Origin of the sequence: Paenibacillus nasutitermitis, from assembly GCF_014641075.1 — a bacterium.
Taxonomy (GTDB): domain Bacteria; phylum Bacillota; class Bacilli; order Paenibacillales; family Paenibacillaceae; genus Paenibacillus_Z; species Paenibacillus_Z nasutitermitis.
On the sequence record NZ_BMHP01000001.1, the window covers coordinates 1614803 to 1672473 of the forward strand.

Here is a 57671-nt window from a genome sequence, read left to right on the forward strand (position 1 = left end):
CGCTATCGATCTGCCGGGCAGCGAAGCCTATACGGCGCTTCATATTAAGCCTGATGTTGATAGCGGGGTAGATGGGGTTCGAATCACCGATATTCGCAGGGAACCTGCAGGTTCGGGGCCGCTGGAGATCAAGGATGGGCGCAGCTAATCTGCTGTATGCGAAATACATGATATGAGAAGAGATTTATGCTTAATGAATCAAATATGGCGATACAGGCATCCCTTGGGGCGGATGCTTCAAGCGATGGGCAGGGGGCAGGTGACCGTCGGGTTTCTGGGCGGGTCGATCACAGACGCCAGACCTGGGCATAACTGGCCGGAGAAAGTCATGAACTGGCTGGCCAACCGTTATCCAGACGTGCGGTTTATTGTGGAGAATGCGGCGATTGGCGCCACGGGCAGCGAGTCGGCCGTTTTCCGGGCAGCTAGAGATATTACCTCACGCAATTGCGATATCGTCTTCGTCGAATATGCGGTTAACGATTATTATACGGCGTCCGGGATGCGCAAGAAAACCCGCGAAGGACTTCTGCGCCAGCTTCTGGGCTGGGGGCATGCCGATCTTGTGCTGACTTATACCTATTTGCAGGCGATGTATGAACCGATGTTCAAAGGCGAACAACCGGATTCGATTGAGGAGTTTGAGCAGTTGGCTGAACATTACGGAATCAGCTCCGTATGGATGGGGCTGTATGCCTTTGAAGAAGTCAAGAACGGATCGATGACATGGGAGGAATGGCTGCCCGACGGCCTGCATCCGACTCATCGCGGCAGTTTCAGCTATGCGCAGAGCGTGATCGCATTTCTGGAGCGGGAGCTGCCTACAGAAACCGCAAGTTCGGAGACTACCTCAGCCAAAGGGGCTAATCCGGATCCCAGGCCGGTGGATTCAGACGGACCGGCACAATCCGCTTCAATAAGCAGCGGCGCCTCCGCAGGAACAGGGGGGACGGATTCGCTAGCTTCTGTATTGCCGGAACCGCTTGATCCGTTGCATTGGGGAGAGGTCAGCCTGCTTCCGTTCTCGCAAGTTGAGCTGGAAGGTCCGTGGACGATCCAGCGCAGCAGCACGTTGGTATGGATCGACCATATGCTTGTCACCTCGGCGATCGGAGCGAAGCTGCGGTTTCGTTTCAACGGACGGGGACTGGCGCTCGGCTTTGACTTCGGCAAGCTGGCATCGGAATTCCGCTATAGGCTGGATGGAGGCGAAGCGGTTGATGTCAGCCGCGACAGGGAGGACTGGTGTATTAATGAAGGCTGGTTCCGATTCACGACGTTAAGCGACGAATGGGAGAACGGTCCTCATGAAATCGAGATCGAGGTTACGCACGGCGACAGGCCGGAATGCACGGGAACGCACTTCAGACTGGGATACATTGGTGTCATTCATTAAGGTATAAGCAAGAAACCCGATACTCTGGTCAGTAGAGCACCTATTCGAAAGTGATGCACAATTTAAATACCATTTTTGCAAATGGAGTGGTGATAAGCCGCTCTATTTGTCGTGTCGTATCTATTGTTCATGGCGGGGAGGGGTTGCGTTCCTGTATATCAAGTTAGAAATATAGTTGCTGTACAGGGTGGGAAATAGTGGTATAATCTTTTTGGGAACATTTGTTCTTATTAGTGAGTTTAAGGAGATGTGGTCGAATGTTTAAAAAGTTGGAATGCGTAAGTATTCATACTAAAGATATTGAAAAGTCACTTTCGTTTTATACATCAATGGGCTTAACAGAAAACTGGAAGATAGAACGAATATTGGAGAACGGATCGACTTGGACAGTGATCGGATTGAAATTCCCTTCAAAGGACAGTTCTGAACTTGTGCTGAGCAATCACCCTGAAATTACCTTTACCGAAATTGAAATATATGTTGACGATGTTCGGCAGGCATACGATGAATTGAGCAAGAACGAAGAAATACAATGGATTCGGACTCCTTTTGCAACCGAATCTGGACATATCGCCGTCATGGAAGCTCCTGATGCAAATGTATTTGTATTAGTTGGAAAATGAGCCATCATACCTTTTTAATTGTCGATTAAACAGTCCGGCTTGGATATAAGATTTGGAAGGAGCATCATGAAATGTCCAGAACTCTTGAATTTACTCCTCACGCATTGATCTTGCATTTGAGTGGACTAACAAGTGCCGCGGCGCTGAAACGCCAGGTGGAAATTCCCTTTTCAGCCATAAAGGCCGTGACAATCGAAGACTTCAATATACCATTATTAAGCTTTAGGATAGGCACTTCGATAGCTGACATCAGAGAAGGACGTTTTTTGCTGACCAGCAAATGGTCGTTTATTTCATATGAAAATCATAAAGATGTCGTTGTGCTGGAATTGGCCAATCACCAGTTCGAAAATGTTGTTTTTCAAATCCATCATCCGGAGGAAATAAAAAAACAGATCCTGGAGCATATGTCCCTATGAATAAATGTTGAAACGCTCAGAATCCCGGGATCCTGAGCGTTTGTGTCCTCTTACCTGAATTTATTCGCGTTTCTCTGGCAGGGGCATGAACAGCAGACAGAAGGGCAGGTTGCTGCCCGCCGAGGGGCTGATCCAAATCTCGACCGCCTCTTCGGCATCTCCTGTCCGGTAGAGGACGCTGGCTTCATTGACAGCGCTGGCTGTCCCGAGATGGGAGAAATTGATGACCTTATCATTGACGAGTGCCGCTCCGGTAAACAGACCCCCGCGAGGGTTGAAGGCAATCAAGGTATGAGGTGCGACACGGTACAGCCTCAGCTTGTACATGACTCCGTAATTGCCGGAGTTCATCGCTTCTGTCCCCTTCATCCCATCCGTCCCATACTGGAAAGGGTCTTCACGATTGTCGGTAAGCGACAGCTTGACCGTTTGTCCGCCAACCGTATCGTTGTATTCAAATATCCGGTTTGAATCCGCAAAGGTCCCCCGGACGATGGATTCTTTGGGATCCAGGGCAGGAAGCGCCGGGAAGGCGGCGAAGGGATCTTTGTCCGCAGCAACAAGCACCGATGTGTACGTGATCGCCGAATCGCTGGTCAACTCTCCAACAAAGGTAATAATATCGTTCTGGCTCATTGGATTCGCTGCTGTCAGACTGTCGAATACAAGCATGCTTTGGCCAGGCTCCAGCATAATGGATTTGGGACTTCCGCCCATTAGTATGGACTCGAAGTATCTCGACAGCGACAGCTTGCCGGCGAGTTCCGGATGAGGGGTGGGGCCAGCTAATCCTTCTCCTGTGACATGCAGCAGAGCAGGCTCGCTACCTTGGTTTTGAGCGATAACCTGGATTTTAGCTTTGCGGTTCGTCTTATTTTTGTGATGCAGCAGGAACCGTGCAGTGCCTGTGATCACATCCTGATACAGGATACCGTCCTCATAGACAGATTCGGGACCGCTGCTGCGGAATAAGGTTTCCGGCTCCGTTGTATAGGTGTAGGGCAGAGCGTTCATCGTTTTGACTGCGGATCCGTCAATGGCAATATTCTTCCCCTGCGGCGTGAACAGCAAGCGGAATTCCTTTTCCGTATATAGAGCTTCAGACAGGACGCGGATATCCTTGCGGAACTCGGAAGAAGCCCCGTGTTTGTCGGTTACGATCAACGTGATGGTGACCGTTCCGGGCTCAAAGAAGGCCCCTTCGTTGTTTGTCCATACGCGGTCCGTGATAGCATCCTCATCATCGGTGCTCTGATCGGTTATCGTAACGGGTTCGCCCATCCGGTATTCGCCCTTGTCCGTTGCAAACAAGGCGACAGGCGCTTCATTGCGTCTGCTGACCTGCAAAGTTTGAATATAGGGATCGCTCCACATCCCGTCTTCATCCATGACGGAATAGCTTACGGTATAGGACCCGGGCTCCGAGAATGTATCCTGCCGGCCCTCCCATCTTTCATCGACAATAGCCAATCCTCTTGGCGAGCTTGACGACGGCTCGTAAGAAACCATCGTTTCCCCGGCAATGATTTCGCTTTGCTGGACCCGGAAGGAAGCGATAGGCTTGACTTCAAGCTGCACGGTGATCTTTTTTCCGTTGAACTGATAGGGCAGACCCAAGCCTTGGGTAAACGAGGTCAATGGGACCATCAGTATATTGCGGTCAGCATAAGCTATCCCTTTCAACGTGGCTGCTTTTCCATTGATTTTAAAGGTTTTGCTGCCGGTTACATACCGCAGTTCGACGGTTCCGCTGCTTACAAGCGTTTCTTTCGTTCTGGCATCATAAAGGACCTTGGCGCCCAGCCGCTCGGCCATAAAACGCAAACCGACGTAGGACACTCCGTTCTTAACTGCCATAGGACGGGGAGACAAGTAGCTTTTATTGCCGGCCTGCACGCTTGTACTGTTCAGTGTAAAGTTTAACGCTCCGGATGTTTGATCTGCATTAGACAAATTGCTTATTTGTTGCGCTGCAGGGTCTGCCGGCAGGGCGCTGGCGGTATTTCCGGCAGACAGCCCGCAGGAAACAAGAAGTGCGGCTAATCCCGCAGATTGAAATCGCATAAGTATGGGTTCCTCCAGTGTGTATGTGTGTATGATTGTAAGCGCGCCGTTATGCGGCATTCTCTTTGTGTTTCCCGCGGCTGAAATCTTCCGCGGGCAGTCGGTTCTTCCAGTTGAAGCGTCTGGCAATCGAACGGGTCAGCATGGCAGCCAGCAAGCCGTCAAGAATCATAAATATGGGCATTGCGGTAAAGTTGTAGCGGTACTCCGGCACAAACGCGAGCCTGGTGATGGAGATGGCGGCCAGCAGAATGACAAGGAGCAGCGCAGGCTGCCTCCATTGCCGCAGAAGGAGGGCAACTGCGCCCAGACCTGCAACCATCGTTCCGATGTGGAAGGCCTGCCGGAATGGAATGACCGGATACAAGGGCGAATGGCCGGATCCAAAAAACATTTTTCCGTAGATATACTTGATTTTCCCAACGGTATACCATTTCACGAATGTCCAGGTATGCTCCGTAAACCCGACTTTAAGCCTCTCCCTGGCCACTTCCATCTGAGTTTTGTTATGGCGGTCAACAAGTCCGTCCTCATAATTCTTGTCCGGATACGTTCCGGCTGCAAACGGATTAACCTGTGTGGATGCAATGACAGGTTGATGCAAGGTAATCATATTCCTAGCCACCCACGGAGATAGAATCAGGGCAGTGCCAAGCGCTGTAAACAAGAGAAGCTTGGACATACGCAGGGTATCTTTCTTCCAGATCCAATAAAACAGATAACTTGCCGCCAGCATAATCAAAAACTCAGAGCGCGTCAGCACCAGAAGTCCCATTGCTGCACCTGCAAGCATGGCGGACCAAGTGGTTGTCTTCTCGAATGCGGCAAGCTGAAGATTGAGATAAAGCAGCAGGAGCATTGAAGCCAGCGTTTCGGTCAGGATCGCTCCGTTCGCCCAGATAAAAGGCGGATAAACAGCCATAATCGCTGCGCTAATCAATCCGGCATAGAGCCCTCCCAGTCTTGTGGCGATCCGGCCAGCGAGAACGATCGTAACCAGGCTCAGGAAAACCTGGATATACCGGATATACGGGAAAGGATCATGCTGCTCATAACCGGCCAGCTTGTAGACGGCTGCCATAAACAGAGGATAGCCAGGAGATACCTGTGCGTTGGATTCGGTGCTTTTGTATGCATAAATCCCTTTGTCGAGCAGCTGTCTGACCATCACATCGTAATTAATCGTGTCGTGAGAAACTTGATGACTGACGGAAAGCAGGAAGTCGAATCTCAGAAATACCGCTATGACCGCAATAAGCAGCATAATGGCCATCACTGTTTTGTTCATGATTTTGAATTTTTTTGCAATCAAAGACATGCAGGCATGTTCCTTTCCATCCTCAATTTTTGCCCCGATAATCGAATTCCCTGCAGGCTCGCTTCGAGAACAAGTATAGGAAAGGAATCTTAACAGCCCGGTGCCGCAATACTTAACAATTTCTTAAGGTGCCTGATGGTTTATTGATCGAAAATTCAAAAAATAGACATCAAAAAGGCACACTTTATCCCTATTTAGCCGCATACACAGGGAAGAATCTAAAGTATGGTAGTAGTATCAGGATAAGGTGTGACAGGAGGGATTCATTTGATTATTGAAAATGCCGGCATAAAAGGACTCGTAAATGATCTTGCTTATTTGGATGAAATCACAACGAAACTCGGGTTCGTTCGCTGGCAGTGGGAGTATACACGGGCGACTTATGACTTGAAAATAGAAGAGAAAACGGATAATGAGGATTATTTTCTCCGTTTCAACGCCAGGGCCATTGAAGGTAAGCTGGAATCTCCTTATGCGGTGTTGGTATTGGGCGAGGCTTATATCGGAAGAGCAACTTTTCCCCATGGATTGGATTATGAATCGCCGATTCCCGAATCTGTGCTGAAAATATCGCGGCGCAAGCTGTCGGAGCTGCAAAGCCTGCTCAGCCATGCGGAAGGCGTGAACGAAATCATGACCAGGGACTGCGTGACTATAATGGTGGACGCCAGTCTTCATCAAGCGGCCTTGCTGATGCGGGACCACAATATAGGTTTCCTGCCGGTTGTTGGCGAGGGCCGAGAACTGGCGGGCGTTATTACCGACCGTGATCTGGTCATCCGGGGATATGCGGACCATCAATTAGAATCCGTGACTGTCGGGGAAATTGTCAGCAGGAATATAACGTCTATCCGCCCTAGCACCACGGTGGAAGAAGCGGCGAGAATCATGGCCAAAGAACAAATACGACGGCTTCCCGTTGTGGACAAAGGACGTCTGCTCGGCATCGTTGCTCTGGGGGATATCGCGATCCGCAAGGTTTTGGCTCATGAGGCCGGGGAAACATTGGGCCGGATCTCCCTTCCCGCAGAAGCCTGACGTTCAGGCATCCTAAAGAAAGATACTCTCAGGATTTCTTGATCTTGAGAGTATTTGTGTTTATGATCAAGTTTAGCGGAGTGGGAAAATTCAGGTCCTATCCGCTTCAGGTTTCAGGATTTTGTCTATACAGGTAGAAGAGGAGGAATGACAATGGAACTTATTTTTCATGGACAATCCTGCGTACAGCTGGTGACAGAAGGCAAATCGCTCCTTATTGACCCCTTTCTGAATGGTAATCCGCTTGCGGTCACGAAGCCGGAGGATATCAGGACCGATGCGGTTCTGCTGACGCACGCACACGGCGATCACATTGCCGATGCGGAGCAGATTGCCCGCAGCAACCATGCTCCTGTAATCGCCATAGTGGAACTCGCGACATACATGTCATGGAAAGGCATCCAGACGGTAGGCATGAATATGGGCGGCACATATGATCTGGGATTTGCTAAGGCAAAAATGATACAGGCCTTCCACAGCTCGGGAATTGTGATTGAAGAGGAGCAGAGGATCATGTACGCCGGAATGCCTGCGGGGTATCTGATTCAGGCTGAAGGACTGACGATTCTGCATGCCGGGGATACCTCGCTGTTCAGCGATATGAAGATGATTGGCGATCGCCATGCGATTGATGTTGCCTTTATTCCCATCGGCGGCCATTACACCATGGATCCGGAGGATGCCGTACAAGCAGCAAAGTGGTATGGCGCCAAGCTGACTATCCCCATTCATTATGATACTTTCCCGCCAATCCGGCAGGATGCCCATGCATTCGTCCGGGCTCTGAAGCAGGAAGGACTGACGGGCAAAGTGCTGGCACCGGGCGAGCATATCGAGGTCAACGCCTAGCATGGATTCAACATAACCTTAATTAAATGCCAAAAAACCCTCAAAATGCCAAGATCTTGAGGGTTTTTTTGTGATTTCTCCGCCGAAAAAGAAAATCCTCTATTTACAAACCGACAGTCGGTATATATAATGTTGTTATTGGAAAAACTTTTATACAGGAGGGTGAGCAGAAGATGGCTCCGCTTATGGGACTGCTAATTTCTTTAATGATATTTCGTACCGCAGGATGGTTGGGTTGGGAATATGCGGATCAATGGGTGACTTCACTCCGATTTGCCGTGGCAGTGATGTTTCTCATGACAGCCAGCGCCCATTGGGGGAAAAGGCGCGAGGAGATGATAGCAATGATTCCTCCACGCCTGCCTAATCCGGCTCTGCTGGTTTCGCTGACCGGATGGCTTGAAATTGCCGGGGCTGCCGGCATCGTCATTCCGGCCACCTCAGCAATCGCATCCACAGGGCTTGCCCTTATGCTGCTGGCTATGTTTCCGGCAAATGTGTATGCTACCAATCATAAGCTGACGCTTGGAGGAAAACCCGTGACTCCGCTTGGGATGCGGACGATTCTGCAAATCATATTCCTGGCGGCTGTCCTGCTGGCAGGCTGGCTTCCAATCGCCTAGAACCGTTTGATCCATATCAGAAAGGGTGAAGAGATGAAACAGGAAGAAAGAAGAGAACAGACGAAGCGGCTGCTGCATGATACGACGGTTGAGTTGATCCGTGAAAAAGGCTGCAGCCAAACAACTCTGAGCGATATTATGGAGCGCTCAGGCCTTTCCAAAGGAGCCATATTCCACTATGTATCGGGAAAAGACGAACTGTTCGTTCAAGTGCTCGAGAACCGGTTGGAAGAAAAAAACGAGCAGTTCATGAACGTCGTTAAAGGATTGGACATTAAGGAGTTTGAAGCGCCAATGAATGTGATCAGCAGCGGGTTGTCGCGTCTTGAAAATAAGGATGATGTTGCCAATCTGATTCTGATTTATTTGATCGGCAAAAGCGATCAGCCGAAAGTAGCTGAAATTGTCGGGAATTTCTACAACCAATCTATTGCGTTCTCCAAGAATTGGATCATGACGGGACAGAATTCAGGAGTCATCCCCGCAGAAATCGACCCGGGGCAGACAGCGGAGTTGTTTGAGCTCATCGCTTTCGGGCTGCGGATGCGGAATCTGTTTGCCCAAAAGGAATATTCTTTTGGCGTGAAAGAATATTCAGCATTCATTTCCGGACTTCTGCAATCAACTCCCCGGAAGGAGGAAGAATAGGGATGAAGCTTCTATTATTCCTTCATATTGCCGGCTCTTTTCTCTTTTTGGGCAATATTATCACCGCTGCATTCTGGAAGGTGCGCGCGGACATAAAGAAGGATCCGTTCCAAATCCATCAAGCGTGCAAAAATGTTATGCTCGCCGATTATGTCTTCACCCTCCCGGGATTGCTGCTTATTTTGGTGTCCGGGATCTCAATGGCATTAAATTCGGGATATGATATGAGGGGGTTTAGCTGGTTTACAGCCTCCCTCGCGCTTTTCGCCTTAACCGGTATTCTTTGGTTGGGGGTACTCATTCCTCTACAGAAGGGCTTGATTAAACTTAGTGCCGAAGCGGTTAGCAAGGGGAGCATGCCCTCCGGATACCGGAAATTATCATTGTACTGGGCGGTTTTTGGTACCTTGGCGACAGTGCTGCCAGTCATCATTTTGTATTTTATGGTGGGGAAACCTTTTTAAAAGTGAGGCATTTATTTTTTTTGCGATATAACAAACCGATAGTCGGTATACAATCAAAAATTATTTTTACCGATATTTCAAAATAGGATATGATAAATCGCAAGGACTTGTATGAATGATCAGGAGTGTGAAGGATATGAAATATCGTAATCTGGGTGCTAGTGGCGTGAAAGTATCCGTATTGGGACTGGGCACCAATTCATTCGGGAAAAGGGCGGATAAAGAAACATCCGCTGCAATTATCCATCATGCGCTGGATAACGGAATCAATTTTATCGATACCGCCAATATTTACACCCATTCCGAATCCGAAAGAATTATCGGTCAGGCACTGGAAGGACGCAGGCACGAGGTCGTCCTGGCCACCAAAGCGGGTTTAGCACGGGGCGGCGGTCCCAATGAAAGCGGCTCTTCCCGGTACCATTTGATGGCAGAGCTTGAAGCAAGCCTGAAACGGCTGAAGACGGATTATGTCGATCTGTATCAAATTCACACCTTCGACCCCAATACACCGCTTGAAGAGACTTTGCGCACCTTGGACGATATGGTGCGCTCAGGTAAAGTGCGTTATATCGGAGCATCCAATTATGCGGCATGGGAGCTGATGAAGTCGCTTGGAATATCCGAATATAGGGGGCTCAACCGGTTTGTTTCGACCCAGATCAGCTACTCGCTCGCAGACCGGACGCCGGAAAATGAGCTTGTTCCGATGTGTCTCGACCAAGGCGTTGGAATCATTCCTTATTTTCCGCTTGCAGGAGGCATTCTGACGGGGAAATACAATTCTCCCGAAGCGGCGCCGGAAGGATCCCGTGCAGATACGGATCCCAATTTCAAAAGATATATGGGCAATGACAGGATCGGGCTGGGCCGGGAAATCAGCCGTCTGGCACAGGAGGAGGGCGCAAGCCCAGGCGTGCTTTCGATCGCTTGGCTCATTGGAAGGCCTGCGGTTTCGACCGTTATCGTTGGAGCGACCAAGGTACAGCAGCTGACGGAGAATTTGGCCAGCGTATCGCTGCCGCTATCGGAGCGGCTCACAGAGGAGTTGGAGGCGCTGAGTCTGGCTTCACGATATGCGGAGCCACTAGCGTTCTTTCGGCTGCCATCTTAGTTCATACTTACATTATTTTGGTTATTGCTCTATAATAATTAAATGATGCATCCTCGTTCACGGAGTTGCGTTTATGGACAAGCTTTTTAAGGATCCATGAACAGGTGGACAGGCCGTGACCAAACAAAAATACTGGAGGTAAGGGTACATGAAATTCTTTATTGACACAGCAAATATCGAGGATATTAAGAAAGCATACAAAATCGGTGTATTGTCCGGCGTAACGACAAATCCATCGCTGGTTGCCAAAGAAGGCGTTAAATTCGAAGACCGTATTGCTGAAATTTTGCAGCTTGTGCCTGAAGTTGAATCTGTTTCCGCAGAAGTAACTCCAGATGCCCTTACTGCTGAAGATATGAAAGCCGAAGCCGATGAGCTGATCAAAATCAACGGCGGCGACAAAAATGTAACCATCAAAGTTCCGATGACGCTGGCGGGTCTGGAAACCTGCCGTTATCTGTCCAAGAAAGGCGTTAAAGTTAACGTAACGCTTATTTTCACCGTAAACCAGGCGCTCCTTGCCGCCCGAGCAGGCGCTGCTTATGTATCTCCATTCCTGGGCCGCCTTGACGATATTTCGGAGGACGGCGTACTGCTGGTCTCGAAAATCGCCGAACTGTTCCGTATTCATAATCTGGACGCGCAAATTATCGCCGCTTCCGTCCGCCACCCTGATCACGTAACCCGGGTAGCTATGGCAGGCGCGCATATTGCGACTATCCCTTATAGCGTTATCGAGCAGTTGACGAAACATCCTTTGACGGACCAAGGTATTGAGAAGTTCGCAGCAGACTGGACAAAAGCAGTAAAAAGCTAATCGCCAGACTAAAGACGATTTTATAAAATTGAAGCCTAATTCTCTTTCCTGGAGATTTAGGCTTTTTTTAAAAATATAAGTACGCAGGATATCAAAAAATAAACCAAACGGGAGAAGATGCAGATGGCATTTCCGACAGAGAATGAGCTGGATGTATTGTTTACAGGCAATAAAGCGCAGTTAAATCATTTGGTGGAGGCCAACAAGGAGAGGCTTAACCGGTATGGTATCACTGGCGAAGAGCTGGAAGAACTCGAGGATGAGCCGCTGAAAGAGCGGATCGTACAGGTTTTTTCTTTTATTTACAGCGTTGTGGTCGATTGGAGGGAATATGATGATGAGATTATCCGGCTGTTTGGGAAGATAATCCCCGAAGAAGTGGAAGTGGAGGAAAACGACGAAGGCTTGCTGGTTCATGTCGACCATGCCGCTTACCCGGTCAAGTTGAGTTTCTCGCCCAAAGACCGGTATATAACGATTAAAGCGTTTAATGAAATCATAAAAGATAAATATGAGTTGCGGCTGTTTGAAGCTTCCTATTATTCGGACACGCATGAATTTCTGCTGCTCCCTAATGAAACATGGGACAGCCTGGCCAAGAAATATTCCCAACAAGTCGAGCAAATCTTCAGGCCGATTGATCCGGATCTGGATTTCCCGTAAATGCATGGACCATCAGTTGTTTTATTCTCCTCTTCATATCCCTCAAAGAAAGGAAGGTTATGTCAAATGGCGGCGAATGGACACTATTTGGTTACGGCACAGGAAATGAGAGAAATGGACAGGCATGCTATCGAAGAAACAGGCTTCCCGGCTATGGTGCTGATGGAAAACGCCGGCCGGGCTATTGCGGAGGAAGCGGCAAAGCTCGCCGGAGAATGGAATAAGACAAGTACAACTGACAGGAAGACAAACGGCTTCCGCTGGCTGATCCTGGCCGGAAAAGGGAATAATGGCGGAGACGGACTTGTCTGTGCAAGGCATCTGACCGACTTGGGGCATGAAGCCGCTATTCTATATGCGGCACATCCGGATAGCCTGCAAGCCGAAGCAGCGCAGCAGCGAGACATAGTGCGTAAACTTGGATTGGCCGAGCTGACTCTGGGGACGAACGGTCAAGACCTGCAGAAAATCGACTGGAATCAATGGGACGGGATCATTGACGCTTTACTCGGAACCGGCAGCTCGGGCAAACCGCGGGAGCCCTATGCCTCGCTAATCCGTGCGGCAAATGAGAGCGGCTTGCCTATTGTTTCGGCGGATATTCCCAGCGGTCTGGATGCCGACACTGGCTCCGTATCCGAACCTTGCATACGGGCTGCGCTCACCGTCGCACTTGCCTTTTGCAAGCGGGGACTTATGCAGTACCCGGGGGCAGCGTCGGCAGGCAAAGTGGTGGTACGTGCTATCGGAATGGCTGCGGATTCACCAAATCTTATCGGAGTAAATACGTATCTGCTGAATAAGATGGGATTATCGCGCAGGCTGGGCTTGGAAATTCCCTTTAACAGGGAGCAGGATACGCACAAAGGAACGTACGGGCATACGCTGATAATGGCGGGCTCCGCGCAAATGAGCGGTGCCGGATTGTTATGCACACGAGCCGCTTTGAGAGGCGGCAGCGGTCTGGTCACCTGGATGCTGCCCGGGCAATTGATACCCATGCTGACGGGATTGCAGCCGGAAGCGATACTGCGAGGACTCGATGATGGCGGCAGCGGTCAATGGAGTTCGGTGCAGACAGCGGAGCTGCTGCAAACGGCCAAAAACAAGCAGGCTGTTGTCATCGGACCGGGATTCGGCAGATGGGATGGCGATGTGAGCTGGCTTCGCGAGCTGCTGGAAGGTATCGGGGCTCCTGTAGTACTGGATGCCGACGCGCTTAATATGTGGGCTGACTATATCAAGGAGACTGCTGTAATTCCGCGCCGGGCGGGGGCGGAGCCGGAGAAGGGGGACGCTGTCCGATATTTAGCAGGTCGCAAAGGGTTGACGATTATCACACCGCATCCCGCCGAGATGGCCCGGTTATGTGGGCTGAACACGGCAGAGGTGCAGGGAGACCGGATCGGAATCTCGCGCCAATTTTCCCGGGAGCAGCAGGTGATCGTTGTTCTTAAAGGAGCACGTACCGTTATCGCTGCCCCTGATGGCGATGTTTATGTCAATACGACGGGCAATCCGGGCATGGCAACAGGAGGATCGGGAGATGTGCTGGCAGGCATCATCGGCAGCTTGCTCGCCCAAGGGCTGGAAGGCATTCAGGCGGCTGCGCTCGGTGTCTACTCCCATGGTTTGGCGGGGGACCGGGCTGCAGCTGCCAGACCATCCAATGCTTCGCTGATTGCAGGCGATATTATTGAAGCTTTATAACGGAGATTGTTGACAAATAGGATCCGCCGCTATCGTTTCCAAATCGGCGGATCCTTGGACAAATAATCGCTTGCCGTCTGTGTGATCATCAGCAGTCCAATATGCGACAATATAAAATACGCTTCATCCCACCACGCCAGACTCCGCTGTATCCCCACTGCTTTCAGCACCATATCGACACCTATAAGACAGCTCAATGCGAACAGAAATTGAGTGGTTAACCGTTTCCAGCGGCGGGTCACAACCCAAATGAGAAACAAACTGATGCACAATCCATAGACCGAGGCAAAAGCCATCGTGTCATGATCCGTTTCGGGAAACCATCCAGGTACGTACCTACGATTGGAGAACAGCATGATCGGACCAAGTCCCAGCGTCTCCGATAAAGCGGCGGTTATGAGAAACAGCAGCAGTCTGTGGGCATATCCCCGCAGCGGGCGGTACATTCTGCGGTAGAGCCATCTCGCATATGCAAAATAGACCGGCAGGCCAAATGCAGTAAACCATAGACGCCACCAGTTGTGTGAATAAATGTGCAGCTTCAGGAACAACCATTCGATTCCTGCCAAAGCACCTGTAAAAAATAAAATCCACAGCCAGCTCAGACTGAGGGCAGGCAGACATGCGGTTATAACCGCAAACGGCAGCACACGCAAAGCGATCGCTCCTGAAACATTGTCGAAATAGGGGTGATTTTGCAATAACTGCGGATCATGCTGATCGCTTCCCAGGAATATAAAGATGACCGACTCGATGATGGATACCAAACCGACCATAGCCGTAAACAGCAGCATGATCCGCATGTTTCTTGTTTTTAGATAGATATAAATGAGAAGAGCTGCGCTTGAGACTGCCAATCCCAGATACCATAAAGAATTTGCACTCATAAACAGGATCCCCGTATTCTTTCATTTTCTTATCAGTATCTGACATCCTATTGATTTTATACCTCATTTCCCGGCTTGAAGGCCCTCTCTTGCTTGCGGCAGCTGTCATATATAAAGCGGAATCGAATAGAAATAGAGAAAGGTTTAACGGCATGTCCGGCCATTTCCAAGTTGTAAGGACAGCTGTATAAGCAGGAGGGGGAATGATGCCGATGATGGAGCATACGGCTCCGGGTATTGCGATATTAGGAATCGGTACGGCGGTCCCGGATTATAAAATGGAGCAAAACGATGTCTCGCAGAGACTGTCCGACGCTCTGAAGGATTATTCCGATTCCAGGCGCTGGGCGAAGCGGATCTTCAAGCAGTGCGCCGTGGAGACACGGTATACCTGCGAACCCAATTTATTGGAAGACGCTGCAAACTGCCGTTATTTCCCGCATAACTATGTCTCCGAGGCGCCTTCCACAGCCCAGCGGATGCAATTGTACAAGCGCGAGGCGGTGCCTCTTGGCTTAAAAGCCGCACAGGCTGCGCTGCAGGATGGAGGAATAGCTCCTTCGGAAATTACGCATTTAATTACAGTGAGCTGTACGGGGCAGTTTCTTCCCGGCATGGACGCTTTGTTAACACGAAAGTTGGGGCTGTCTCCGACCGTTAACCGGATCCCGCTTCAATTTCTGGGCTGTGCCGCAGGACTTAAAGCCATTTGTCTGGCAAATCAGCTTGTATGCGGCGACTCTTCGGCCCATGTGTTAATCGTCAGCGTGGAGTTATGTACCCTCCATATCCAGCCATCCAGCCAGCGGGAAGCGTTATATGCGGCTTCTTTCTTCGGCGACGGCGCATCATCTTGTGTTGTCGGACCCCAGCGTGCGGCGCATAGGGGGTGTTTTCAACTAGGTCCCGACTATACCGTTCTCTTGCCCGGTTCTTTGGAAGAGATGGTATGGGAGATAGGGGCACACGGCTTTGATCTTTATTTGTCTACTGCAATTCCTAAGCTGATTGGACAGTTCATTCCAGAGGAAGTGAGCCGATTCCTGAAGGATGGCTTTAAGCCTTCATTATGGGCAATCCATCCCGGAGGCAGAGGGATTATAGATGCTTTGAAGGACGCGTTTGCATTGACGGAAGAGCAGACCAGGCCAAGCCGTGCCATCCTCCGCGACTATGGCAATATGTCGTCGGCAACCATCTTGTTCGTGCTTGAGGAGATAAGACAGGCGCTAAGAGAGGGAGAGGCTGATGATGAGAACGGGATCGCTATGGCATTCGGGCCGGGATTAACGGTGGAAATGGTCAGATTTACTTATCTTCCATCGGCAATACCGAACCCCCTTCAAGTGGAGACGGCAGGTGTTTAAAGCTTTGAAGCTGCGCGCCTCCGAGCCGGAGATGATGGATGATTTCTCGCGGGGCGGGCAGGAACTGCGGGAAGCACTCAAGCATTTGCGACGGTTGAACCGGATATTCGGGGCAGCAGCCCCTACACTTCTGGGAGTCAGGCGGTTATGGAAGGAAGCTGACGAACCGGCATCATTGTCCGTGCTGGATGCTGGCTGCGGCTCCGGGGATGTGAATGCCCATCTACTGCGCTGGGCGGATAAGAATGGCGTAGCCATGACGATAACGTTGGCAGATTTGACTGAGGAAGCATGCGAGGAAGCCAGAGCGCTGTTCGTAAACGAGCCGCGGATAAAGGTCGAAAGGAAAGACTTGTTCGCTCTTGAGGAAAACATCGCGGATATCGTGACGGGCACGCAGTTTGTGCATCATTTTTCAGAGGACGAGCTGCCCGGCGCGGTGGAGAAGCTGCTTGACGCATCACGATTAGGCGTTGTCCTGAATGACATTCACCGCCACATTGTGCCTTGGGCCGCGGTATGGCTGACAACCAGACTGATTTCCAATAACGCTTATATTAAGCATGACGGACCGCTCTCCGTTGCCAAAGGTTTTCGGGCGGAGGATTGGAAGAAGCTCAAGGCCGCGTTAGCGACTCCGCAGCTGGAATATTCCTGGAGACCGTTATTCCGCTATGCCGTTGTGATTGCAAAATACAGGCGCTGACGCTTCTAGCCCGGGAGGGGACCATGGTGGATGCTGTTCATGATGTAATTGTTCTTGGCGGTGGGGTTGCCGGAAGCAGCGTCGCGCTGGCTTTGGCCAAAAAAGGATGGGACACGCTCCTGCTTGATCGGCAGCGGTTTCCCCGCCATAAAGTATGCGGCGAATTTCTCTCACCGGAATCGCAGCGTATGCTGCATGCGTTGGGGATGCGGGAACCGCTGGAGCAGCTGGGTCCCAGTCTGATCCGCCGCACGCGCCTTATCTTCAACCATGGCAGGCAGCTGGAAATTCCGCTGCCCGGGACTGCTATCGGGATCAGCCGCTACAGGCTCGATACGGCGCTGCATGCCGGAGCGGTCCGGGCCGGGGTTAAACTGCGGACCGAAACAACTGTCACATCCGTCTATCCGGCCGGTTCAGGGTATGTGGTGGAAGCCAGGCAGGGAAAAGTCTGTACAAGCTACTACGCCCGTATCGTAATTGCCGCTTGGGGGTCCAATCCCCGCGCAGGGCTTCCCGGCCACACTGAACATCCGGAAGGCAAAAGGTATTTGGGAGTGAAATCCCATTTTGCAGGAATCAAAACGGAGCCGGTCGTGGAGCTGTATTTCTTCCCTGGGGGTTATTTGGGCCTTTCTCCGGTCGAGGGAGGTTATATGAATGTGGCCGCACTGCTGGAACAGGGCATATTTGGTCAAACAGGGAAATCAGTTCTCGGAATGATCCAGGAGGCGTGGGGCAGAAATAGGCATCTCTTTGCCAGGCTTGCTCATGCGGAAGCTGTACCGGGAACGCAAGCAGCGGTTTCACCGGTCAATCTGAATCGGGCAGTAAACGCCTGGGACATGCTGCCGCAGGTGGGAGATGCAACGGTCATGATTCCTCCTTTATGCGGTGACGGAATGTCCATGGCGCTGCGGTCGTCTGAGCTTTGCGCCCCCCTTGCAGACAGCTGGTTGCGCGGGGAAATCTCGTTACAGCAGTGGCAGCATAATTACACGCAGTCGATTCAAAGGGAATTCCAACGCCCGCTGTGGTGGGGAAGGCGGCTGCAGTGGATCTTCGGCGTCCCGGTATTGCCCCAGTTGATGCTGGGAGCTGCCAGATTCACGCCGCGCCTTGCCTATGGTATGGTTCAGGCAACCCGAATAAAAGACCGCTGAAGCCCGTTCGCTTTTTTTGCAGCAAAGAAAGAAATACAATCCCGAGGAGCTTGGCTATGGGTTTCCGCGCGCTTGCTGTACTATCGCATCGTTATCCGGCGATTATCATTGTGATGTGGGTCCTCTTTCTAGGCTTTTGCGGAATCAATGCCCATAAGCTGCCGGGTGTGCTCAAGGATCATGGTCTGACTCCGGCCGGTGCCTACGAACAGGTGCGGCAAATTCTGGAGTCTGAATTCCGGATCCCGGGAGATCCGGTGCTTCTTGTATTTGAGAAAAGAGAAACCGTGCGCGAAGCGGAATTCAAACGATATATCATGCGAACGCTACAGGATCTGCAAGGAGTGGAAGGGTTGTTGACTGTGCGATCGCCGCATGAGGAACCAGGCATGGTGAGGGGGAATCTCGCCTATGCATTACTATCAATAGACAGCAAGCGCTACGACACGGCTGCGATCCTGGAAGACATTCAGCAGCGACTTCCTGTTGACGGGAATATGCTGGTCCGTGTAACCGGGAATGCCGCGATCCAGGCTGACGTTAACCGGGCCAGCCTCCATGATATGAAACAGGCGGAGATGGCAGGCATACCCGTCGCTTTTCTCATCTTGCTGTTTGCTTTCGGAGGAGTCGCAGCAGCTGCCATACCTGTGATCGCAGGCGTGATCGCGGTTACAGGGAGCATGGGGATAATGGTATTGATTGGGGAGCGGATCGATCTTTCAAATTTTGTATTGAATGTCATTCCGATGGTCGGACTCGCTCTCAGCCTCGATTTTGCATTAATGCTGGTCAGCCGCTTCCGTGAAGAACTTCGCTGTATGGAGGCGGAGGAGGCGCTGATTGCCACCATGCAGACAGCCGGAAGAGCGGTGCTGTATTCGGCCCTAACCGTCTTCTTCGGACTGCTGGGCATTTTCTTTATTCCGCTTCCGATGTTTGCATCCGTCGCCCTGGGAGCGATAACCGCGCTGACGGTTTCCGCTTTAACCGCTTTAACGCTGGTTCCGGCGCTTCTGGCTGTATGGTGGCCAGCTATGAAGGGGAAAATCAGAGCTTCTTCCGGCGGGAAGGGGAGAAGCAAAATCTGGCTTGCCTGGTCCTCTTATGTGATGAGTAGACCGATCCGGTTGGGGGCGTTGGCTGCCATCTTCTTAATGGGCTGTTTGCTGCCTCTTTCGGGAATGCGGCTGGCTGTCCCCGGCGCGGATTCCCTGCCGACCGATTATGCATCACGCCTCGCATTTGATGTCTACCGCGATCATTTTATACCTCCGGAAACTTCAACCGTCTATATTGTTGGGGGCAAAGCGCTGGGAAGAGAGAAGACGTCCAATCTTGCTCGGACGCTTGTCCCTGCTCTGATTATGGATCCTCTGGTGCTGCGGGTGGAACCTGTCCAGGGCCGACAGCTGCTGATTCAAGTTATGCTGGCAGGAAAACCGGATTCGCATGAGGTGATGTCGTGGGTAAGAGCTTGGGAGAAAAGAGGAACGGATGCGGCAGCTCCATTTCTGCTTGGAGGCGAAGCCAAATTCCAGCAGGAGGTGTACGATGCTATCTTTGATCATTTCCCGCAGGTGTTTCTGTTTATTTTGGTTTCCAATTTCATTGTCTTGTTCATCGCCTTCCGCTCCGTGCTTATTCCGCTAAAAACGATTGCCATGAACCTGCTCAGTCTCGGCGCATCATTTGGACTGCTCGCCTTGATTTTCTCAAGCGGGCAGCCTGGAATGGATGATGGCAGCATTGCGATCATGATACCTGTGTTCATATTCGGACTTGCGTTTGGGATCAGCATGGATTATGGCGTATTTCTGGTATCGAGAATCGATGAGCTTTTTCGTAAGACAGGCGACAATGACCAAGCGGTTATGCAGGGACTGTCAGCGACCAGTGGCATTATAACTTCCGCCGCGGCTATTATGGTTGCCGTAACGCTTCCATTCGCCTTTGGAGAAGTAGCAGGTGTTCGTCAGCTTGGAATCGGCATTGCCGCGGCCATCATCATCGATGCGACGGTGATCCGCCTTGTTCTTGTGCCGTCTTTAATGAAGCTGCTCGGGAAGTGGAACTGGTGGGCGCCGCGTTGGCTCAAATAAGACCCCGGGCATGTTTATGAAAAATCAGCTGGAAGAAATTCATCAACAGTCCAAACCGCATGATCCGTCGGCACATAGGATGCATAGAGGTGTTTGGCCGGGATACAGTCATCTTTAAATCTTTATGGAGGACCAAACACCGGTACAAAAGGAGCTGGAACAAATGGAACTATTATGGTACTTGATTGTTGGCGGTGTAATCGGCTGGCTTGCAGGATTAATAGCGGGCAAAGATATTCCCGGCGGCGTAATCGGTAACATAATTGCCGGTATTCTAGGTGCCTGGCTGGGCGGGGAACTGCTGGGAGACTGGGGACCCAAAGCAAGCAACTTTTATATTTTACCGGCACTGCTTGGAGCCATCATGCTCGTCCTTGTGTTAGGTGCAATCGTCCGTTCCAGGCGTTGAGGTCCAATATAAATCGCAGGCACATTACATGCAGCAGGCATTCCCGGCGGGGGATGCTTTTTTGCCTTTAAGAGCTGCCGGGAACCGAGGAAAAACGCACTGCCATTGTTAACCATACACAAGATCAAGCTAATTGGTCAAAGAAGGTCAAAAGATGAAATTAAGTCGGTTTTTCCTGTTATTCTGGCTTAAACCGGGGCATTCCGCTCCAAAACAACAGGCCGCGGCTTTTGATTGATTCCGCCAAAAGAGATATAATATAAACAAAGAATGAAAGCAGCCCATTACAAAAATGAAGTTCCGTTTCGTACGCACGCCAGATCGTGGACCGGACGTCCTTATGCTGAGCGCTTTTTAAAAATATAAGAATGATTATGTTTTCACCTAAACCAGGCTTAAATTGTTGAGGGAAGAAACTGATTGCGCCACTAAAGACGGCGTCAGCCGTTTCTTCTTATTGAATGTGGTTTGACCTTAACTGACCAAACGAGGGGGTGGAGCTGTTGGCACAAGCAAACGATTATTACAGCGTTCTTGGCGTTGACCGCAAAGCAAGCAAAGAGGAAATTAAAAAAGCCTATAAAAAGAAGGCAAAAACGTATCACCCGGATGTGAACAAAGCTCCGGGAGCTGAGGAACGTTTCAAGGAGGTGCAGGAAGCCTATGAGGTGCTCTCCGATGATGAAGCCAGAGAAAATTATGATCGTTTCGGGCAGCACTGGCGTGAACGCTCCCAGGCCGGACAGGGCGGCGGAGACCCCTTCGGACAACAACAAAGCGGAGGCTTCCGCACCTCCCGGACCCAAGCGGAAGGAATGGATTTCGATGATCTGTACCGGCAATTCTTTGGCGGTGCGCAGGGCGGCGGCGGATTCTTCAATGAGGATGGCGGTTTTGATATTCGGGATGCACCCGCAGATCAGGAAGCGCAGCTTTCCGTATCGCTGGATGAGCTCGTTCAAGGCGGCAAGATGCGGGTGCAGGTCGGCGAGAAGGAATTGAACATCAAACTGCCGGAATCCGTAATCAGCGGCCAGAGAATCCGCTTGAAAGGGATGGGCGGGGTTTCCAGAGACGGGGTTAAAGGTGATTTGTATGTCACGCTGCAAATCAAGCCAGATTCCCATTATACCATTGACCGCTATGATCTTGCGGTGGAGCTGCAGGTTGCTCCATGGCATGCTGCGCTTGGCACGGAAGCGAAGATTCGCTTGCCCGGAGGGGGCATGCTGAACGTGAAGGTGCCCCAAGGCATGACTGCAGGCCAGAAACTGCGTCTCACGGGCAAAGGGCTGCGCAAGCCGGACGGTTCATCCGGCGATCTCTATATTACCTTGGCGGTTACAGTGCCCCGGGCGGCTTCGGAGAAAGTCAAAGAACTGTACCGGGAGCTTGCGAAGGAACAGAGCTTTGATCCCCGCCTCTCGTAAGCGGTCGATGGGAATAGCGGCTTGCAGATAACCTTGAATGGAGGAATGAACGATGGATTTCAATCGGTTTACACAAAAAGCGCAGGAAGCGATCGTAGCAGCCCAGCAGGCAGCTTTATCGCGTCATCATCAGGAGATTGGCTTGATCCATCTCATCCTGGCGTTGATCAGCCAACAGGAGGGATTAACCCCCAGACTGCTGCAGAAGTTAAATGTGCCGTTGGAGGAATTCCGGACAAGGCTTATGGATCAGTTGGCGCGCAAGCCACAGGTTGAAGGCCCCGGTGCCGAGAATGCCAGGGCGTATCTGTCGCCGGCTTTTAACGTAATGATAGCCCAGGCTGAGAAGGAAGCGGAAGGGTTAAAGGATGATTATTTGTCTGTGGAACATCTGCTGCTGGCGATGCTCGACGACAAACAGGAGACGGGCACCCTGCTTCGCTCCTTCGGGATCAAGCGTTCGGCCATGCTTGCCGCTTTGGCGGAAATCAGGGGACATCAGCGTGTAACCAACCAGGAGCCTGAGGCGACCTATGAAGTGCTTGAGAAATATGGACGCGATCTGGTGGCCGAAGTCCGCTCAGGCAAAGTCGATCCGGTCATTGGCCGGGACAGCGAGATTCGCCGGGTCATCCGGATTCTTTCCCGCAAGACCAAAAACAACCCGGTTCTTATTGGGGAGCCGGGCGTGGGCAAAACCGCGATCGTCGAGGGTCTGGCCCACAGGATCGTCAAACGGGACGTTCCCGAAGGACTGCGGGACAAGATTATTTTCGCGCTCGATATGGGGGCATTGATCGCAGGAGCCAAATTCCGCGGTGAATTCGAGGAGAGGCTGAAAGCGGTGCTGCACGAGGTCAAAGAGAGCAATGGCCGGATCCTGTTATTTATCGACGAGCTGCATACCATTGTCGGTGCCGGCAAGACCGAGGGCGCTATGGATGCGGGCAACATGCTCAAGCCAATGCTCGCTCGCGGCGAGTTGCATTGTATCGGAGCGACGACGCTGGATGAATACCGCAAGTACATTGAGAAGGACCCCGCGCTGGAGCGCCGGTTCCAGCAGGTGCTTGTCAGCGAGCCGGATGTCGAGGATACGGTCTCCATATTGCGGGGGTTAAAGGAGCGCTTCGAGCTGCATCATGGGGTCAAAATTCACGATAACGCTCTTGTTGCCGCCGGGGTGCTGTCCAACCGCTATATTTCCGACAGATTTCTTCCGGACAAAGCGATTGATTTGATTGACGAAGCATGCGCGATGATCCGGACGGAGATCGATTCCATGCCTACAGAGCTTGATGAGGTAACCAGGCGCATGATGCAGCTGGAAATTGAAGAAGCCGCTTTGCGCAAGGAAACCGATGCCGCCAGTCAGGACCGCCTGAAGGTGCTGCAGAAGGAGCTGGCGGACTTCAAGGACCGCTATAACACTTTGAAGGCCAAATGGGATCATGAGAAGGAAATGCTTCAAGGCGTCCAGAAGCTGCGCAAGGAATTGGAGCAGTTGAAGCTGGAGCTCGTGGAAGCGGAGGACCGTTACGATCTGGAGAAATCGGCGGAACTGAGCTACGGGCGTATTCCCGAGATGGAGAAACGGCTGAAGCAGGCCGAGGAGGACGCTCAATCGGATACGCAGCAGCGCCTGCTGCGAGAGGAAGTGACGGAGGAGGAAATCGCGGGGATTGTCGCGCAATGGACCGGCATTCCCGTGAACCGTCTGGTAGAAGGCGAACGGCAGAAGCTGCTGCGGCTGGAAGAGCTGCTGCATAAGCGGGTAGTTGGCCAGGATGAAGCTGTGAGTCGAGTTTCGGATGCGGTGCTCCGGGCACGCGCCGGGATCCAGGAGGCCAACCGTCCAATCGGTTCTTTCCTGTTCCTCGGTCCGACCGGTGTCGGCAAAACAGAGCTCGCCAAAGCACTGGCGGAAGCATTGTTTGACAGCGAACAGCGGATTATCCGCATCGATATGTCCGAATATATGGAGAAGCATGCCGTCTCGCGGTTGGTTGGAGCACCTCCGGGTTATGTCGGGTATGAAGAGGGCGGACAGCTGACGGAAGCCGTTCGCAGACAGCCTTATTCGGTTCTGCTCTTCGATGAAGTGGAAAAAGCGCATCCTGACGTATTCAATACGCTGCTTCAGCTGCTTGACGACGGACGTTTGACGGATTCGCAAGGACGGGTTGTGGATTTCAAAAATACAATCGTCATTCTTACCTCCAATATCGGGTCGTCTTATTTGATTGAAGGCATGGATCACAGCGGTGAAATTTCGGAACAGGCGGAACAGTCTGTAATGCGGGAGCTGAGGGGGCATTTCCGGCCGGAGTTTCTCAACCGGATTGACGATGTAGTCCTCTTCAACCCTTTGAGCCTGGATCAGGTGGAACAGATTGTCGGGAAGCTTGTGAACAGTCTGGAGCTGCGGCTTAAAGAACGGCGCATCGGATTGCGCTTGACGGAAGCGGCGAGAGCTCATATTGCAAGGGAAGGTTACGATCCTGTTTACGGTGCGCGGCCTCTTAAACGCTATATCCAGCGTTTTCTGGAGACCAGGCTGGCAAGAGAGATGATTGCCGGAACGATTGGCGACGGCGCCCAGGTTGAGATCGACGTTGAGGATGAAGAGCTTGCCATTCGCACTCTTACCGGTAATCCGGATTCAGACCTGAACCGTAATGATGATACAGAAAGGGCAGGGAAGCCGGCCATATCCCTCTGAGGATCCGGTACGGCCCTCATCAAAGACAATGAACGATGTGAAGCGCTGCCCGTTATGCGGACAGGATAATGAATGCGGAAATCCCGCCGGGGAACCAGAAGGAACGTGCTGGTGCTACGGGGCTTATTTTCCTGGCGATCTGCTCGATCGGGTGACTGAGGAGCTAAGCGGAAAATCATGTATTTGCAAAAAATGTCTTGAAAAGCACCTTGAATCGCCAGGTTAAATCGAGCCCTGCGGCTTTGGCACCTACGCGTTCATGAGATGCTTATTCACAGCCAAAGAACCATCGGCGGAGAGCTGTCCTCCCGATGGTTCTTTTTGCATTTTTGACCGTACCTGTGACCGGCAGACCTGCTGGCCGGGGCTAAACCGGTTCATCTGCATTATCGGGTGGACTGGAAGTAAGGATACTATAGCTCTATACTAGAATAGAGTTGTAAACATTCACTTGATCGTTGAGGTGAGGTATCTAATGTCCGGGCATGTTAGGAACGCAACTGCATTAATAGCGATGGAGAACAGGCGGGACATAATCAGCTTGTATACCCCGGGAGCCGAGGGTTCAAACGATTCGGCACACCGCTTCGCTGACGAAGTGGTGAGCTCTTTGCAGCAGGTCATTTATACACTTGACGGGCGCTGGTCGCCCAGTTCCAAAAAACCGCCTGCTGTAATAATTGAAGATCATACATTCTATCAGATGCCAAGTACTGACAGCGCAATCAGGCTTGCTTCAAAGTCTACTGCAGATCTCTTCGGCACCACATCGGCCTCACTTGCGGCGGCAAAACTTATTGAACTGGCTGGCGATACCCGGAATTTGCCGGCTCTTCAGGAAAGGCTAGGCAAGCTGCATGCCAGAACAGCCATCGCCTACGAACGGTTATTAGACCTCTTGCTGATACATCCGGCGACACTAAGAATCGAGTGGGCCGGGCCGCTCGGCGAACAGAATGCTGCCGAATTGAATGTTCACCAGCTGCAGGCAGGTTTTTCTTATCTGAATGAGACCATCGAAAAAAAGGACATGATTCACTTTACAGGCAGCCTGATTACGATGAATACGGCGAAAAGAAGGTTCCGCATGGAATCGGAAGAAGGCGTCCTTTACAAAGGCGGATTATCTGACACGGTCAGGCAGCAATATCCCGAGGGTTCCAATACACTTGCATTTCCAGTCCGGGCGGAGGCCAGTATTGAACGACGGACGATCTATAAACCGCGGCTGGACAGGGAGGCCATCACGGATACTCTTGTTGAACTGGATACGCATCCTGGTCTGGATATCCAGGAGACCTTGTTCGCATTGCGGGAGCTTTACAACCGGCTGGCTTCAACCACCGGTTCCGATAGTGATTATGCGTTCAATACTCTTATTTCAATGGACGATTACAGCGAGCTGGCAGCACTTGTTAATCAACTGTTGGACAGCAATCCATCCAAAGGCGCACGCCGCGCCCTTGACCCGGCCGACCTTCCAGCTGTATATGAATTGCTGACAGCTGGAAGGCCGATCGGCAATCTGGCAGAGTTTGACACCCGGCTTGTTGCCGAAGATCAAGATGGTTATGATTCCGGCTCAAGAACAGTTGGACGTGCGGAACGCGAAAAAGCGGCCGCGGCGCTGTTGAAGCTGACTACAGCAGCATATCCTTATATTCGCATGTTGTTGAAGAGATTGTTAAGAATGATCGACGCGCTGGAAGCTGCGGACGGATAGTAGGAAAGGTGCGTGATATTAGCAATCCAGAAGAAAGCTGACCCAGCCAGGTATGTTATACTATGGAGAGATTAATCAATTTGCTCATCACATAATTAATAGAAGAGGTGACGGTTATGGCATTAACGGCAGACCAAATTTTTGTGAATTTACCGGTTAAAGATTTGAATAAAGCGGTTGAATTTTTCAGAGCGGTCGGGTTTGATTTCAATCCGCAGTTCACGGATGAGAATGCAACATGCATGATAGTGAGTGACAAGATTTTCGTTATGCTGCTCGTTGAAAACTTCTATAAAACGTTTACTTCCAAAGAGATTGCCAATACGGCAACAACGAACGAGGTGATTATAGCCTTGTCCGCCGAGAGCCGCGAGGAAGTGGACGCCATTGTGAACAGGGCGCTGGAAGCGGGAGGAAAGCCGTACAATGAACCGGTTGATCATGGTTTCATGTACAGCTGGAGCTTCCAGGATGTTGACGGTCACCTTTGGGAGTTTACGCATATGGATGCCAATGCCCTAAATCCGGAGCAAGGACAAGCGTAATAAGGATTGGCTGTTGAGCGGGAAATATCAAAAACCATCGCATCTTGATTGCGATGGTTTTTTAGGTTGCTTGCTTGTGGTTTTGAGGGTGGAGTCTATGAGAATAGCTGACATACCAGAGCGGAGCGTTACGTAACAGATGGCTTGCCAACACTCATCGATTCCGTCTCCACATCGTCATAGATCCGGATGTTGAGCACCAGCCCAATTGAGATCATGTTGATCAGTAGAGAAGTACCTCCATAACTGATAAAAGGAAGTGTAATCCCGGTAATGGGCATGATCCCGATCAGCATGCCGATATTTTCAAAGATCTGAAACAGGAACATCGCGGATATCCCGGCAATGATGTATATGCCCCTTTTACTGGAAAGGCTAAGCGATATGATGGTCATCCTGTAGATCAGGAAGAAATACAGAATGAGCAGGATCGAACAGCCGAGAAATCCGAATTCCTCCCCGATGACCACAAAGATGGAATCCGAATACGTATAGGGCACACGGCCGCTCTGGATCGAGCTTCCCTTCAGATATCCGTCACCCTTGAGGGAGCCGGACCCGATCGCAACGACGGCACGATCCATATGATAGGTGGCTTTATCCGAAGCCAGCTCAGGGAGAAGCACGGCATCGATACGGTCCAGCCAATATTCCTTTTTATAGGTGGCCATAAAGGATTTCACTTCATCATGGTATTTGACATAACTGTAGAGAGACACACCGGAAACGATTGCGATAACTACAAGACCGATCAGCGCATGCCGGTAGCGGATGTTCCCCATCCAGCAAACCACGATGTATATGACCAGATAACCGATCGAGTTGCCCAAATCCGGCTGCACCAGAACGAGCACAAAAGGAATAAAAGTAATGACACCCATCGGAATAACATCTTTCATTAGGCTCAGCGAGTCGACTTCCCGTTTAGACAGAAAATAGGCAAGAAAGAGAATCAGCAGCAGCTTGCAGAGCTCCGCCGGTTGAAAGCTTAATCCGTAAACAGTGAACCAGCCTTGAGCATTATTTATCGTTTTGCCCTGAAAAAACAACAATACCAAGAGGCCCAAACCAATTAAATAGAGAAAAGGGGAGAGTTTCAGCAGAATTTTATAATTGAAGAACAGCATCGCAAAAACAACCGCAAAGCCGAGCGCATAAAAATAAATCATTTTGATATAGGAACCTTCAAAAGAGGGATCCTTCCAGGTTGCGCTGTAAATACAAAAAATACTGATCGTCATGAAAATAAGCAGAAGGAATAATATCATTCCATCCATTCGGTTTAATATCTTCTTAAACAAAAAAACCATTCGAAACCTCCCGGAAATCTGTAATGCCGTATGATTCAATTGACGATTCAGCAGCGTATAAAGTTACGGCTAGTTCTGTCCCGGTCAAATGAGAAACTTCTATATGCAATCTTATCATAAATCGATGCCGATTATCGAATTTCATCGATATCAATATGCACGCGGCATCATGTTACTCCATTCCTATAAAGGGAATAGGTTTAACAGCGGTATTTCAACCAGGGAATGATACAAATGACCGATGAAACGAACAGGCGGCCGGTTATCGCGTTAACCGGTGCAAGTGGCTATATTGGCCATCATTTGCTGAAACAGCTGCATCCTCATGCGGGAAGCAGCAGCTTATGCGCTTCAGGAGGAAGAGAAGAAGAACCGCTGCTTCTGTGGGTAATGCACGCGTTCAAGAAGTATCCTCGCAAGCTCATCCGGGAGGAAGGTAAGCGCTATGGGAAGCGAAGAAGTCAGACAACGGGCACTTAGAGCTTCTCGGCTAACAAATTTCCATGTGCAGAAAGGGCCTGAAAGGGCTCTTCTTTTTTTTGCTGGTTTTTTTTGGAGGAATGGGCTTTTACTGCAGGGCGTTTGGTTCTATAATTAGGAACAGCCCCGTAGTAGCAGGGCAGATCCTGAGAGGAGAAACATCATGAAACCTGGAATCTTCATAGATCGGCGTATTCCCGCCGAGGTTGAGGCCTACTTAGCCGAACATTGTGTGATCGACAAATGGGAACATACGGATCCAATCCCCCGGGAGACATTGTTGTCGAGGATCGGAGAGGCGGAAGGGCTGCTTACGTCAGGAACGAAAATAAATAACGAACTGCTCGAGCATGCGCCTGGGCTGAAAGTCGTCAGCAGTATCAGTGTGGGCTACAACCATTTCGATATCCCGGCAATGAAGCAGCGCGGGGTAATCGGCACGAACACGCCCGATGTCCTCAATGATACCGTTGCCGATCTTGTATTCGCCTTGATTCTGGGTTCGGCCAGACGGGTAGCGGAGCTGGACCATTATGTGAAAGAAGGACTGTGGAAGCCGGAGAATGGCGAGAAGTGGTTCGGGACGGACGTGCACCATGCTACATTGGGCATCATCGGGATGGGCAGGATCGGCGAGACGATCGCCCGCAGGGCCAAATATGGCTTCGACATGGATGTCATTTACCACAACCGCAGCCGTAAACCGGAAGCGGAAGAACAGCTTGGGGTCAGATACGAATCAATGGACAAGCTGCTCTCCGAGTCGGATTTCATTGTTCTTATGGCACCGCTTACCCCTCAGACGGAAGGTCTGATCGGTCGCAGCGAATTTAATCTGATGAAGAAGACGGCGATCTTCATTAACGCATCGCGTGGGCAGACGGTTGATGAACAGGCGCTGATCGAAGCGCTTAAAGAGGGTGTTATAAGCGGAGCCGGACTTGATGTGTATCAGAAGGAGCCAGTCGACGTCTCGAACCCGCTGCTGCAAATGCCGAATGTGCTGACACTCCCGCATATTGGATCGGCAACCGCCAAGACAAGATTCGAAATGGCGATGCTGGCGGCCCGGAATCTGGTGGCTGCCCTGCAAGGCGGGACGCCTCCCCAACTATTGAACGAATTCAAGTAATGCCGGATGGACTCAGTTGGATTGAAGCAGAGACTTTGCGGTTTGCGCGTGGCATCATTGGACCTTTTCGCTCCGATGAACTTGCCATGCATCTGAATCGATCCATTAGACAGGCGAGACGTATTTTAGACAAGCTTGTGGAAATGAGTGTTTTAATTGTTCACAATGGACAGCAGCGATATCGCACTTATCAAGTGGTCAATCATGACCGTTAGAGCAAAAATAGAGTAAATTCACTTTATTTATGGACACGAATGACCATTAGAAGAAAACTTCACGCTTTTCCCTGATCATTCCCTCGCTTATGGGCATTAATGTCCGTAATAAAGCCAGAGTTTCGATTAATCGATGCTAACGGTCGCTAATGTCCGAATGATTAGATATAACTAATACAATGAAAACGGAACTGAACCCCAGGATTCAAAAAAACCGCTCTAATGATAGATTTAACCATAAAAAAAACTACTTCAGATGAAATGGTTTGAATTTATTGTTTTGGTGGAGTCAAGGGGATGTCCTGATCTTGATTATGCTGACGGAAGGAACCTGACTCGAAGAAGAAAGAGGCAGATTCCGACGCCGTACTCCTCCATTCGATGATTTTACTTCGAAGTATTTTTTCTATTCCGTCCGCGCGGTCGAATCCGGGTTCGACCCCTTAGGAGCTCCACAAAACAATAAAAAAGGGGCTGACCCAAAAGCCAATTTGTGATTTTGAAGCCCTGCTTTCAGCTGAAAATCAATCAAACAAAGGACCTTAATCTCCACCTTTAGGTGGGCTTTAAGGTCCTTTTGCATTTAAAATGAGATGTTCCAATTTCATGCGAACACATTTGGAACGGCTCCTTCTTTGTTGCATCAGGATCGATTAGTTTTTCAGCAGCCCGTATTTCTTCTTGAACCGCTCGAGAATTTGAATCCAGCTGATGCCGAGGATTCCCAGGAAAAACACATTTGCCAGTGCATGGGCAAGGTCGAAATAGAAGCTCTGGACATATGCGGTTAATACTAACGGCCAACTCATTGCATCCGGCAAGCTGATCAGATACCAGATGTTCATGATCCACCCGAAGAGGAAGCCCCAGACAAAGCCGAAAGCGCACATGCCAAGTCTAGACTTCATCACCCAGGTATGTCGCAGCCAGCCAGCGGTTGCTCCGATCATTCCCCAGCAGAACATTTGCCAGGGCGTCCAAGGCCCTTGCCCGAGAAAGATATTCGAAGCCAGCGCGGCAATTGCTCCGATTAAGAACCCGGTCTCGCCTCCGAAAACGACCGCAGCTATGATGATGACAAAGGAGGTAGGCTGTACGCTCGGGATAGGGGCGAACGCCACACGGCCCATCGACGCGATTGCAGCCAGTACGGCAATTAAGATAAGTTCCCTGGCTTCCATCCGGCGTCTTTCGAAACGGAAGAAAAAAGGAACCATGGAGCCGACAATAAACAATACGCTGAGCAGCAGGTAATGATTACTCCGGATTGCAGCTGTGACAGCCAAAGCGGCGATGAACACAATGATGCTGATCAGCAGCCCTATACGGTATCTGGCCATTGGCTCCACACATCTTCGCAGGTCAACGCATCCGGCAGCCAGCCACGGACCGTCCGGTTTATAGCAGTCGTATAGAACAGGTTATCGCTGAAGAAACTCGAGGGTCTGCCTTCCGACGTAATGCTTCCATCAAAGAGCATCGCGCAGCGCGTGGCATGAAGGGCGGCGAATTCCACATCATGCGTAACCATTATTATGGAGGTTCCTGAATGGCGCAGCCCGTCCAGGAGCTGTGCAAACCGCTGTTTGTTCAAAGGGTCCAAGCCTTTGGTCGGCTCATCCAGACATAGGATATCCGGTTTCGGCAGCAGAATAAGCGCAAGAGCCACCCGCTGCTGCTCTCCGCCGCTCAGATCATGGGGATGACAGCCTAAAAGCTCGCTAATGCCCAGAAGATCCAGCAATCGGGGAATTTCTGCTTCAGGCTCCTTCCGTTTCTCAAGCCGCGCAGTAAGCTGCAGCTCTTTTTCTACCGTATCCTGGGTGAAATAAAGCAGCGGATTTTGCGCCAAATAGCCGATTTTTACACTGCTCCGGAGCTTGATTTTCCCCCGCTGTGGAGCCAGCAGGCCCGAGATTACCTGCAGGAGAGTAGATTTGCCCGCTCCGTTGCCGCCGACAATAGCCAGCCATTCATCCGCATACACATTCAGGGAGAGCTTCTTTAAAATTTCCGGAGTGTCCCTGTCATACTTGAAGGTAAGTTCCCGGCAGGCCAGTATTACTTCTCCCTGCTCCTCCGCAGAGTGCGCCTGGCTTATACGGTCGCGACCCTCGGTTTGAGGCGGGGCAGGCAAGGTATATAGCCATTGTCTGCCTTCTCTCACTGTTAGGGGCACGCTTCCTCTGCCGGCAGCGGCTTCTGACGATGCGGCTCCGCCCGGTCCCCCCAAATAAAGACGGGTGACTGCAGGCAGATAAGCGCGATCCTGCAGGCTGTTGCCGGCACCGATCTTCCGGCTGAATTCCTGCGCGCTGCCTGCATATTTCATTTCCCCTCCGCTTAACATCACAATCTGGTCCGCAAGCGGGATGACATCCTCAAGGCGGTGTTCGCTCAGTATGATGGTCATGGACAGCTCCTGATTGAGACGGTACAGCATATCCAGAAATTCACGCGAAGCGACCGGGTCCAGTTGGGCGCATGGCTCATCCAGCAGCAGAAGCCTGGGACCCAGCAGCAGTACGGAAGCCAGGTTGACCAGTTGCTTCTGCCCGCCGGATAGCTCATGCACGGATTTGTACAGAAGCGGCTCAAGGCCAAAGAAATGGACCATCTCTGCAAGCCGTTTGCGCATAATAGAAAGGGGGTAACCCAAATTCTCCATGCCAAAGGCCAGTTCATGCCACACAGTGTCCATCACAATCTGGTTCTCCGGATTCTGAAAAACAAATCCAATCTGCTCAGCGGCGGTTTTCGGGGCAAGCGACTCAATGGGGGTCCCCCGAAAACGAATGATACCCTTGCGCTCGCCCTCCGGCGCCAGTTCTTGCTTGAGCTGCCGCAGCAGCGTTGTTTTGCCGCAGCCTGAAGCGCCGCAAAGGACGAGAAACTCCCCTTCCATTACCGTAAGCGAAAGATTGGCAAGCGCGTCCTTATTGGCGTCCGGATAACGGAAAGATAATGAATCGATACTCAGGATTTCCTCCAAATCATTCTCTCCTGTCCTTCTACGATAATCGGAATCATTAAGAAAAAGCTAAACAATCCGTAACAGAGGCTGTCTCCAAAATTAAAAGTCATCGGCGCAAGCCGCGGATAGATTTGCAGCACACCGTGTCCGTACCGCCACCCTGCACAGCAGCCAAGAGCGGTCAATCCCAAGAGCAGCAGAACTATCCAATCCCGCCGGTCCATCCGATAGACGGTGTACGAGCTGCGCCTGGCTGTCCCGTAACCGCGGGCTTTCATGGAATCTGCAGTTTGCAGCGCTTCCTCCAGCGACCACATGAGCAGCACGCGCAGCAGAACCATGCCATCCTGCAGCCGTTTGCGGAGGCCGCCGTGCCTGACATCGATTCTCCGCGTTCCCTGGACTATCGTAATCTGTCTTAGACGCCTAAGGAATAACGGAACCAGCCGCAGAGTCATCAGGGTAAGCAGGGAAGTTTTCGGTGCTGCAGCTGAAAACAAATACATAAATTTATCAGCGGGCAGGATGAATTGAAAAGATAGAAACAGAAGCAGAATAGCCAGCAGCGAGAGCATCATGATAACGCCATAAAGGATAGCCTCAAGCGTAACGGGCTGATCCATAAAATAAAAAAGGATATACCAGCCGCGGTGGGAAAATAGCGGATTGAGTACCGCAACCGAGCCGCAGATCAATAGATAATAGGGAAGGGTACGAAGCAGCCTGGCGCGCTGCGCTCGCCCATGCAGCAGATTTAGCAGAAGTACAAACAGAATCAATGTTGCAAGAAACAGTGGATGCAGGAGGAGCATAGCAAGCAGAATAGCAGCCACATAATACAGAAAACAAACGGCAGGGTGGAGGGAACCGAATCCCGAACTCACTCGATATCTCCTCCCAGATCTTTGCCCAGATCCAGGGTGTACAGCCATTCCACCGTATCGCCTGCTTTGACTTTATAGGCACCGGCGCTTTTGTTCGGAAATTCGCCGTCTACCCGGTACATCCAGCCGCTTTCGGAACCATGATCGAATTCATACACATTATTTATGCCCTCCACGTAGGCTGCTGCGCCGCGCCCGCTGAACTCCATCTGGATTTTGTTGTTGCGGGTGATTCGCTTGAGTATATCGAGTACGGTATCTCCTTTCCCGATCTCAATGGGTGTGGGGGCCAGAACCGTACCGGTATCCGGATCGGCGATGATGGACAGAGTGACGGTATTCTCGGTTTTTGCTTCCGCGGCCGCTGAATCCTGAGCCTGAGCTGCTTTGTTTTCGGAATTTTCGGGTACGGAAGGCTGAGCGGCCCCCGGAACAGGCTTGGTACCAGTTGTGGCAGCAGGATCCCCGGCCGGTTTGGAGGCTGCAGGGCTGTTTTTTTCTGTACCGGAAGCAGGGTTATCCTGAGATTCCTTCGGAACGCCGCTTTTGCCGGTTGACTCATCTGCTTGGCTGGATGATGGTCCGCTGTCTGTTTTCTTTATTGAAGGATCTTTGTCCCCGCCGGAAAGCTCGGCGGCTTTCCCTGTTGCAGGTTTTCCTGCTGTTTCCGGTGAAGTTGGCGCAGCAGGGGTCTTCGTCTCCTTGCCAGCGGTGGAAGGAGAGGGTACCGGTTCACCACTGCTGGCAGCGTTATCGGAGGAATCCACAGCCGAAGAATCGCTATTCGGATTTCCCTTGCTTTCTTTTCCGGCAGGAGAGTCCACAGCATTGTATGTGGTTTTGTCCTGGCTCTTCTCTGCCGCTATCGAAGGTGCAGGGTCTGCCTGTCCGGCACAGCCGGTGATTAGCATAATCAGGATAAGAAAGCCGGTCAGCAAGCTTGAACGGCTTTTAGTGTACGTCGGCATGAATCTGCTCCTCCTCCTATAAAAAGGGAAGGGAACGGGGAATACTCATCCCCGTTCCTTTCGTTCTAATGCTATTGGGTGGCTGAAAGTTCATGCAGCTTATCGGCTACGACGGCCGCCATTTCCCGGGTAACGGAATCGGCGGGGTTGAAATATCCGTCGAATCCGACCATCAGACCGTTGTCATAAACGGCTTCAATATCATTACGTGCATTTTTGCTAATGCTGGATTCATCTTTGAAGGTAAACGATGCGTCATCCGGGCTCAGCTTGAAGGCCCGGGCAATCATGATGGCCATCTCCTGTCGGGAGACCGCCCGGTCAGGCTGGAATGAATCGGCTGAGATGCCCTGTATGATGCCTTTCTCCTTCGCTTTCATGACAGAGCCGTAATACCAGCTTCCAGGTTTCACATCCACGAAGGATACAGCTGCGTCCTTATCGGGCGTAGCACCCAGCAGATTCACAAGCAATGTCGCAAACTGCGCTCTTGTCATCTTCTGTTTGGGGCCAAACTGCAGCTCAGTTGTGCTTAATCCGACCATAAGCTCCGCTTGGTAGACGCGATAGACGGCCGCAGAGGCCCAGGCCGAAATCTGGCTGTCGTCGATAAATTTCCCTGTTTGAGCCGGCGCTTTTTTAGAATCGCTTAAATCATACAAGCCTGATTGGCCTTTGCTGTAACGATCGTAAGCGACAAGCGCCATTAAGGCTTGTTCTGTTGCCATTTCATTCGTTTGCTGCCCTGCAACATGTGCGAATCCGCCGTCGGCTTGACGAAAGCCAAACAGATTGGCTAACAGATCGCCATTTTTTTTCACGAAGCGGTCGTCTGCCGGATTCACCCCGATCGCTGTCAGAGCGATGATGACCTGGGCTGTCGTTTCACTATTCTCGTCGCCGTATGAATTGTATCCGCCCGATTCCAGCTGCTGGGACGATAGCCAGCTGACGGATTGATCCACTGCTTTCTTGACTTCGGCTTGGCCGAGGTAAGGAGCGAGTGCGGTTACCGCCATGGCAGTCATATCCAGGTTATCCTCGCCATCTGGCGTCAGCGGGAATGCGCCGTTTGTTTTCTGCTGCTGCACAATCCAGTCCACCAGCTTGCTGCGTGTCCAAAGCGCATCGGCCGGTACGGTGTAGTCGTCGCTGTCGAGCGCAAGCAGGGCAAACAAAGGACCGTTGGTTCCCTGACTGGTCATATTCTTGCTGCTGTAAAGGTTTTGAATCAGATTGTAGCCCGCAAAGGTTGTTGGATCTTCACCCATTGCACGAAGCACCAGCGCAATACGTTCCAGATCCGTTACTTTACGGAAATCGCCATTGTTTTCGTTTAGTAAAGCCTTCAGCTGCGTTAAGTATGCTGCCGGAACCTTGGTACCGGAACGGGCCAGAGCGAATGCTTCCCAATCGCTTAGCGAGTCGCCGGCCGTGATGAATGACACAGCGGCTTGAATCTCTGCCGAGACATCACGGGATTTTTCCGCAAGCCGGCTTTTGTCAACCACGGCAAATTTCGTGAAATGAGTGACTTTACCCGTTATCGTGCCGCTCTTCAGATCGAGAACTGCAGGGATCGGAATCCATTCTCCCGTTTTCTCATTCAGCCAGACGATGGCCAGGTTTTCCGGCTTATCCGTCCAGACCGGAACTTTGAACTGCAAATAGACAGGCTTCTGGAATTCGGTTCCATTCGGCGTGAAATCAAAGATGGCCGTTACAAAACCTGGTTTATCTGTTTTGGATTCCTCGATTTTGACCGTTAATGCCTGAGCAAGAGCGCCGGAAGGCACAATGAAGCGGATTTTCTCCAAGGCGTCCTTCAGAATGGTCTCACTGTCAGCCGCTACATTCTGAGTAAGCGATACCGAGGCAGAAGCCAATGCTTTGGCCAGTTGATCGATTTGTTCCTTGCTCATTTTCTCCGAACCATTCAATAGCTGCGTGGTCGTTCCCGCTTTGCCGATCGGTAGTGTGTTGTTCGGTTTAATGGCTGCTTTGTTTATTTCTGTTTCGATAATTTGCGGAATAGAGGGAGTGCCTGCCGGCGTTCCCGTTCCTGTCACTGGGCTTGCCCCGGTTGAAGGATCTCCCAGATCTTTGCCGAGATTCAGTGTATACCGCCATGCCAAAGAATCTCCATTGGACAAGGGATATAGTCCTGCGCCGACAGCAGGGAATTGTCCATTCACCATATACATCCAGCCGCTCTCCGGACCACGGTCAAATTCCGCAAGACCATCGATTGCCGATACGTAGGCGGTAGCTCCTGATCCGCTGGAAAGCACTTTGCTGCCAAGCTCCCGCTTGAGCACAGAGAAAGCCGTATCTCCCGCTGCAAGGGTGACATTTCTGGCCGAGAGAATCGTGCCTTTCTGGCTGTCTCCAATTACGGATAAGGTAATGGTTTTGACAACCGGATTCGGATTGCCCGGATTCGCCGGATCAACCGGATTCGGAATAACCGGAGGATTCGGGTCTACCGGATTCGGATCTACAGGAGACACAATAACTTGCTCTCCAATTGCTATCGTGCCTTCACGGCGGACAAGGAGAGGAGGGCCGTTCTCCACATAATGATCAACGGAAACCTTGTAGGTTCCTGCGTTTGATAGGCCAGACGGGAATAAGGCGGCTCCATTCTCATCGGTGCGAATGGTTACCCCATTGATCGTAACTGCAGCATCGGCTGCTTTGGTAATGACGTCTTCATTCAAATTCCAATCCCAGCTGGATTGTTCAACGGTAACGGTAAACGGCTCATTAGCAGCCGGCTGCTCAGGTGAAGCAGTAATGGAATGAACCAATTGGGTGGAGCTGTTCCCATAATAAATCAAAATATGATCAAATCTGGAAAGAATGTATTCGGACATCCCGACAGGAGGTGTCCTCCACTTGCCGTCCCGCTCGACTACATAATTCCAACCGTCATAACCGCCAAAATGGCCAGCTTCAATTCCGTCAATGCTCTCAACATAAGGACCGTATTGGCTGCGTTCTTTTATTTGAACATCCAGGTTGCCTGTTGAACCAAGCTGCTGCAGGGCTTCCAGCGCATTGCGTCCTATTACGGTCCCGGAAGCAAGTTGACCCTGTGGGCCTTCAACCTCGATCTTGACCGAAACGGGAGATCCGTAGAGCGGAACCCGGTTTAAGTTGTAAAGAGCTCCTTCCTGGTTCTGGAATAAACGGTAGGCGGCAAGCGCCTGAAGGGCCTGCTCGGTTGCCATGCCATTGCTTCCAGATGTCAAGATGTGAGCAAAACCGCCATCCTGCTTTTGGAAGCTGAGCAGCTTTTGAACTAAGTTAATGCCGTTCTTGGTGAAGTCAGGACCGGTAGGATCAATCCCGTTTGCGGTGAGTGCGATAATCGCCTGCGAGACGCTTTCGCTGCTGTCCGCCCCATAGGAGTTGTACCCGCCATGCGTTTGCTGCTTCAGGGACAACCACTGTACGGCCTTGTCGCCGGCGGTTGCCGCTTCCGGGTTATCCTTGTAAGGGGCTATAGCGATCAAAGCCATTGCGGTCAGGTCAGGATCGCTTGATTCCGGCGAATAACCGAAGCCGCCATCCGGGTTTTGATTCTTCACAATCTCGCTGACCAGCTTGGCACGCGACCACAATGCCGTATCTGGAACGGAAAAATTTCTGGTATCCAAAGCAATCAGGCTATAAATCGGACCATTGATACCTTGATTGGTCATTTTCTCGTTGTTGTAGATCCGTTCGATCAGGTTATAGGTGGCAAAATTTGTTGGATCATAACCGAGCGCCGATATGCCGATTGATGTCCGCGCATAATCGGTTACTCTGCTGAATATGCCGTCTGCGCCCTGTACATTGGAGAGAACAGTACGGTAATAGCTGTCCGGGATGTTCTTGTCTGCTTGCGCCAGTCCAACCGCCTGCCAGTCGGAAGACACGCCAGTTGCCAGAATATGCTGCGAGCTGGCCGCGATCGCCGAGGTTACTTGTTCGCCGAGCGTTTTGCCTTTGAGAATGCGTAAATAATAAATCCGCGGTTCATTTGTTCCCTGTTGGGCAATAACCCGAACAAGACGCGGGGTCGTTTCGCTCAAGGCCAGAATCTTGTCGACAGGGGTGCCAACCGCGCCGCTCTTGTTGTTGACAAAAAGATAGTCGGCCACACCTTTGGCCGTAACTTTAATGGCATCGGCATCGATGATGATCTCGTCATAGATGTTTTTGCCGCTTGTGATTGGAATTTCACTAGTTATAGCAGGTGCATTCGTGCTTGTGAGCACGATCGAGGTGAGATCGGGCGTAGCCTGAACGGCCGGATCAGAGCCATGGGGAATAACGCCGGTTACTTCGGAGCTGACCTCCCCGAATGGACCGCCATCCATTTGAACAGCCGTTGACACCTTAATAAAATCAATATGATCCAAATTGACAGGCAGCCCGTTTGAATCCACAGCCCAACTGATGTCTATCGGATCTCCTTTATTTCCTGTTGTTGCGTAGGGATTACTTGCCACATCATAAGGCGCGGTTCCATTCGCATGCGTATCGGGATATCCAAAGGCATTTTTGCGAATGCCGATATTAACGCCTGAATACGTGTAGCTAATATTGGAGAAATCATCAGGCTTTAACGGATAATTATCCGGGATTGGATAATAAGCATGCTTGTGGGATCCGTTTATTTTGATTAGTCCATTGCCAGTATAATTATCCGACCAAGGAATATTGACGCCATTTACAGAAGTGAATTCCGGTTCTGGATTGATATAAGTCGCCTGATAGTTTCGAATAGTTGTATCTTCATAGTGCTCGGAGCCTGCGATATCATACCATTGTCCGGGCTTGCCTGTTCCATCGTCCTGGGCAACGGCAACAGCAGCAGGTTCTTCAAACCCGCTGAAAGCATTGCCGTATACGGTGAAATCTGCGCCATAGGGATGATCGGGACTATTCAAGACCGGTGAGTCCATTTTGAAGATAATAGACCCACCGAATCCGCCAAGAGAAACCCCGCTCGAAAGATTGTTATTATTCCAGACTTCATTAATATCCCCGGTACCGCCCCAGGATGGCTCATTAATGAACTGACCCGGAGCAGGAAGCCATTGGTAAATACGGAGCGGTCCCAGATTCGGATTGGATGCGGAAGCTGCAGCTTCGCGTACCGATACCAACGTAGTGCCGAAGCCTGAAATTAGAACGGTAAAAGACAAGATGAGCATAGCGAGCTTGCGGGATAAATAAGGAACCTTCATAACCGACCTCTTCCTCTATCAATTGGTGGATGAACACAATAAAAGCCGCCCTGAATGGGCGGCTTCGGTATTTCCATGGCTATCCTAACAGATATCCATTCTTTCATTCAGCTGTTCAATTGCTATGTACGTCTAATAGAATGCCAACGCAAAGAAACTGCCGTTTCTCATTCTCACCTCCCCGAAGAATTAGAAACATCAAGAAAAAGGCAGGTCTCCTGGCTCATGAATCATCGCTCCGCCATCGCCTTCCCAGCTGTGAAGCAGCCAGTGGCATATAAGACAGGGAGCTCATCATTTACAGTGGCGGGACCGCGCCGGCGTTGCACCGGACTTCCCTTTTAAGCTGCGGAACACGAAGGATCCGAAGCACCATTTTCCCGTGGTGATATGAAATTGTAATCTTATCTTACTTCCCAGCTGTCCGTTTGTCTATCAGACTTTTCCAAGCATGAGTGGTAGGAACAAGCTTTGCTTTGTTGCGGATCACAAGTTATGATAAGAACAAGAAATGCTCTGTCCGCTAGAGCGCACCTTTGAAAGGAATGACACCAGCATGGATTTTCAACAAATTGCGCAAATCAGAAATTTTAAGCAAGAGATAACCCGATTTATGATGATGTATAAATTTGCTCTGAGCGAGATCGAAACCAAGATCGAAATTTTGCAGGAAGAATTTCAGATGCTGCATGATTACAATCCGATCGAGCACACGAAATCCCGGTTGAAATCGCCGGAGAGCATTATTAACAAGATTGCCCGGAAGAATTGCGACATTTCGTTTTCCAGTATCCGAACTCATATCCAGGATATAGCGGGCTTGCGGATTACCTGCTCCTTTATTTCTGATATTTACCGGGTCAGCGATATGCTCAGGACGCAGCATGATCTGGACATCCTGGAGGTGAAGGATTATATCAAGAATCCCAAACCCAATGGCTATCAGAGTCTTCACCTATTGGTCAAAGTGCCTATCTTCATGTCCGATCGCCAGGAGCAGGTATGCGTAGAGATCCAGATCCGGACCATCGCGATGGATTTCTGGGCCAGCCTTGAGCATAAAATATTTTATAAATACAATCAGTCTATTCCTGCAGAGCTCGTACGTGAATTAAAGGAAGCGGCGGATTCCGCAAATGCTCTGGATCAGAAGATGGAGCGTCTGCATACAGAAATCAGTATCATCAAAGAAGAACATCGGGAAGACGAGCTGGAGGAGCTCAAGCAGCTTGTAATCGATAACCAACAGTTTCGGCTGCCACCTGCGTTTCTCAAGCTCATGGAGGAAAAAGCTTGAAAATTGCAATTTAAACTATAAATTTCTATAAAAACAGATATAATAAGAGAATGGATCTCTTACCTGTTATTAAAGCATTGTCAAATGAAACGCGCTTCAATATTTTGGAGTGGCTGAAGAATCCTGATGAGAATTTCTCTCCTCAGTTCCACATGCCCAAGGATTGCGATTTTGCAAGAAGCGTCTGTGTCGGCTCTATATCAGAGAAAACCGGCTTGGCCCAGTCAGTTGTGTCCGGTTATCTGGTTAAGCTGCAACATGCCGGTCTGCTGCAATCGCGCCGGATCGGGCAGTGGACGTATTACAGACGCGACGAAGAAGGCATCAAACGCTTTATTGCTGCCATTCAAAGGGAGCTTTAGGCTCTGAAAGACAGGAGCTGGAAGCTCCAGCTTCTGATCTCTTATATCTGTATTTATATAAATATAGATATAGATATAAACAATAAAATGATATGGAGGTACCACCTTGACCCATTCCAATGATTCCTTACAGTCAATATCAATCCAGTCCCTCTTCCAACCATTTGTGTCGGACAAATTAACACTTAACAACCGTATTGTGATGGCTCCGATGACCAGGAGTTTCTCTCCGGGGGGAGTACCGGGGGCCAACGTGGCAGCTTACTATCGCCGCCGTGCCGAGCATGGAGTTGGACTGATCATCACGGAAGGGACGGTCATTAACCACCCGGCGGCAACAAACGATCCCAATGTGCCCGAATTCCACGGCGAGGAAGCTCTGAAGGGCTGGGCCCGGGTGGTTAAAGAAGTCCATGACGCTGGAGGGAAGATCATTCCCCAAATCTGGCATGTCGGATTGACCTGGAAGCCCGGCGATCATCCGAATCCTGATATTCTGCCGGTTAGTCCTTCCGGACTGGACCTGAATGGGAACAAGGTTTCCGAGCCTTTAAGCGAAACTGAAATTGCCGAGCTTGTACAAGCATACGCGCAAGCAGCTGCGGATGCCAAACGAATCGGATTTGACGGTGTCGAGATCCATGGCGCACATGGATATTTGATCGATCAATTTTTCTGGGAGAATACCAATCAGCGTACCGACCGCTATGGTGGCGACATGGTGGCCCGGACCACTTTTGCCGTGGAAGTCATTGAGGCGATCCGCGAAGCGGTTGGCCCTGACTTTCCGATTGTGCTTCGCTACTCACAGTGGAAAACGACCTTGTATACGGCTAAGCTGGCCGAAACGCCGGAGAAACTGGGCGAGTTTCTGGCGCCGCTTGCAGCAGCAGGCGTTGATATTTTTCACTGCTCGACCCGTCGCTTCTGGGAGCCTGAGTTTGAAGGATCTGATCTGAATTTGGCCGGATGGACGAAGAAGCTGACAGGAAAACCGGCCATAACCGTCGGTTCGATAGGTCTTAATAATGAGTTCACTTCTTTCTTCAGTGAAGGCAAAGGGGCCGAAGCGACCAGCATTGATCATTTGACTGCAAGGCTCGAACGCGGGGAATTCGATCTGGTGGCCGTTGGCCGCGCGCTGCTCGTTGATCCGGCTTGGGCAGAGAAAATTCGTGAAGGCCGTTCTGATGAAATGGAGCCTTTTACCGCAGATGCACTTCGAACGCTTGAATAATAAATAAATCCTGAACCATCTCCATGTGAGATGGTTTTTTTTGCATAAGCGACTGACAATCGCTTGAGGCAGCGAGTAGGCCTAATAAGCTGCCGAACTGGAGAAACATCCTGATGAAATGATAGAATGGAAGAATAAGGACCGTTCACCAAATCTAATGCAACAAGCACCAAAACTATTCTGGCATCATGATTGAATAAGGAGAGGAACAGCCTTGGAGAAAATAACGTTTACACCGGATGAAGCAAACGCGCTTCTCCCGCAGCTCAAAGCCGATTTGTTTAAGCTGCAGGAATTAACGACACAGTTCGAGACTGAATATTCCGAGCTGCAGGAAAGAAAGGCTTTGTATAAAGAAGCCTCCGTTCAGATCGAAAACGATCCCGATCCTTTTTTTGAAAGGGAAAGCAAGCTTGAATTTCTTAAGATGGAGGCTGACATGCTGATTGGGAATTTTGCCCGGAAAGGCGTGCTGCTAAAAATGATCAATCCCGGATTAATCGATTTTCCTGCAATCGTCGATGGGGAGGAAGTGCTGATCTGCTGGAAGGAAGGAGAAACGAGCATTACCCATTACCACGGCTGGCATGATGGATTTATCGGCCGCAAGCCGCTTCCGGAGGAATAAGCAGAACAGTCCTGATGACATGATCCGTCCCGAGACGGATTCCATTGGGATTCCCCTGCGATAGAATGAAAGAATAAGGTACGACAGGGGGGTGATTATCATTGTTTGAGTTTCATGATGCGCTGACTAACGTGATGTCGATCTGTATTTTATGTTCTTTTGCTTATCTTTATCTGATCTGGATTCCTGCTTCGGATGGGGTAAACCGGATGAACGCAAGTGTATCGGCATATCCACTCCCGCTTCTGACTCAGCCCTCCGCCGCAAACCTTACGTTCAGGCAGCGGCTAACGCGGCATATTAAACGCAAGGAAGCACCAGATGATGATTCATCCCCTTGTATCTCCCTGTTGAACGCGTACCAACAAGCTCAACAGGGAGGATGGTTATGGAAACGATGGGGAAGGACACGAATACAAATTGCGCAGCTGTTGGGCGTAGAATACGGACGAACCAGAACGCAATCAGCAGAACAAAAAGGAGCAAGGGTGCCCGGTTCTTGATGTTGGCAGCAAGCATGGTTATGGTTACGCTGCTGGCCGGATGCGGGACGAGCACAACCATTGATGCCCAAACGCCGGGATTGTTCAATCATTACCTTGTTTATCCCTTCTCGTGGCTGATAGATCACTTCGCAGGCTGGTTTGGCGGCAGTTTCGGACTGGCGCTGATTGCAATTACGGTACTGGTCCGGCTGGCGCTGCTGCCATTTATGATGTCCCAGTATAAGCGTCAGCAGAATATGAAGCATTTGATGGGCAGGATGCAGCCTGAAATTGATGCCATCAAGGCCAAATACACCAAAGTCAAGGATACGGAATCCCTGCGCAAGCAGCAGCAGGAAACGATGTCAGTCTACAGCAAACATGGTTATAACCCATTATCGCTTGGTTGCCTGCCGATGCTGTTGCAGATTCCCATTTTGTCCGGTCTGTATTATGCCATACGGATGAACCCGGAACTTGCTCACCATACTTTTCTGTGGTTCAAGCTGGGCAGTACGGATCTGATTCTGCCTTTCGTAGCGGCTGCGGTCTATCTGATACAGGCTAAAGTCGCACAAGCGGGCAATCTGCCTTTGAACGGCCAGAAGGGAATGGGCTGGATTCTCTATCTTTCTCCGGTCATGATGGGCTTCTTCTCATTTTCCATGCCTGCCGCCATTCCTCTTTATTGGTGTGTTGGCGGTTTGGTTATGATTCTGCAGACAATGCTTTCCAGCCGCATTTACCGGATTGAGACAGCACAGGAGGCAGCTGCTCTTTAAATGGAGTATTGTCAGCTTGGTTCCAAGAAGGGCGACAGGGATACCTGCTGAAAAAAAAGAGCCCCCGAAAATTTTTAACGAATTCCGTTCTGAGGTGCAGAAGTTGAACGGACACCACGAATGGCATGTTAATTGGCAATTCAACTTTATAAGTTTTATAACAAGAATGGCGGCCGAATTGGCCGTCATTCTTCAATAATTGATGTATAATAATGGTAAATTAAGGTGCAGTCACGTGAACGAACGAAATAACGAGAGAATAGTTCAACAATAATGATCGTATTGCTATACACCGCGGCGTTGACTATTTATATATAATTATACATAGAGGGAAAACAGTATTAATGACAAATCCGATGAAGCAACTGCAATATCGGAAAGGGTGAGATTTATGACACGCAAGTTAACGGTTCTTGGATTATTTCTATTCATTGCCTTGATATTAAACGGTTGCACCGAAAACGTCACGGACACCGCAACAGAAGTGAAAATAAAGGTGATCGAGAAACCTGACCCATCACTGAGAAAGGTAAAGGTGCGAACTGACGGAATGTTATCAGAGGTTGGTTATAGTCAACCGCATCCTTTTGGCGTAGACAACGAAGTGTTATTAGACTTGAAGTACTATGAACAATATGACATTTCTCGTGGGGATATTGTAGTATTCAAAACGAAAAACAAAAAAGACCAAGACACAGATATTGCAAGGGTCGTGGGATTACCTGGTGAAGCGGTAAGTATTAAAAAAGGTCAAGTCTATATTAACGACAATAAACTGAAGGCGTTTTATGGCGATGATTCTTCCTTTGACAACAATGACTCTTGGAAAGTAGTACATTTGAAGGATAACGAGTATTATATTTTGGCAGATGTGCGTTGGAAAGGGGTTAATGATAGTCAAACAGCGGGGCCTTTCCTGAAAAAGGATATCCTCGGGAAAGTGGTGGGGTATGAACAAGAGTGAAGTGAGTGTCACGAAAAAAGTAATAGTTATAATTTTGCTGGTATTGACGTTTGCGATTATCGGATGTAACAGAGCAAGCTTTGCTCCATTAATAACAATTGAATACTTAAAGGAACATGCTAAGATCGATATGACCGAAGAAGAACTTCGGGATGTCTTTGGACACGAGGTGTTTAATGAATTTGGAGACGGCAGCGATGTTATGATTTTTGATAAAACAAAAAGCGATTTTAAGTACAGTCCCGATCTTCAACATGTGGCTTTTCAAGATATAATGGCTGGCAATGTGCAATATCAGCTTTATATAAATTTGTTAAACAATAAAGCGTTTATGTACTCGTATTTTTATTTGGGGACGAATAATGAAATATGGGTTTTAACTCTTTCTCCAGATGGAGAATGGAAGCAAACTCAGTCAAGTAATCCTAAATAACAAATAAATAATTCGGATGAAAGGGTAGCCGATCTAAATGGCTACCCTTTTGCAATCATGGGAAAAACTATTTGACTCCCGGCCAATGAAGCCAGATATCGGTCATTGGCGCCCTCCAGTCCAAACCGTGATCCACATGCGAGATACGGAAAAATATCGCATAACGTGGAAAAGGAGAAAGATTGGGCGCAACGCTGTGTGCTAATTGATAATGGACGAGAAATATGTCTCCAGGCTCTCCGGTTGTCTGTACCGGCTGCGGAAGCTCCAGCGGAGGCATCCCGTTCAGGAGAGATTCCGGACCGTGTTCGCGAAAATACTGCTCGTATAACCGGTGGGTTCCCGGCCAAACGGTGAAATTGCCCGCATTCTGCACGCGAACCGGAGATAACAGCACGCCGACAAGCATGCTGAAATTGCTTATGGTTCCTTCCGGTACCCCATTATGAGGCGAATACATGCCGTCCAGATGAGGAGAAGGAGCGCCAGGCGGGTCCTGCAGCGAAGGGAATCGGAGGGCGATCTGGCCATCATGGACCGGCTGTACCTGATCTTCACCGAGAAGCGATTCAACCATGCTTCTCACGGGCGTCCGATTATACAAGTCGGAAATGGGAGCTTCTCCTGTAAGCTCCGGACAATAGGACTGGGCACGGAACCTTGTCATGTCATCCACATTCATGCCGTTGCCGATTGAATGATTAATACGGCGCATAGCACGCTCCACCATAACGGGGGGAATAACGCCCGGGACTTTGAGATAGCCATGCTCAACCAGCGATTGTTTCTGTTCCACTGACAACCAATTCAAGTTCCGCACCTCCTTGAAATCGTAAAAACAATCTTTTGAAAACGCCCGGCGAATGTGGACATCCAGTTTCATTTATTTGCAGGGTAGCGAATAGAAATTAAACCGTCCAGTCCAATTTGATTTCTTGTCCGGTTCGCGATGACTCATAGATGGCATCCAGCACGAGATTGCTGGTAAACCCGGTCATCGCCGTGGTTAACGGTTGTTTCCCATCACGGATACATTCGAGGAAATGACGGCTCAGGCGCAGCCTCGCACCTTCATCGTTATCCGGCGTATCAAGCTCCGTGTCGATAGGGCGCATGAACTTCTCGGTCAGCAGCTTGCCCTGGCTCCCGCGATAGCTGGCTCCGCCATCGGTGCCCATCAAATGAATGAACGGCGAATTGTCCGTATCCATATGTACGGCCCAGCTGACTTCCAGCGTCAGCGTGCTTCCGTCTTCCATCCGGATCAACGCGGTTCCAAAATCCTCGACATCATAATGCCCGTCCCAATCCGGTGTACCCCATGTGCCGATTCCCCTGCGATCCGGACCGAATTTGGCATAGGTTGCGCCAGATACGGCAACCGGCTTCGGGCTGCCCATCAGATGAAGCGCGAGATCCAGCAAATGAACGCCGATATCGATTAATGGTCCACCGCCGGATTGTTCCTTTTGGGTGAACCAGGTTCCCCAGCCAGGTATGCCTTTACGGCGGAACCAGCCCGCCTTGGCTGTATAGATGTCACCCAGCTCACCGGCTTCAACCTGCTGCTTGATCTGCATCGGTACCGATTCCCATCTCATTTGGTGGGCAACCATTAGCGTTTTATCCGATAAACGGCTTGCTTTTACAATTTGACGGGCGGCGTCCACATGCAGTCCCATCGGTTTCTCAAGCAGAACATGCTTGCCCGCTTCCAGGGCCTGTACGGCCAGCGGAGCGTGAAATTGATTGGGGACGCCTATAATAACAGCATCGATATCCGGACTGTTGATCAAGTCGTCATTCGATTGGAACACCTTGGCAATCTTAAACTCGCCCGCCCGCTGCTCCGCCCGGGACAGATCGAGATCCGTAACCCCGGCGATTTCGCATTCCCCGGACAACTTCGAAAATTCACCCATGTGAACGGTGCCTATATTGCCGGCTCCAATAATACCGATTCTGATCTTAGCCATGTTTTTTATTCCGCTCCTTTGCTTCTTCAACTTCGTAAACGATTCCTTATCATGGTAGAATAAATGGGGAAGCAAAGTATCCCAGTATTTCGAAGAATGTCTCAATATTTCGGCGGGGGAGTCTTTTATGACTTATTTTCCTAAAAACTTAAAAACATATCCCAACATGGATTCGCCGCTGCCGCTGCATATCAAGATTAACCGGCTTCAGGACGGCTATCCCACTCACCGTCATGATTTTCTCGAATTTTCTTATGTGATCGAGGGAAGAGGGCGAGAAGGCATCAACGGTTCCTTTCATCCTATGGTTCCTGGCGTGTTCACCTTCATTCTGCCTTTTCAAATTCATGAAATCATTACTGATCCCGGCCAGACGCTTGTTCTGTTCAACTGCACGTTCAGCATGAACCTGCTGATGGAAGCGGGCGGACATATGGAGCTGGACCGTCTCCTCGCACAGGATGAGGGCCTTGCTGCCTTCATTCAATTAACCGGTGCGGATCACGAACGATTCTGCTCTCATCTGTATGAGCTGCTTGCGGAATATGAAGGACAAGACAGCTGGAGAGCACCGATGATTAAAGCCAAGCTTGCCGAGCTGTTGATCCATTTTGACCGCAAGCGGCGCGCAGGGCAGGGGAGAGCAGATTCTGTTGCGGCTGCCGCTGTCAAACCGAATCCCACCTGGCAAATGATTCATTATATCCAAAATCACTATCAGGAAAGTCTGACTTTATCGGACCTGTCCAGGAAATTCTCCATGAGCATGTCGCGAATCAGCGAACGCATCAAAGAGATGACAGAACTTACCTTTACCCAGTTCCTGAATGATTTGCGGATTCGACATGCATGCAGCCTGCTCGTTTCCACAATGATGAATGTGACGGAAATTGCATACGAGGTTGGCTATAATTCTTACAAAACCTTTTCCCGTCTCTTTCGTGAACGGAAAGGTGTCGTGCCGACTGTATACCGCAAGCTCAAAACCCAGCCGGTTCATGAACGGCAGGCGTAACCCGCATCCGCACAGGAAAAAGTCATGGAATCAAGGCAATTCTTGATGCCAGAAATGAACAAGAGACCGGAAGGCTTAAGCTGCCTTGACGGTCTCTCGTTTATTTTTTGTGCATTTTGAATTCAAGGAACAGCTCGTTGTAATGGGCGAGCATGACTTTTCCCAAATTTTCATAAACCTCCAGCGTATTGGTCTGTTCCGGGTCCGGGTAGAAGCGTTTATCACCGGCAATGTCTTCAGGTAAAAATTCCAGCGCTCCGGCATTGGGCGTCGAATAGCCGACATATTCCGTGTTCTGCGCCGCTACCTCGGGTTCCAGCATGAAGTTGATGAAGGCATGGGCGCCTTCTATATTCCTCGCCGTAGAGGGGATGACCATATTATCAAACCACAGATTGGTTCCTTCCTCCGGCAGGACATAATCCAGCTTGTCATTCTCCCCGATGATCTCCGAGGCATCACCGGACCAGACGACACCGATGGACGCTTCCTCATTGGCCAGCAGCAGCTTGATTTCATCGCCAACGATCGCTTTCACATTGGGAGTCAGCGCATTAAGCTTGCGAATCGCCTCCTGTAAGTGCTCCTCATTCGTATCGTTAAGCGAATAATGCAGTGTATTAAGCCCCATGCCGATAACCTCGCGAGCCCCGTCCGCAAGAAGAATCTGATTGCGCAGCTCAGGGTCCCAAAGATCGTTCCACTTCGTAAGCGTCCGGCCTCCGAGCATATCCGCATTATACACAATGCCGACCGTACCCCAGAAATATGGAATCGAGTAGGTGTTGTCAGGGTCAAACGACAAATTCATATACCGTGGATCGATATTACTCAAATTCGGCAGCTTGCTGTGATCGATGGGAAGCAGCAGGCCTTCCTCCTTCATCTTGCTGATTGCATATTCCGATGGGATGCTGATGTCATAGGTCGTACCGCCTTGTTCGATCTTGGTCATCATCGCTTCATTGGAATCGAAGGTCTCGTAAATGACTTTAATCCCCGACTCTTTCTCAAATCTGGCAATCAGCTCCGGATCGATATAATCGCCCCAGTTGTAGATCGTGAGCGTCCTGCCGCTCGTATAGCCTTCGGTAGCATTCAGCCAGGAAGTCAGATACATCAGCCCGAAGGAAATAATAAATATCGCGCCGAACACGCGGACAAGCTGCTTCATTTGGACACCTCCGCGGCAGCCGGGCGGGATACGCGCCGATTGATGAAATAATAGCCGATAATGAGCAGGACTGTGAACAGGAACAGGAGCGTTGAAAGCGCGTTAAGCGATAGCGATACGCCATGTCTTGCGCGGGAATAAATCTCAACCGACAAGGTGGAGAAGCCGTTGCCCGTTACGAAGAAGGTGACGGCAAAGTCGTCCAGCGAATAAGTCAGGGCCATGAAGAAGCCAGCGAATATGCCCGGTTTAATATAAGGGAGCGTCACCTTGGACAAAACATGCCAGGAGCTTGCGCCAAGGTCGCGAGCCGCGTCCTCAAGGGTCGGACTCATTTCCTCCAGTTTCGGCAGCACCATGATGACGACAATAGGCACACTGAACGCAATATGGGACAACAGCACCGAGACGAATCCAAGTTTAATCCCGATTAAAGTGAATAGGATCAGGAAGGAGGCTCCGATAATCACATCCGGGCTTACAATCAGAACATTATTTAGGGCCAGCAGCGCATTCTTCGGCTGTCGTCTGCGGACATGCCTGACGGCAAGTGCGCCAATCACGCCAAGAATGGTCGATATCGCACCGGACAGCAGGGCAATAACAATTGTATTCAGCACGATGATCAAGAGGCGCGTATCCGCGAATACTTCCTTGTACCAATCCAGCGTAAAGCTTTCAAAATGGACCATGGAGCCGCCGCTGTTGAAGGAATAATACATCAGGTAGAAAATAGGGGCGTACAGAATCAGGAATACAAGTACCAGATACAGATTGGCAGCTATCTTGCTTGTTTTCATATCAGACCCTCACCTTCCGATTCCCGGTCAAGACCATAATCAGGGCCATAGCGATGATTAAGAAAACGGCTATCGTCGCGCCCATGCCCCAATCCTGTGTGACCAGAAAATGCTGCTCGATCGCGGTACCGAGTGTAATAACGCGGTTACCCGCGATCAGCCTCGTAATCATGAACAGGGAGAGTGCGGGGATAAACACAGCCTGGAAACCGGATTTCACTCCGCTGAGCGTAAGCGGGAATACAACGCGCCAGAAAGTTGTCCAGGAAGATGCCCCCAGATCCTTCGCGGCGTCGACTAAAGACGGGTTCATCTTCTCCAGCGCATTAAAAATCGGCAGGATCATAAACGGGATAAAGATATAGACGGACACGAAAATGAAGCTGAAATCCGTGAACAGAATTTGCCTGTTCCCAATGCCGAGCGCTTCGAGCAGCGCATTGGCAAAGCCGTATGTTCCGAACAAGCCGATAAAAGCATATGCCTTGAGCAGCAGGTTGATCCAGCTTGGCAGAATAATAAACAGCAGCCACAGCTGCTTATGTTTCGTGCGGGTCAGGATATAAGCAGCCGGATAGGCGATCAGCAGGGAGAAAGCAGTAATAAGCAACGCATACCAGAAGGAGCTGACGGTCATTTTCAAATAGACCGGCGTAAAAAATTTCACGTAATTGCCAAGCGTAAAATTCCCTTCGATATCAAAAAACGAATAATACACGATGAGTACGATGGGGGCTACAACAAACAAAAGGATCCAGATCACATAAGGGACGAGGTATATATTTCGCGTATTAGTCTGCATCGTCTGTCCCACCATAGGCTTCAAGCCGCTTATCAAACTCTTCTTCGGTCTCACCCAAACGCATAACATGAATGGCCTCCGGATCAAAATAGAGCCCGATGGTCTCACCGACGGCTGCCTTCCTCGTTGAATGGACCAGCCAGCGGTTGCCGGCTTCGTCATGGCCGATGATCTCATAATGAACACCGCGGAACAGCTGCGAATCGACACGCACCAGAAGCTTGCCCTCGCTGGCTTTACGAATCTCCAGATCCTCGGGACGAATGACAATCTCCACCTGTTCATTAGTTTGCAGGCCCTGATCAACGCATTCGAATGATTTGCCGACGAATTCGACCCGGAAGTCGCCAAGCATTTTGCCCGGAACAATATTCGATTCTCCGATGAAATCGGCTACGAAACGGTTGATGGGTTCATCGTAGATGTCGGTCGGCGTGCCGCTCTGCTCGATGCGGCCCTGATTAAGCACAAAGATCTCATCCGACATCGCCAGAGCCTCCTCCTGGTCATGGGTAACGAATATAAACGTGATCCCCAGACGCTGCTGAAGCTCGCGCAGCTCCACTTGCATCTCCGTACGAAGCTTCAGGTCAAGCGCGGATAACGGTTCGTCCAGCAGGATCACGCCGGGCTCATTCACAATCGCCCGGGCAATGGCGACCCGCTGCCGCTGTCCTCCCGACATTTCCGTGATCTCGCGGTTCTCATATCCCTCCAGATTGACAAAACGAAGCGCTTCTTTGACCCGCGAAGTAATGTCGGATTTCTTGAGCTTCTTGATACGAAGCCCAAAAGCCACATTCTCAAACACGTTCAGATGCGGAAACAAGGCATAGTCCTGAAAGACGGTATTGACCTGCCTTTGATTGGCTGGAAGCCGGTTGATGATTTTTCCGTCAAAATAAATATTGCCGTTTGTCGGCCCCGTAAAACCGGCAATCAGGCGGAGAACGGTTGTTTTTCCGCAGCCCGATGGACCAAGGAGCGTATAGAAGCGGCCGCGTTCGATATCAAAGCTCACGTCCTTAAGAACCGGAGAATTGTTATCATATTGTTTGGTCACCTTTTCGAACCGGATAATAGGTTGATTGGACAAAAATAATTCCTCTTTTCTACGTTATAAATGGGAGTCGTCACAAGCTCCTCAAATCATCAGATATAACACTTGTACCCTGTAGATTATACACAATGTTGCGCTCTTATTTGAAGATTCTTACCCAAACTGCATAAAGGATATCGTCAAGTCCCCCTCATGAAAGCGGAAGGGATTGGGAACAATAACACCAGCCTATTGAATGGGGGGTTAACAGTTGAACATTATACGGATCCTTCTTCTTGTCCTGCTACCAGTAGCATTAACCGCATGCGGAGCTGGCAAACCATCCGGTGAGGGAAATAATAATACTCCGGTTTCTGGAACGAAAGGTGATTTAACCATCGGTACAGAGGGCACCTATGCTCCGTTTACTTTCCATGACGAGAGCGGCGCGCTGACAGGCTTCGATGTGGAGCTGGCCACGGAAGTGAGCAGGCGGATTGGACGCACGCCGCGTTTTGTTGAGACCAAGTGGGACGGCATGATTGCCGGTCTGGATGCCAAACGTTATGACATGGTGGCCAACGAAGTGGCGGTAAGGCCGGACCGGCTGGAGAAATATGATATGTCTGATCCATATATTGTCTCCCGGGCCGTTCTGGTTGTCGCTTCCGACAATCAGACCATTAAGTCGCTTGATGACCTGAAAGGGAAAAAAGTCGGGCAGTCCCTGGACAGCAACTACCGGAAGATTGCGGAGGAACACGGGGCGAAAAACACCGTCGTGGAAGGCTTCAATCAGGCCATCGATTTAATTGTATCCGGTCGCATCGATGCCACCATCAATGACAGTCTTTCCTATCTGGACCTCAAAAAGCAGCGCCCCGATCTGGCTGTCAAGACGGTATATGAAGAGCCGGATGCGACATCCAATGCCTTTTTGCTGCGCAAAGGCGATGATCTTGTGGAACAGGTGAATCAGGCGTTGAAAGACATGCATGACGATGGCGCTTATTTGAAAATATCCCAAAAGTGGTTCAATACGGACGTCTCCAAGTAAAGGAAGCCGGAAAAATGACACCCGAACGCGCTGAACGCATTATTGGAATTCTCCGTGATTCTTTTATTCCCATTGTGGAAGCAGGCCTGAAATATACGATACCCCTATCGCTGATCGCGTTTGTTCTGGGGTTATGCCTGGCATTTCTGACGGCGTTTGCCCGATTATCGCAAGTGGGGCCGCTGTCGCTTCTAGCTGCCTTGTATGTATGGATTTTCCGCGGCACTCCTCTGCTGGTGCAGTTGTTTATTCTGTTCTTCGGGCTTCCCAGCCTGGGAATCACGCTGGATCCGTTTCCTGCTGCAGTTATTGGTTTTACCCTGAACAAAGGAGCTTACAGCTCGGAAATTATCCGGGCTGCAATATTGTCCATACCCAAGGGACAGCGGGAGGCCGCTTATTCCCTGGGAATGACGAAATGGCAGGCGATGAGACGGATCATCCTGCCGCAGGCTGTCCGCGTATCCATACCGCCGCTTGGCAATTCGTTTATAAGCCTGGTCAAGGATACGTCGCTTGCTGCGACCATCACCGTGGCAGAGCTGTTTCAAAAAGGCCAGCAAATCGCAGCCTTTACCTACGAACCACTCTGGCTCTATATCGAAGTTGCCTGTGTGTATTTAATCTTCAGTACCGTGCTCTCGTATCTCCAAAGCCGCCTTGAGCGGAAATATGAGCGCGGCGTGGCCGTATAACGGCAGGGGGGCGCCATGATCACGATCGAACAACTAAATAAAAACTTCAACGGGGTGCCTGTGCTGAGGGGAATTGACCTTCAAGTTGAGAAGGGAAGAACAGCGGTTGTTATCGGTCCCTCGGGCTCAGGGAAATCTACCCTTCTCCGCTGCATAAATCTGTTGGAAATTCCCGATGGGGGCAGACTGGCGATTGATCAGACCTCTTTGCGATTTGGTGCCGGTAAGCTTGGCCACGGCGACATTCTTGCTTTGCGCCGGCAGACTGGCATGGTATTTCAAAACCATAATCTGTTTCCACATTTGACGGCGCTGGAGAATACAATGGAGGGACAGCTTATCGTTCTTAAGCGGTCCAGAGAAGAAGCGCGCCGGAATGGAATTGCCCTGCTGGACAAGGTGGGACTGCATAGCCTGTATGACCGCTACCCGTATCAACTGTCTGGCGGGCAGCAGCAGCGCGTGGGGATCGCCCGGGCGATGGCGATGAATCCGAAGGTGATTTTGTTTGATGAACCTACGTCGGCCCTGGACCCGGAATTGATCGGGGAGGTGCTGTTCGTGATCAGGAAGCTCGCCGACGAAGGGATGACAATGGTCATTGTTACGCATGAAATGGGGTTTGCCAAAGAAGTGGCTGATGAGATCCTTTTTATGGATGAAGGCATCATCGCCCACCGGGGAATGCCGGAGGAAATTTTCGGGGATTCCGCTCATGAACGGACAAGGAAATTTTTAATTAAATTTCATGAACGATAAGAAATAGTTGGCCGGAATTCATCTTGTGCTCATGGATCTGCATTTCATCTGGCAGGCAATGCTGGTATTATTCGTCGGCTTCTGTCTGCTGCGTATTCTCGGCAAGAAAACGGCCGATGAGATGAGCGGACACTTTAATGAAAGCGTACACATATTTCTTGCCATTCCCCTTCCGGTGCAGTACGTTAATACAAAAGGAGGAATGATGAATGGAACGGACTCAACAAAATCTACCCAGGAGCCAGTCGGAGGCACTAGGAATTTCAGCGGCAGCTATCGTGAATTTCCTGCTGGACATCCAGAAGCAACAACTGGAATTACATAGCTTCATGCTGCTCCGGCACGGTCAGGTAGCAGCTGAGGGCTGGTGGTCTCCTTATTCGGCTGATCTGCCTCATATGATGTTTTCGCTCAGCAAAAGCTTTACATCAACCGCCATCGGTCTTGCTGCCGAGGAGAGGATTCTTTCGCTGGACGATTCGGTCCTGTCTTTCTTCACCGAAGACGCTCCGGAGGTGATCGATCCTCATTTAGCAGCTATGCGTGTCCGCCATCTCCTTATGATGGGAACGGGAAATGAAGAGGATACTACCGGCAGGATGCATGAAAGCGATGATGGAAATTGGGTGAAAGCATTCCTCCGGGCTCCTGTAGAACATGAACCGGGTACACACTTTGTTTACAACAGTGGAGCCACGTACATGCTGTCTGCCATTTTGCAGAAGGTGACAGGCCAAACCCTGCTGGATTATTTGCAGCCGCGGCTGTTTGAGCCATTGGGCATTGAAGGAGCAGCCTGGGAATCCTGTCCGCGCGGCATGAATACGGGCGGCTGGGGTTTAAGCATCAAGACTGAAGATATTGCCAAGTTTGGCCAGCTCTATCTGCAGAAAGGTGTGTGGAACGGGAAACATATCCTGCCTGAAGCCTGGATCGAAGAAGCGACCTCGAAGCAGATTTCCAATGGTGACGGCGGTGATAATGATTGGGCGCAGGGCTATGGCTACCAATTCTGGCGCTGCCGCCATGACGTTTACCGCGGCGACGGCGCTTTTGGGCAATTCTGCATCGTAATGCCGGAGCAGGATGCGGTATTGGCCATAACCAGCGGTACGAACGATATGCAGGCTGTTATGAACGCAGTCTGGGATCATTTGCTGCCGGCAATGGGGTCTGAGGCGGTAGCAACCGATAGCGACATGCAGCAGAAATTAAATCGCCAGCTGCAGGAGCTGTCGCTTCCGGCTCCCCGGGAGCTGCCTGAATCGCTGGTCGAGGATGCAGTCTCAGGTGAGACCTATCAACTGGAAGACAACGATCTGCAGTTGACCAGCATTACCCTTGCATTTAACGGGAATAGAGCAGAGGTCAGGCTCTGCTCGCCTGCGGGCGAGCATCAGATTCAATGCGGCCGTGGAGAGTGGGCAGAAGGGACTTCAAGTCTTGATCTGAAGCATGAGACACGCACATTTTCCAGTTTCACCTGGGTGAACCAAGATACGCTTAAGCTAAGCTTGAGGTTCGTGGAAACTCCTTTTTACATGACTAGTATCATACAGTTCGATGGGAATGAAATCATATTGAACCGCAAGATCAATGTTTCGTTCGGACCCTTGGAATTGGCCGACATTCGGGGGCGAAAGGTCGAAATCGTATAGAGGCGAAGAAATCAAAATGGCCAGCCGGTTCTCCATACTCCGGCGGCCTTTATTGTTGCGCATCTTATCCGTGTGGAGCCTGGATTTATTTTAATGACATTAAATATTAATATTATTAAATAAAGATTTAAGCGAACATAACGTTAAATCTATTTTGCCAATGTTTATAAGCAGAAACCACTGAATTTACTGGCATCAAGCTTGAAATCAGTGACTTTTGAAGTGGAGAAAAGTCGTATCGAAATGATGATTAATCTCTACCGGCTTCATAGATTTTGGCGGCAACCTGACCGGGATCGGTACGCGCTGTGGACAAATGGTCGCCTTGGCCTTTGATAAGCCTGAACAATCCCAGCCTGCCGGACATATGGGGATGCCAGCCGTAATCGCCGCCTTGGGGAAGGACATGATCTTCTGTGAAATAGAGATAGCTTGCAGGCAGATTTAATGAATAAAATTTGTGCAGATCCAACTTTTCATAGAAGGGCGAGGCGGGTTCGGG

Annotated in this window: 53 protein-coding genes, 1 pseudogene and 1 riboswitch (2 of these 55 running past the window's edge); of the genes and pseudogenes, 38 read left to right on the top strand and 16 right to left on the bottom strand. The window is 50.4% G+C overall.

The window, feature by feature from the left end; translation table 11 throughout:
• The 4 genes from IEY46_RS06845 to IEY46_RS06860 all read left to right on the top strand — a co-directional run.
• Positions 1–148: the 3' portion of a glycoside hydrolase family 99-like domain-containing protein gene (locus IEY46_RS06845; RefSeq protein WP_188990382.1), read on the top strand. Its footprint begins 2768 nt before the window's first position; the window shows 148 of its 2916 coding nt (coding positions 2769–2916); the start codon falls outside the window, past its left edge; its stop codon occupies positions 146–148.
• Between the two features lie 45 nt (positions 149–193).
• Positions 194–1396 (top strand): SGNH/GDSL hydrolase family protein, encoded by a 1203-nt coding sequence (locus IEY46_RS06850; RefSeq protein ID WP_188990384.1) that lies wholly within the window; start codon positions 194–196, stop codon positions 1394–1396.
• 257 nt (positions 1397–1653) lie between these two features.
• Positions 1654–2019: a VOC family protein gene (locus IEY46_RS06855; RefSeq protein WP_188990386.1), complete on the top strand. Its 366-nt coding sequence runs from the start codon at positions 1654–1656 to the stop codon at positions 2017–2019.
• 71 nt (positions 2020–2090) lie between these two features.
• Entirely contained in the window at positions 2091–2438 is a 348-nt protein-coding gene (locus IEY46_RS06860; RefSeq protein WP_188990388.1) for a hypothetical protein, read from the top strand.
• Between the two features lie 60 nt (positions 2439–2498).
• Here IEY46_RS06860 and IEY46_RS06865 read toward each other — a convergent pair whose 3' ends face one another.
• Both IEY46_RS06865 and IEY46_RS06870 read right to left on the bottom strand, forming a co-directional pair.
• Entirely contained in the window at positions 2499–4502 is a 2004-nt protein-coding gene (locus IEY46_RS06865; RefSeq protein ID WP_188990390.1) for a stalk domain-containing protein, read from the bottom strand.
• A 49-nt stretch (positions 4503–4551) separates the two neighbouring features.
• On the bottom strand, positions 4552–5820 hold the full coding sequence (locus tag IEY46_RS06870) for an ArnT family glycosyltransferase (protein ID WP_188990392.1): 1269 nt from the start codon (positions 5818–5820) through the stop codon (positions 4552–4554).
• A gap of 267 nt (positions 5821–6087) precedes the next feature.
• On the opposite strand from IEY46_RS06870, the pseudogene IEY46_RS06875 reads away from it, so the two are divergent.
• The 10 genes and pseudogenes from IEY46_RS06875 to IEY46_RS06920 form a co-directional block, all read left to right on the top strand.
• Positions 6088–6429: pseudogene (locus tag IEY46_RS06875) on the top strand (YugN family protein); the annotation flags it as partial.
• 24 nt (positions 6430–6453) lie between these two features.
• Positions 6454–6858 (top strand): CBS domain-containing protein, encoded by a 405-nt coding sequence (locus tag IEY46_RS06880; protein ID WP_188991762.1) that lies wholly within the window; start codon positions 6454–6456, stop codon positions 6856–6858.
• 153 nt (positions 6859–7011) lie between these two features.
• Complete coding sequence (locus IEY46_RS06885) at positions 7012–7707, top strand: metal-dependent hydrolase (protein ID WP_188990394.1); 696 nt, start codon at positions 7012–7014, stop codon at positions 7705–7707.
• 173 nt (positions 7708–7880) lie between these two features.
• A complete protein-coding gene (locus tag IEY46_RS06890) occupies positions 7881–8330 on the top strand; it encodes a DoxX family protein (protein WP_188990396.1) in 450 nt (149 codons plus the stop codon).
• A 33-nt stretch (positions 8331–8363) separates the two neighbouring features.
• Positions 8364–8978 carry a TetR/AcrR family transcriptional regulator gene (locus IEY46_RS06895; RefSeq protein WP_188990398.1) on the top strand — a complete coding sequence of 205 codons (615 nt, stop codon included), beginning with the start codon at positions 8364–8366 and terminating at the stop codon, positions 8976–8978.
• A 2-nt stretch (positions 8979–8980) separates the two neighbouring features.
• Complete coding sequence (locus IEY46_RS06900) at positions 8981–9442, top strand: DUF2269 family protein (RefSeq protein ID WP_188990399.1); 462 nt, start codon at positions 8981–8983, stop codon at positions 9440–9442.
• A gap of 136 nt (positions 9443–9578) precedes the next feature.
• Entirely contained in the window at positions 9579–10556 is a 978-nt protein-coding gene (locus IEY46_RS06905) for an aldo/keto reductase (protein ID WP_188990401.1), read from the top strand.
• A gap of 148 nt (positions 10557–10704) precedes the next feature.
• A complete protein-coding gene (fsa, locus tag IEY46_RS06910) occupies positions 10705–11373 on the top strand; it encodes a fructose-6-phosphate aldolase (RefSeq protein WP_188990403.1) in 669 nt (222 codons plus the stop codon).
• 123 nt (positions 11374–11496) lie between these two features.
• Positions 11497–12036, top strand: a complete 540-nt coding sequence (locus IEY46_RS06915; RefSeq protein ID WP_188990405.1) for a hypothetical protein — start codon at positions 11497–11499, stop codon at positions 12034–12036.
• A 66-nt stretch (positions 12037–12102) separates the two neighbouring features.
• Positions 12103–13746, top strand: a complete 1644-nt coding sequence (locus IEY46_RS06920) for an NAD(P)H-hydrate dehydratase (protein ID WP_188990407.1) — start codon at positions 12103–12105, stop codon at positions 13744–13746.
• Between the two features lie 29 nt (positions 13747–13775).
• Here IEY46_RS06920 and IEY46_RS06925 read toward each other — a convergent pair whose 3' ends face one another.
• Positions 13776–14633, bottom strand: coding sequence for a hypothetical protein (locus IEY46_RS06925; RefSeq protein WP_188990409.1), 858 nt, complete (start codon positions 14631–14633; stop codon positions 13776–13778).
• Between the two features lie 215 nt (positions 14634–14848).
• Between IEY46_RS06925 and IEY46_RS06930 the strand changes: the two genes are divergently transcribed.
• From IEY46_RS06930 to IEY46_RS06975, 10 genes are all read left to right on the top strand, one after another.
• Positions 14849–16000, top strand: a complete 1152-nt coding sequence (locus tag IEY46_RS06930; RefSeq protein WP_188991764.1) for a type III polyketide synthase — start codon at positions 14849–14851, stop codon at positions 15998–16000.
• On the top strand, positions 15993–16706 hold the full coding sequence (locus IEY46_RS06935; protein WP_229750114.1) for a methyltransferase domain-containing protein: 714 nt from the start codon (positions 15993–15995) through the stop codon (positions 16704–16706). The genes IEY46_RS06930 and IEY46_RS06935 overlap by 8 nt, the downstream gene beginning before the upstream one ends.
• 23 nt (positions 16707–16729) lie before the next feature.
• Positions 16730–17869 (top strand): NAD(P)/FAD-dependent oxidoreductase, encoded by a 1140-nt coding sequence (locus tag IEY46_RS06940; RefSeq protein ID WP_229750115.1) that lies wholly within the window; start codon positions 16730–16732, stop codon positions 17867–17869.
• 56 nt (positions 17870–17925) lie between these two features.
• Positions 17926–19971 carry an MMPL family transporter gene (locus tag IEY46_RS06945; RefSeq protein WP_188990413.1) on the top strand — a complete coding sequence of 682 codons (2046 nt, stop codon included), beginning with the start codon at positions 17926–17928 and terminating at the stop codon, positions 19969–19971.
• Between the two features lie 163 nt (positions 19972–20134).
• On the top strand, positions 20135–20380 hold the full coding sequence (locus IEY46_RS06950) for a GlsB/YeaQ/YmgE family stress response membrane protein (protein ID WP_188990416.1): 246 nt from the start codon (positions 20135–20137) through the stop codon (positions 20378–20380).
• A gap of 503 nt (positions 20381–20883) precedes the next feature.
• Positions 20884–21810: a DnaJ C-terminal domain-containing protein gene (locus tag IEY46_RS06955; protein ID WP_188990417.1), complete on the top strand. Its 927-nt coding sequence runs from the start codon at positions 20884–20886 to the stop codon at positions 21808–21810.
• Positions 21811–21862: 52 nt separating this feature from the next.
• The gene (gene clpB, locus IEY46_RS06960; protein ID WP_188990419.1) at positions 21863–24532 is read left to right on the top strand and encodes an ATP-dependent chaperone ClpB; all 2670 of its coding nucleotides are present in this window, start codon (positions 21863–21865) and stop codon (positions 24530–24532) included.
• Positions 24533–24560: 28 nt separating this feature from the next.
• Positions 24561–24758, top strand: a complete 198-nt coding sequence (locus IEY46_RS06965; RefSeq protein ID WP_188990421.1) for a cysteine-rich CWC family protein — start codon at positions 24561–24563, stop codon at positions 24756–24758.
• A 249-nt stretch (positions 24759–25007) separates the two neighbouring features.
• The gene (locus tag IEY46_RS06970) at positions 25008–26255 is read left to right on the top strand and encodes a hypothetical protein (RefSeq protein WP_188990423.1); all 1248 of its coding nucleotides are present in this window, start codon (positions 25008–25010) and stop codon (positions 26253–26255) included.
• A 116-nt stretch (positions 26256–26371) separates the two neighbouring features.
• Positions 26372–26800, top strand: coding sequence for a VOC family protein (locus tag IEY46_RS06975; protein ID WP_188990425.1), 429 nt, complete (start codon positions 26372–26374; stop codon positions 26798–26800).
• Positions 26801–26928: 128 nt separating this feature from the next.
• On the opposite strand, the gene IEY46_RS06980 is transcribed toward IEY46_RS06975, so the two are convergent.
• On the bottom strand, positions 26929–28110 hold the full coding sequence (locus IEY46_RS06980) for an FtsW/RodA/SpoVE family cell cycle protein (RefSeq protein WP_188990427.1): 1182 nt from the start codon (positions 28108–28110) through the stop codon (positions 26929–26931).
• 234 nt (positions 28111–28344) lie between these two features.
• Between IEY46_RS06980 and IEY46_RS06985 the strand changes: the two genes are divergently transcribed.
• Both IEY46_RS06985 and IEY46_RS06990 read left to right on the top strand, forming a co-directional pair.
• Positions 28345–28590: a hypothetical protein gene (locus tag IEY46_RS06985; RefSeq protein ID WP_229750116.1), complete on the top strand. Its 246-nt coding sequence runs from the start codon at positions 28345–28347 to the stop codon at positions 28588–28590.
• A gap of 160 nt (positions 28591–28750) precedes the next feature.
• A complete protein-coding gene (locus IEY46_RS06990) occupies positions 28751–29722 on the top strand; it encodes a 2-hydroxyacid dehydrogenase (protein WP_229750201.1) in 972 nt (323 codons plus the stop codon).
• Between the two features lie 868 nt (positions 29723–30590).
• Here IEY46_RS06990 and IEY46_RS06995 read toward each other — a convergent pair.
• From IEY46_RS06995 to IEY46_RS07015, 5 genes are all read right to left on the bottom strand, one after another.
• Entirely contained in the window at positions 30591–31277 is a 687-nt protein-coding gene (locus IEY46_RS06995; RefSeq protein WP_188990434.1) for an ECF transporter S component, read from the bottom strand.
• Complete coding sequence (locus IEY46_RS07000; RefSeq protein WP_229750117.1) at positions 31259–32929, bottom strand: ABC transporter ATP-binding protein; 1671 nt, start codon at positions 32927–32929, stop codon at positions 31259–31261. The genes IEY46_RS06995 and IEY46_RS07000 overlap by 19 nt, the downstream gene beginning before the upstream one ends.
• Positions 32914–33795 (bottom strand): energy-coupling factor transporter transmembrane component T, encoded by an 882-nt coding sequence (locus IEY46_RS07005; protein ID WP_229750118.1) that lies wholly within the window; start codon positions 33793–33795, stop codon positions 32914–32916. The genes IEY46_RS07000 and IEY46_RS07005 overlap by 16 nt, the downstream gene beginning before the upstream one ends.
• Entirely contained in the window at positions 33792–34763 is a 972-nt protein-coding gene (locus IEY46_RS07010) for a DUF4430 domain-containing protein (protein WP_188990438.1), read from the bottom strand. The genes IEY46_RS07005 and IEY46_RS07010 overlap by 4 nt, the downstream gene beginning before the upstream one ends.
• A gap of 71 nt (positions 34764–34834) precedes the next feature.
• Positions 34835–40006 (bottom strand): S-layer homology domain-containing protein, encoded by a 5172-nt coding sequence (locus IEY46_RS07015; RefSeq protein ID WP_188990440.1) that lies wholly within the window; start codon positions 40004–40006, stop codon positions 34835–34837.
• A gap of 191 nt (positions 40007–40197) precedes the next feature.
• Positions 40198–40398: riboswitch (cobalamin riboswitch) on the bottom strand.
• A gap of 164 nt (positions 40399–40562) precedes the next feature.
• Here IEY46_RS07015 and IEY46_RS07020 point away from each other — a divergent pair.
• The 7 genes from IEY46_RS07020 (at position 40563) to IEY46_RS07055 (ending at position 46194) form a co-directional block, all read left to right on the top strand.
• Complete coding sequence (locus IEY46_RS07020) at positions 40563–41303, top strand: GTP pyrophosphokinase (protein ID WP_188990442.1); 741 nt, start codon at positions 40563–40565, stop codon at positions 41301–41303.
• 50 nt (positions 41304–41353) lie between these two features.
• On the top strand, positions 41354–41665 hold the full coding sequence (locus tag IEY46_RS07025) for an ArsR/SmtB family transcription factor (RefSeq protein ID WP_188990444.1): 312 nt from the start codon (positions 41354–41356) through the stop codon (positions 41663–41665).
• A 106-nt stretch (positions 41666–41771) separates the two neighbouring features.
• Positions 41772–42902: an NADH:flavin oxidoreductase gene (locus IEY46_RS07030; protein ID WP_188990446.1), complete on the top strand. Its 1131-nt coding sequence runs from the start codon at positions 41772–41774 to the stop codon at positions 42900–42902.
• A gap of 214 nt (positions 42903–43116) precedes the next feature.
• Complete coding sequence (locus tag IEY46_RS07035; RefSeq protein WP_188990448.1) at positions 43117–43530, top strand: DUF2203 domain-containing protein; 414 nt, start codon at positions 43117–43119, stop codon at positions 43528–43530.
• Between the two features lie 388 nt (positions 43531–43918).
• Positions 43919–44797: a membrane protein insertase YidC gene (gene yidC, locus IEY46_RS07045; RefSeq protein WP_229750119.1), complete on the top strand. Its 879-nt coding sequence runs from the start codon at positions 43919–43921 to the stop codon at positions 44795–44797.
• Positions 44798–45188: 391 nt separating this feature from the next.
• Positions 45189–45761: a signal peptidase I gene (gene lepB / locus IEY46_RS07050; protein WP_188990454.1), complete on the top strand. Its 573-nt coding sequence runs from the start codon at positions 45189–45191 to the stop codon at positions 45759–45761.
• Positions 45748–46194 (top strand): hypothetical protein, encoded by a 447-nt coding sequence (locus IEY46_RS07055; RefSeq protein ID WP_188990456.1) that lies wholly within the window; start codon positions 45748–45750, stop codon positions 46192–46194. The genes lepB and IEY46_RS07055 overlap by 14 nt, the downstream gene beginning before the upstream one ends.
• A 67-nt stretch (positions 46195–46261) precedes the next feature.
• Here the strand turns inward: IEY46_RS07055 and IEY46_RS07060 are convergent, their stop codons facing one another.
• Together IEY46_RS07060 and IEY46_RS07065 are read right to left on the bottom strand one after the other, a co-directional pair.
• Complete coding sequence (locus IEY46_RS07060) at positions 46262–47005, bottom strand: phytanoyl-CoA dioxygenase family protein (RefSeq protein ID WP_229750120.1); 744 nt, start codon at positions 47003–47005, stop codon at positions 46262–46264.
• Between the two features lie 97 nt (positions 47006–47102).
• Complete coding sequence (locus IEY46_RS07065) at positions 47103–48170, bottom strand: Gfo/Idh/MocA family protein (protein WP_188990460.1); 1068 nt, start codon at positions 48168–48170, stop codon at positions 47103–47105.
• 127 nt (positions 48171–48297) lie between these two features.
• Between IEY46_RS07065 and IEY46_RS07070 the strand changes: the two genes are divergently transcribed.
• Positions 48298–49185, top strand: a complete 888-nt coding sequence (locus IEY46_RS07070; protein WP_188990462.1) for a helix-turn-helix domain-containing protein — start codon at positions 48298–48300, stop codon at positions 49183–49185.
• Between the two features lie 100 nt (positions 49186–49285).
• On the opposite strand, the gene IEY46_RS07075 is transcribed toward IEY46_RS07070, so the two are convergent.
• The 4 genes from IEY46_RS07075 to IEY46_RS07090 are packed head-to-tail and all read right to left on the bottom strand — an operon-like array spanning position 49286 to position 53057.
• On the bottom strand, positions 49286–50359 hold the full coding sequence (locus IEY46_RS07075) for an ABC transporter substrate-binding protein (protein WP_188990464.1): 1074 nt from the start codon (positions 50357–50359) through the stop codon (positions 49286–49288).
• Positions 50356–51159 carry an ABC transporter permease gene (locus IEY46_RS07080; RefSeq protein ID WP_188990466.1) on the bottom strand — a complete coding sequence of 268 codons (804 nt, stop codon included), beginning with the start codon at positions 51157–51159 and terminating at the stop codon, positions 50356–50358. The genes IEY46_RS07075 and IEY46_RS07080 overlap by 4 nt, the downstream gene beginning before the upstream one ends.
• A 1-nt stretch (position 51160) precedes the next feature.
• On the bottom strand, positions 51161–51961 hold the full coding sequence (locus IEY46_RS07085; protein ID WP_188991770.1) for an ABC transporter permease: 801 nt from the start codon (positions 51959–51961) through the stop codon (positions 51161–51163).
• Positions 51951–53057 (bottom strand): ABC transporter ATP-binding protein, encoded by a 1107-nt coding sequence (locus IEY46_RS07090; RefSeq protein ID WP_188990468.1) that lies wholly within the window; start codon positions 53055–53057, stop codon positions 51951–51953. Before IEY46_RS07090 ends, IEY46_RS07085 begins: the two co-directional genes overlap by 11 nt.
• A gap of 214 nt (positions 53058–53271) precedes the next feature.
• Here IEY46_RS07090 and IEY46_RS07095 point away from each other — a divergent pair, with 214 nt between their 5' ends.
• The 4 genes from IEY46_RS07095 to IEY46_RS07110 all read left to right on the top strand — a co-directional run bounded on the left by IEY46_RS07095 (position 53272) and on the right by IEY46_RS07110 (position 57169).
• The gene (locus IEY46_RS07095) at positions 53272–54057 is read left to right on the top strand and encodes an amino acid ABC transporter substrate-binding protein (RefSeq protein ID WP_229750121.1); all 786 of its coding nucleotides are present in this window, start codon (positions 53272–53274) and stop codon (positions 54055–54057) included.
• A 14-nt stretch (positions 54058–54071) separates the two neighbouring features.
• A complete protein-coding gene (locus IEY46_RS07100) occupies positions 54072–54752 on the top strand; it encodes an amino acid ABC transporter permease (protein ID WP_188990470.1) in 681 nt (226 codons plus the stop codon).
• A 15-nt stretch (positions 54753–54767) separates the two neighbouring features.
• The gene (locus IEY46_RS07105; RefSeq protein WP_188990472.1) at positions 54768–55511 is read left to right on the top strand and encodes an amino acid ABC transporter ATP-binding protein; all 744 of its coding nucleotides are present in this window, start codon (positions 54768–54770) and stop codon (positions 55509–55511) included.
• 209 nt (positions 55512–55720) lie between these two features.
• Positions 55721–57169, top strand: a complete 1449-nt coding sequence (locus IEY46_RS07110; RefSeq protein WP_188990475.1) for a serine hydrolase domain-containing protein — start codon at positions 55721–55723, stop codon at positions 57167–57169.
• A 250-nt stretch (positions 57170–57419) separates the two neighbouring features.
• Here IEY46_RS07110 and IEY46_RS07115 read toward each other — a convergent pair whose 3' ends face one another.
• Positions 57420–57671 carry the end of an alpha/beta fold hydrolase gene (locus IEY46_RS07115; protein WP_229750122.1) on the bottom strand. Its footprint extends 660 nt past the window's final position, so only the last 252 of its 912 coding nucleotides appear in the window; its start codon lies off the right edge, out of view — the gene reads right to left on this strand; the stop codon is at positions 57420–57422.

Coding starts and splice junctions, on each gene's coding strand:
- IEY46_RS06850 (WP_188990384.1), top strand. CDS start 194: ATGAATCAAATATGGCGATACAGGCATCCCTTGGGGCGGATGCTTCAA.
- IEY46_RS06855 (WP_188990386.1), top strand. CDS start 1,654: ATGTTTAAAAAGTTGGAATGCGTAAGTATTCATACTAAAGATATTGAA.
- IEY46_RS06860 (WP_188990388.1), top strand. CDS start 2,091: ATGTCCAGAACTCTTGAATTTACTCCTCACGCATTGATCTTGCATTTG.
- IEY46_RS06865 (WP_188990390.1), bottom strand. CDS start 4,502: ATGCGATTTCAATCTGCGGGATTAGCCGCACTTCTTGTTTCCTGCGGG.
- IEY46_RS06870 (WP_188990392.1), bottom strand. CDS start 5,820: ATGTCTTTGATTGCAAAAAAATTCAAAATCATGAACAAAACAGTGATG.
- IEY46_RS06880 (WP_188991762.1), top strand. CDS start 6,454: ATGACCAGGGACTGCGTGACTATAATGGTGGACGCCAGTCTTCATCAA.
- IEY46_RS06885 (WP_188990394.1), top strand. CDS start 7,012: ATGGAACTTATTTTTCATGGACAATCCTGCGTACAGCTGGTGACAGAA.
- IEY46_RS06890 (WP_188990396.1), top strand. CDS start 7,881: ATGGCTCCGCTTATGGGACTGCTAATTTCTTTAATGATATTTCGTACC.
- IEY46_RS06895 (WP_188990398.1), top strand. CDS start 8,364: ATGAAACAGGAAGAAAGAAGAGAACAGACGAAGCGGCTGCTGCATGAT.
- IEY46_RS06900 (WP_188990399.1), top strand. CDS start 8,981: ATGAAGCTTCTATTATTCCTTCATATTGCCGGCTCTTTTCTCTTTTTG.
- IEY46_RS06905 (WP_188990401.1), top strand. CDS start 9,579: ATGAAATATCGTAATCTGGGTGCTAGTGGCGTGAAAGTATCCGTATTG.
- fsa (WP_188990403.1), top strand. CDS start 10,705: ATGAAATTCTTTATTGACACAGCAAATATCGAGGATATTAAGAAAGCA.
- IEY46_RS06915 (WP_188990405.1), top strand. CDS start 11,497: ATGGCATTTCCGACAGAGAATGAGCTGGATGTATTGTTTACAGGCAAT.
- IEY46_RS06920 (WP_188990407.1), top strand. CDS start 12,103: ATGGCGGCGAATGGACACTATTTGGTTACGGCACAGGAAATGAGAGAA.
- IEY46_RS06925 (WP_188990409.1), bottom strand. CDS start 14,633: ATGAGTGCAAATTCTTTATGGTATCTGGGATTGGCAGTCTCAAGCGCA.
- IEY46_RS06930 (WP_188991764.1), top strand. CDS start 14,849: ATGGAGCATACGGCTCCGGGTATTGCGATATTAGGAATCGGTACGGCG.
- IEY46_RS06940 (WP_229750115.1), top strand. CDS start 16,730: ATGGTGGATGCTGTTCATGATGTAATTGTTCTTGGCGGTGGGGTTGCC.
- IEY46_RS06945 (WP_188990413.1), top strand. CDS start 17,926: ATGGGTTTCCGCGCGCTTGCTGTACTATCGCATCGTTATCCGGCGATT.
- IEY46_RS06950 (WP_188990416.1), top strand. CDS start 20,135: ATGGAACTATTATGGTACTTGATTGTTGGCGGTGTAATCGGCTGGCTT.
- clpB (WP_188990419.1), top strand. CDS start 21,863: ATGGATTTCAATCGGTTTACACAAAAAGCGCAGGAAGCGATCGTAGCA.
- IEY46_RS06965 (WP_188990421.1), top strand. CDS start 24,561: ATGAACGATGTGAAGCGCTGCCCGTTATGCGGACAGGATAATGAATGC.
- IEY46_RS06970 (WP_188990423.1), top strand. CDS start 25,008: ATGTCCGGGCATGTTAGGAACGCAACTGCATTAATAGCGATGGAGAAC.
- IEY46_RS06975 (WP_188990425.1), top strand. CDS start 26,372: ATGGCATTAACGGCAGACCAAATTTTTGTGAATTTACCGGTTAAAGAT.
- IEY46_RS06980 (WP_188990427.1), bottom strand. CDS start 28,110: ATGGTTTTTTTGTTTAAGAAGATATTAAACCGAATGGATGGAATGATA.
- IEY46_RS06985 (WP_229750116.1), top strand. CDS start 28,345: ATGACCGATGAAACGAACAGGCGGCCGGTTATCGCGTTAACCGGTGCA.
- IEY46_RS06995 (WP_188990434.1), bottom strand. CDS start 31,277: ATGGCCAGATACCGTATAGGGCTGCTGATCAGCATCATTGTGTTCATC.
- IEY46_RS07010 (WP_188990438.1), bottom strand. CDS start 34,763: ATGCCGACGTACACTAAAAGCCGTTCAAGCTTGCTGACCGGCTTTCTT.
- IEY46_RS07015 (WP_188990440.1), bottom strand. CDS start 40,006: ATGAAGGTTCCTTATTTATCCCGCAAGCTCGCTATGCTCATCTTGTCT.
- IEY46_RS07020 (WP_188990442.1), top strand. CDS start 40,563: ATGGATTTTCAACAAATTGCGCAAATCAGAAATTTTAAGCAAGAGATA.
- IEY46_RS07025 (WP_188990444.1), top strand. CDS start 41,354: ATGGATCTCTTACCTGTTATTAAAGCATTGTCAAATGAAACGCGCTTC.
- yidC (WP_229750119.1), top strand. CDS start 43,919: ATGGAAACGATGGGGAAGGACACGAATACAAATTGCGCAGCTGTTGGG.
- lepB (WP_188990454.1), top strand. CDS start 45,189: ATGACACGCAAGTTAACGGTTCTTGGATTATTTCTATTCATTGCCTTG.
- IEY46_RS07055 (WP_188990456.1), top strand. CDS start 45,748: ATGAACAAGAGTGAAGTGAGTGTCACGAAAAAAGTAATAGTTATAATT.
- IEY46_RS07065 (WP_188990460.1), bottom strand. CDS start 48,170: ATGGCTAAGATCAGAATCGGTATTATTGGAGCCGGCAATATAGGCACC.
- IEY46_RS07070 (WP_188990462.1), top strand. CDS start 48,298: ATGACTTATTTTCCTAAAAACTTAAAAACATATCCCAACATGGATTCG.
- IEY46_RS07075 (WP_188990464.1), bottom strand. CDS start 50,359: ATGAAGCAGCTTGTCCGCGTGTTCGGCGCGATATTTATTATTTCCTTC.
- IEY46_RS07080 (WP_188990466.1), bottom strand. CDS start 51,159: ATGAAAACAAGCAAGATAGCTGCCAATCTGTATCTGGTACTTGTATTC.
- IEY46_RS07085 (WP_188991770.1), bottom strand. CDS start 51,961: ATGCAGACTAATACGCGAAATATATACCTCGTCCCTTATGTGATCTGG.
- IEY46_RS07100 (WP_188990470.1), top strand. CDS start 54,072: ATGACACCCGAACGCGCTGAACGCATTATTGGAATTCTCCGTGATTCT.
- IEY46_RS07105 (WP_188990472.1), top strand. CDS start 54,768: ATGATCACGATCGAACAACTAAATAAAAACTTCAACGGGGTGCCTGTG.
- IEY46_RS07110 (WP_188990475.1), top strand. CDS start 55,721: ATGGAACGGACTCAACAAAATCTACCCAGGAGCCAGTCGGAGGCACTA.